Raw genomic sequence first — 53,781 nt, 5'->3', positions numbered from 1 at the left:
GGCCTGGCACGTCGCCCGCCGCCCCGGCGGCCTGGTCGCCCTCGCCATCCAGTACGGACACATGCGCACCGCCCTGGACGCCCGCACCTCCACCGGCTACGGCAACCGCGCCCGCCGGGGGTTCCACGGGGAGCTCGACGTCGAGACCGCTCTCGCCGCCGCGACGACCGCAGCCCGGCTGCGCGACGCCGCAGCGGCCGGAGAGAAGATATCCGGTCCCGCCACGCGGCGGGCTCTCATCGGAGCCGCCTCGATCCCCGCCTTCGAAGGCGCCCTGACCACCCCGAAGGCCGCCGCCAAGTTCCTCGCGCGCGACGGCCTCGTCCTCTTCGACAATACGGACTCCTTCCTCATCTGCGCCTTCAAGCGCGACACGGCCCTGTGCGATCCAGACCCCGGGGCGACGGCACCCAACCAGTTCGCCTGCCAACTCGGCTGCGGCAACGCGATCCGCACCGACAGGCACGCACGCGCGGCACGAGAGCACGCCGATCGGCTCGATGCGAAGGCAGCCCTCGTGCCCCAGCCCCTGGGCGACCGGTTTCGCCGAACAGCTGGCCGCTTCCGTGCACTCGCCGACGCCCACGACTCCGCCGCCCAGTCCGCCGAGGAGGCCATCGCATGAACCAGCAGCACACGGACGAACGCTCCCGTATCCGCGAGGCCATGGACCGCCTCCTGGCCGGCCAGCCCACCAGCTCCAACGGCAGCCTCACGGTGGTCGCGCTCGCCGCAGAGGCCGGTGTTCACCGCATGGCTCTGCAAAAGCGCCACGCCGACCTCAAGGAGGAGTTCTACGCACGCGTGCGTGCGGAAACGCACCAGACGCCGGAAGTCGAAAAGCGGCTTCGCAAAGAGGTCGTCCGCCTGAAGGAAGCCCTCAAGGACTCCCGCGCTGCCGAAGCCGAGTCCCGGCATCGAGCGGAGCAGATGACCCTCGCGGCAGCCGTCCTCATCCTCCGGCGACCCGACAAACAGGACCAACTCGCCCCCAGCAACGTCATCCCGCTCCGCCCGTCCGGCGATTGAAGAGAGCAGGCCGCAGCGATGCCGAGTTCCTTGAGGGGTGGGTGAACTCGCGGACGGCCGACTCGCGCCCCAGGAGGCGAGGCTGTGGCAGACCTCGGGGCTTCGGCAAATCACCCGGCCGTCACGCCGCGACGCCGATGAGGCAGTGGCAGCAGAAGCACCCAAGCTCTCGTCAGTCAAGGACAACGTTCACGGCGCGGCGTGATGGCCGGCCATGTGCTCCAAGCGTGCAACGCGCTTCCGGATGGGGGCTTGTGTCGAGAAGAGTCTCGACACAAGGGTATCCGAACGAAAAGGGGCGGCGGCCATCATATGTCCCCTTACCTGGAGGCGAGGCTCGGGCGGAAGCGGCAGCAGTTTGGTTCCCTTTTCCAGCTTGCGGAGCGCTGATGCAAGGGCGAGAGGGTCCCCGGTCAATGAAGCACCAGCAGCATCTGCCCTGTATTCACAGGACCGACTGACCGCGAGACGAATAAGGGAGGCAGCAAGAGGGCCGCCCAAAAGGATGACCAGCAGCGAGCCAAGCATGGTAGAGCCACCCTCGTCGTCGGAACGGCCGGCTGGAGTCAGCCAGACAAGGTTGAGCGCGAATAGAACCACCCCGGCCAGTGCACCAATTGTGGACGAAATCAAGACGTCGCGGTTGTGGATATGGCTCAGCTCATGCGCAATTACACCGCGTAGTTCCCGTTCATCGAGGATGCGCAAGATGCCATCGGTACAGCACACAGCAGCGTTCCGCCGGGTCCGTCCAACGGCGAAGGCGTTCGGGGCTTGCGTTGGCGAGAGGTAGATCGATGGCATGGGACGGCGTGCGTCGACGGACAGTTCACGCACGATTCGATAGAGCTGTGGCACCTCTTGTTCGCTAGCTGGTCGTGCGCGCATGGCTTGCAGCGCAAGTCTGTCGCCGTTCCAATAGGCGTACCCGATGACAGTAAGTGCGCCCGCCATGGCGGTGATCATTCCTGGACGACCGAAGCTACTCCCAGCCAACGCCGCCCCTCCGAGAAGGACTGCCAGCAGCACTGCCGCTCTGAGGGTGCTGTGATGAATTCTGGCGCCTTGCAACTCAATTTGGGCACGGGTGGATGGGCGGTGGGTTATTGGCGGAATAGGAAGAGTGACGTTCAAAGTAGTTGCCACGCAGCGACGCCAGAGACTGTAGTAGTGCCGGCCCCGGCTGCGAGCGACTATGACACGATGACGCTTTTCCGTTTTGAGCGTTGCTGAAATCAGTCTGCGCGCGAATGAATTCTCCGTGCTCATACAGCCCTCCGTGGTTCTGCTCCCGGCGTCGGGGGAGGGATCGTGTTCGGCCGCGCAGATTGCTGATCGGGTCCACCCATGTTCGGGCTGCTCGGAGCTGGAGCGGCTGCAGGAGCCTCCCCGGGGGGAGGGAGGCCGGCCACCGCGTCACCGACGCTCTGCAACTGACCGAGCTGTGTCAGCAGCGCCGGCGCTGAGATACCCACCGCAATCGCTGCGTAGGCACCGTCAATCTGCCCTGTGCTACCGAACATCGCGGCGGCACCGGCCCCAAGCGCTGTGTGGAATAGGGCCGCTACCAGGTCAGGCACGGGATCGATGAAATCTCGGAATGCTGGTACCTCGGCTGGCTGGTCGACGGGGGCCAGTTGGCGATGGGCCCGACGGGCTGCCCGCCACTCCATCGTGTGGTTATAGAAGTCCACGAACGCCCGTAAGGAGCCTCCCGCTGCCCCGAGCAAGAGCAGAGTTGCTACGTCCACGGCCCCGTGCCGATCTGCGGGGCCGCGATGCCCATGCCCTTGGCGAAGAGGTGGACCTGGCCGATCTGCTCCATGGCGGCGAACAGCTCGTCGGTGATGCCCTCGGCCTCGTCGCGCTCGGCGGGCAGGTCGAAGGCGCGGGCCGGTTCGGCGAGTATGCCGGCGCCGTGCTGGACGACGCCGAGGTCTCGCATCAGCTGGCTGGGCCGCACATCAATCACCTGAACTCCCCTTGTCCATGGTGCGTTCGGGCCGTGCCCGATACCGCTACTCCAGACGGTACCGAGCGTGCAGGGCGGGTGTGGTCGTGATCCACGAGAATCGCCGTAGCTTCCCGTCGTCGCTGCGGACGGATGGGGTTCGCAGCGACGAGGCTTCGGCGGTCATGGAGGTCTCGGTGTCCCACGCGACCGGGTCGAGGGTCCTGACGATCGCGCAATGGATGGCACACTGATGGGCCCAACTCGCCCATTGTGCCTGGGAGATCACCTGATGAACGCCACCCCCGCGGCCGACGCCCAGGGAACCGAAACAGCCGGGGAACGTACCGGCGGCTGCCTGTGCGGCCGTATCCGCTTCACTACCCGAGCTCCGGCAGTCTTCCCGCACACCTGTGTCTGCCGCCACTGTCAAAAGCTCGGTGGCACACCAGTGATGTGGTGGGTGGGATTCGAAACGGTCACCTGGACTGGTGAGGGCGGCGAGCCAACCTGGTACGAGACCTTCGAAGGCGAGGCTAAACGCGGCTTCTGCCCGACCTGCGGCAGTCGGCTCGCGGCGATCGACAGCGACATCCCGGAGATTGGCATCAACGTCACCGCCCTCGACGACACCAGCGGCCCAGACCTCGTGCCGATCCACGCGTCTTTCCGCGACAACGCCGTGCACTGGCTGCCGTCGGTGCCGGAGACCGAGCACAGCACGGCCGGTTGACCGACCGTCCACTGGTCGGCAACGTCACCTGCTCCCTCGATGGCCCCGGTCGGCATCCCGTTCTCGCCCGCGAGCTGGGCGCGAACCCCCGGGCCGGGGCCCGCCGCGGCCATGCTCAGCGCGGATAACGGAGAACTCTGCGAGTGCCGCGCGGCAGTCCAAGGACAGTCCAGGGGATGCGCAACCGGAGCGAGTCCAGAAAGGCGCTGGGCTACTTCCTAGACGAATCCTGGCCACCGGCGCCTGCCGGGACGAAAGCGTGAGACCACATCCCAGGAGGGTTGAGAATTCCGGGCGGGTACGAGGAATCTGGGTGAGTGGAGCCTCGGGTCCATCAGTGATGAATTGAGAGCCGCCCTCCGCATAGGGAACATGCTCGGCACCAGGAGCACGAACACGTTCATCAACTTCATCGAAGCGGCCTACATCACGCCGGTGAACAAGGCACAGTCGACCTGACGGGAACTGCTCATCCAAACCGCTGGGTGGCCGTCCCACTCCTTCGACGGCCACCACCGCACGCGACCACACGGAGGAGGCACAAGACGTGAACACATGGACTTGACAGGGAACTGTGCTCGTGCGAGCACTGCACGCGCCTGTCCGGGGCGCCGGCGATGGCCTGGGTCGGGTTCCGTAGGGACGCCCTGAAGTGGACAGGCCCCGCAGGCGAGCCGGCGTACTTCTCCACCTGGCCGACACTGCACCGAGGTTCCTGTCGGCGCTGCCGAACCCAGCTGACGTCCGTTGCCGACGGCTCGGACATGATCATGGTGACGATCTTCAGCCTCGACCGCGCCGCCGAAGTGGCCCCAGTCGGACACAGTTACCGCGAAGAGGCGGCGCCGTGGCTGGCCGTTACCCTCGCCCCCGACCCGCAGGACCGATCGTGACCGGTAGTACGTGGCGCCCCTGTCGGCAGGCCGGATACGCTGCGCCGCGAGCCGGATCGAGACCGCGGCAGTGGCGCCGATCTCTTGGCCCCAGCACGGTTAGCCTTCCGGGGTGAATGAGCCCTCCTCGCTGCCCGGAGACCCCACCGAGCTGCACCTGCGCATCTCCTACGACGACGAACTCTGGGACACCCCGCGGGCGGACACGCTGGAGCGGTGGAACGTGGCCGTGCTGCACCGGCGGCGTACGCATGACAGCGGCCAGGACCCGGCGCCGAGCCGCGACTGCGGCATCGAGGATTGCCCGGCGTGCACGGTGGAGGATGTCGCCGTCGGGTCGATGACTTTCTACCGGGTGCATCTCGACCGCGGCCGGAATGCCTACTGGGCCATGGAGGAGGAGTCCGAGGAGCTGTATGAGACCGCTCAGGTCCTCCTCGACCCCGCGACAGGCTCGTTCACCAGCGAGGTCAGCGAACTGCTGGAGTACGTCGGCTCCGCGCTGCTCGTCATGGATCGGGTGACGCTGGATCCTGCGTGGCGTGGGCAGGGGCTGGCGGCCGTGCTCGGCTGCGAGGTGATCCATCGGCTCATGGTCGGATGCAGGGCTGTTGCCTGTTCGCCCGGCGTTACCGACCTCAGCAGCCAGCGGCTGACGGACGGGTCCGAGTGGGACCGCGTGAACGCCAAGATCGCCAGAGGGTGGGAGAGCCTCGGGTTCCGTCTCTACCGGGACAACGTCTATCTGCTTTCGCCGGCGTCGCAGGACCTGGAGGAGCAGCGAGGGGTACTTCGAGGGCGGCTCGCGGAAGTGGGTGCATCGTGGCGGACCGGGACCTCATGAGGGGCGCTCCAACGCGATCGTCGTGTGCCCAGTGCCCATCGTGCTGTTCCGTATGGGGCCCGGCGGAGTGGTGACCACTCGGGGGCGGCAGCACGATCGTTCTGTGCCGCCTGGCAGTGCGGGTGCACTGTAGTTGCCAGCGCTGCTCTGCATAGTGGTTGCGGTCTCGCATCCGCCGGGCCTACCGAAACGATATGGGCTGGCTGAGGATGGGCGGCATGCCGAAGGGGGAGTTCATTCCTTCGGGTCATGGCCGACTACTTGGACGATTCCCGCCAGAGGCCCGGTTTGCAGGGGGTACGGCGAGATCGCTGACGAGTCCGGGCGCCGAGCTGGGCGACAACGGACGAGTTTGTCCTCGGACAACGAATCCAGTCGTCCTCTGCACGCTGACCTGCGGCGACTAACTCGATTGGCAAGGGGCCCGTGAGGCCGACCCGGCATGGACGCGGTCGCCCTGTCGCCGAGGGCGCCCCCCCGCCGCTCGCCGCCGCTGGTGAACCTCCAGAACCTACCGGCGGCCTGCTTGCTTTCGGGTGCGCGAGTGGGGACTGCCGGTCATCGCCTGCGGGCGACTTCGACTGGCAACGGGCCCCACGCGTCGATGGGGATCGTCTCGCGGCGGTAGCCGTGTTCGTTCAGGAGGTGGCCGCTGAGCTTTGCGGTCCACAGGGCGATGGACCGGTCCGCGATGACGATGCCGGGGGCCTGCTCGGAGACCAGTGTTTCGAGCCTCTGGATTTCGTTCACCGAGCGTACCCAGGCGATGACCAGGAGGTTGTGCCGGCTCGTGATGCCGGCGCACAGACGGACGTCCTGCATTCCCGCGATGCGGCGGGCTGTGGCCTCCCTGTCAGAAAAGCCGAAACAACTAGGTTCGCTGCCAAACGCCTCGATTGGATGACAAAGGACAGTTCGCCGGGGGCAGACAGGAAAGATCGCGGAAAGACTGGCCAACGAGTGCGAGGGCATGTCAACGTAGATGACCTTGCAAGAAACCCCAGGTCAGAGAGGTGATTGCCCGTGACCGTAGCCCCTGTGGGCCCCGGTTTCTCCACCACCGTCGAAGCGCTGCGGCTGCGGCAGTGGCAACTCGGTCCCGGTCAGCCGACCCTGGTCATGGACCAGTTCTCCGCCGAGGACTTCCACCTGGTCGTCGATGACCGCGCGGACGTACACGTCAGCAGCAAGGACGGCCGCTTCTACCTCGGCTGGTTCCCGCTCGGCCGCCCCGGCACGGACGGCGAGGGATGGAAGATCGCGGTCACCGGCACCGCCAAGGTGCCTGGCTACCACGTGTCGTTCGACACCGAGACGCCGGCCGACATCGTCGCCGCCGCCGTAGCGCGCGTGCTGGAGACCTCGCACCGCCTCTGACAGCGCGGACACCGTAGAGGCCGTGCCTCCATTCAACGAGCTGGCCGCCCGAACAGCGATCCGCTCCCCCACACCCGTTTCCCGCACCCCAGGAGGTTGTTCGTGACGTCCCCGGAGATGACCGTCGGCGGTCTCATCGACCTGTTGTCGACCTGCGACCCGAACGCTCCGGTCCGCCAGGCCATGAACCCGTTCTTCCCGATGGCCCACCGCTTGGCGCAAGTCCTGCAGTCGGTCGACGAGACCGGCCGGACCGTCGTCTACCTCGCCGAAGGGCGGGACGAGGACGCGCAGCTCGGCCACCTGCCACCGGATGTCGCCATCGCCCTGACGTGGCAGGGCCCCGTCCAGGCATCCCCGCGCCGCCCCCGCCGCCGCGCCGGCGGCAACTAGATACGCACCGAGCCCTTGGAGGCGCCCTGTACCCCGACTTCCCGACCGACTCGTCCACCCCGAGCGCCGGCCGGTCCGCGTTCTGGGTCGGGCCCCGGCACCTGGCCGGTGACGATGGGCGCCTCTACGACGTGGTCGCCGACACACTCTCCGGCTTGGGCTGGACGAGCCTGACGATCGTCCGCGGACGCCATGAGCCGGACGAGGCACCGGAGGACCGCCAGGTCCTGCGGAGCACCGTCCTGCACATCAGTCCTGACGCGCTGCGCTGGGCCCAGTGGGCCCTGGCGGACGAGCCGTTCCACTTGGGCGAGCTGCCGGTCGCCTGGCAGGTTTCCGCCCGGGCCGAGGCGAGCAGTCCGCTCGCCCAGTGGTCGGCCTACTTCACCCGCGACGTCCCCGGCGAGGCGGTCGTCGACTTTCTCGTCGCGCTCGACGCGAGCGACCAGCCCGCAGTTCCACTCGCAGGAGCCGAGCTGGTCCTCGACGCGGTCGCCGCCCACGGATGGTTCCGTGACATCGACCAGCCCCAGGCGGCAGCGACGGACCCGACGTTCACCTCGCACATCAGCCTCGGCGAGGTCCCGCCCCTCATCCAGGACGCCGATCCGCGCGCCCTGGTCGCTGAGGTCGATGAGACGGGGCCGGCCGGATGGCAGGCGTGGGCCGAGCCCGTGCTCGGCGCACCGTGTCTGTGGGCGGCGTCGTTCGCCGCCAGCGTCCCGCACGATCTCGTCGCCGCATTCTCGGCCTCCCTCAGCTCGACCGCACCCGTCCTGCGGCGGGTACTGCCCGAGGCCACCCAGGAGCGCCTTCTGCGCGCGCCCGCCATCTAGCATCAGCGCGCATCTCTCGACGATCGCAGTCCGGCACCCCAGGAGAGGGGTGCCGGACTTTCTTGCTTCTCGGGTAGCAGCCACTGAGTCTTCAACGCCCAGGAGGGTTTGCCGCCCCGAAGCGGAACGATGCAGGATGCGGCCATGCAACCCAGCGTCGGCGCCTTTCTGGTCATTGTTCTCGTCGTCGCTGTGACGATCGCGTTGACGGTCCGGTCACGCCGCAAGCGCACGGCCGCCCTCGCGGCCCAGTGGCAGGCATTCCAGCAGCACCGCAGCTCCGGCCAGGGGCAACTCCTTCAGGTCGCGCGGGTCTACCAGCACGGACGTCGTGGCTCAAAGGCCGTCGTGACCTGGTGCGACACCGGGCGGCAGCAGGACGCCTGGTTCTGGAACTGGCACGTTCCGGTGGGCGCGTACCTGCTCGTGAACGCGTCCAGCGGCTACGGGCCGCACAGCCACAACCCGAACGTGCTCTACGTCCAGCCCGGCCAGGTCCGCGCCTGGGCGCCGGGCCAGGCCGCTCGCGCCGCGCAGCGCATCAGCCAGTAACGCCATGCTGCCCTCGACCATGGCGGTCGAGGGCAGCATCACAGGCTGGGGACGTGCGGGATCAGCTCGTTTCCGTGGCCTTGGCGAGGGCCTTGTCGAGGTGACGGTCGACAAGGGCGGGGGAGCCGGAGACGATCACCAGCAGGTTGCCGTCGCGGATCGCGGTCTGCTTGACCACGCTGCTTCGCCCTGCGGCGGTGAACGTCAGGAGCTGGCTCCACTGCTGGTCACCGCCGGCGTTGGGAACGGTCAGCTTCTGCGAGGCGACGTCGACCGGGGTGCCGCCGGAGACGACCTGATAGGTCGGGCAGCCTGTCATGGCGTCGAAGACCCGGGCGATGCCGTCGGAGAGCTTCTTCGCGCTGTCGCTGTACAGCTCCTCGGAGATCTCCGAGGAGCTGCCGCCGTAGGTGAAGTCCGCCTTCGCCTCGCGCGGGAAGGCGAGCGTGCCGCCCGTCACCGCGTCGCCGCCCAGCTCGCTCAGGGCCGCGCAGCCGAGGACGGTGACGTCGTCGTGCTGGGCCGGACGCTCCGGCTTGGGCAGGTAGCCCCTGCCGAGGTCGCTCGGGTCGAGCAGGCGGGACTCGAGCGCGGCCGAGGAGAGCACCGCCGTCTCTTGAGCGCGGTCGGACGGCTTTCCCGCCCGGGCCGCGGAAGGGCGCTGGTCTCCGTTCGTGTCGGTGGAGCAGGCGGACAGGGCGAGGAGGGCGGCGGTGATGCCGAGGGCGGTGGTGGCGACGCGAACGCGCATGACGAAACTGACCCCTTGGTGCTAGGCGACGGGTGGTCAGTGCGGGCCCGAGGGCCCGTGGGGTCGTAGGAGTGGTGGTCAGTGCCCGAGGTGGCGCAGGCAGTCCTCGAACGTGGCGTGCGTCGCGTCCGCCGGCCCGCTGTTGCGGTTGTACCAGGCGGTGTCGATGCGGGTCTCCCGCTGCTGGTGGCCTGCCCGGCAGCGCAGCCAGATTTCGCCGCGGGTGGAGAGGATGAGCCAGTCCCGGTACGCGCCGCACTCGGCACAGGCGACCATCTCGCCGTCGAGGACGAGGGGCTGCGCCCAGGGCATCATCTTGCCGTCGACCTGGTCGTGGCTCGGCACACGCAGCTCCGGCGGGAGGAAGTCGTCCACGACGGCCACCGGCGCGGCGGGCTCCGGCTCGGGTGCCGGCACCCCGAAGCCGGGTGGGACCTGGCCTTGCAACTGCGCGTGCAGCTCGGCGAACTGCCGCTGAGCTTCGGTCGGCTCTTTTGCCCGTCGGCGTATCCGGTGAAACACCCTGGCGTCCTCCTCTACCTCGTCACCTGTCCTGCGCGCTTCATGATCGTGCCCCACACCCCCGCCGGTTTCAATTCACAAAGTCCACAGTCCTTCCGGCCAGGTCAGCAGGGGTGCTCGGGCTTCTCGGTTGCCCAGATGAGGAGTTGGCCACGATGCGTGTCTCGGTCCTGTGCGGCGGCGTTGCCACGGTGTTCCCGAACACACGGCATCGTCTCCTTCGACCGCCCAACTGCGTGGCCCCTACTGGCTCGACTCACCTCACCTACGCCACACCCGTCCGTCCTGCGGGTGCACGGACGTCGGCAGGCTCCGCCCCGGACCTGGCCGCCACCGGGGTCGGATGCGGCGCACGACCATGTTGTGGACCGCGGGCGGGGCGGTGGTCTTGTGGCTTCTCCCGGTGGTGCGCTGAGGCCGCGTGACCGCATCGGGCGGGCCTACCGGCTCGGGCGCGAGGTGTCCTCGCCGCTACGCCCCCTGCCGGGCGGGGAGGGCCTGGTGCTCGTCCTGCGCGTCGCGGACCGGGTCTCTGCGGTGCTGGTCTCGGGCAGGTGGGATGCGTCGGCGGGCAGGTCTGCAGCCCGCCGCATCCGCCACACGAGCACGTCGCTGACGGAGTCCGCGGTGCCGAGTTCGCGCCGTACGGCAACGTCGGACAGCAGGGCGGCCGGGTCGTGGCCGGCGGCTTCGGCTTCCGCGACGGTGGCGGCCAGGGCGTACCAGCCGGGCTCGGCGAGGATCTGCTCGCCCAGATCTGGCAGGGCCTCGCGCAGCAGTGCGGTCTGGCGCTGGAGCATCGGCCGGCTCAGGCGTCGGCCGCGCTGGTAAAGGACACCGAGGGGCTGCACGGCGGCGGCCTGGTAGGCGCTGCGCAGGTGTTCGGCGGTCCGGGTCGCGGCCTCGGCCTGCTGGGCGTGGCCCCTGCGGGCGTGCCAGTGCGCGGTGGCGGTGATCAGGAAGAACAACATGTCGATCGCCATCGCCGTGGTGGCGCCGTCCTCGCCACGGCCGAGCGCCGTGCCGCCCTGGACGAGGTCGCGGGCGGCCTGCCGCAGCGCTCGATCGTGCCCGCGCGCGACGCGGACGTGCGAGCGCGAGGCCCGTTCGAAAGCCGTGGCGGCGTCGCGGAGTTCGCGGCGGGTGTGGGCGGCGGACGTCTTCGCGAGGGCGTCCAGGACCTCGCCGGCCGCGGCGATGTGGGCGGCGGCGACCGCGTCCTCGCCGTGCTCGAAGACGACCATGGCCTGCCACACGGCCGAGGCCGTTCCGCGGCGTGCGGCGGCCGGACTGCCCGGCCCCGTACGGATCGCCTCCTCCTGCCGGGAAGCTGGGGCGTCGGCCGACCAGCGCTCGCGGATGCGAGGCAGCGACAGGTCGGGAGCCAGGCGGGCGCCGGGGTAGAACACGGGCTCGCCGTCCTTGTTCAGGTCGTCGGGCAGGGCGACCTTGTATCCGAGCAGGTCGCCGGAGGGCGCGGCGCGCTTGCGGATCAGGAGGCCGGCGGCGGCGAGCCGGTCGAAGAACTCCTCGTCGCTCCGCGCCCCGCTCACCGCGCGTCGTACGGCTTCGCGCAGTTCCTCGCGGGCGGTGCGCTCGCGACCCTGCCGCTCGGCCTTGTGGCGCTCGGCGCTGGTGGGCCGTTGAGCTGCGGTGCCGTCACCGGGTGACACCTGATGGAGGCCGAGTTCCTTCTCGATGAGCCGGGCTTCGGCCTGGGCGCGGGCGCCGGAGCGGAAGTCGTCAGGGCGGTGGCCGTCCTCGGTGACGAGGGTGGCGACGATGTGGATGTGGTCGTCGGCGTGGCGCACGGCGGCCCAGCGGCAGCCGGACTGTCCCTCACCCGGGTCGATGCCCGTGGCGGCGACGATGCGTCCGGCGATGCCGGCCCACTCCTCGTCGGACAGGATCCGGTCGCCCGGATCCGCGCGTACGGAGGTGTGCCAGACATGCTTGGCCGGGCGGGCGTGCTTGGCGAGGGCCATCACCGGTTGGTCCAGGAGCTGCTGGAGGTCGGTGAGGGTGGCTTTCGGATCGCGGCCGGGGTCCGGGGACATGCCGTCGAAGGAGGCGATGAGGTGAGGGTCGGTGTGGTCCTCGTACTTACCGGTCTCGTAGAGGTAGTAGAGGAGACCTCTGGTGTCCGACCCGGACGGGTTGACGCTGGGGATCATGAGCCGTGGTGTTCGATGAGCCGCGTGGCGGTCTCGTGGGCGGTGTCGGCGGCCCGCCGTACGGCCGCGATGGCCGCTTCGAGGTGAGGAACGTCTGCACCGGAGTTGAGCGCCTTGACTGCCTGGTTGAGGTTGCTGCCAGCCCAGCCGAGCCGACGCCGGCTGTCGAACAGGGCGGTGATCACTTCGCGTTCGTCGGCGATCTCGGCGCTGGTGCGGCTGAGGTCGCGGGCGGCAGCGAGCGCGGAGCGGGCGAGGAACCCGGCGACGGACAGGTTGCACTGGACGGCGGCGGATTTGATCAGGGCGTACTCGTCTTCGTTGAATCGCGTGGCGGGCTGGCGCAAGCGCTTCTTTGCGGGCGGCTGGCGCGGTCGCTGACGAGCGCGCTGTCGGTGGGCGCGCGGCTCGGTCTGCTTCTCCTCTGGCCCCGGCTTCGATCCGCCCCCGGTCGAAGCCCGAAGGACCTGCGCCCCCCGGTGCAGGTCCTCTCCCGCCCCCTCGGGGGCGGGATCGGCGGAAGCTATGCTTCCGCCCCAACTTGCTCGCCCTGAGACCGAGTTGGAGTCGCGATCAGGTTTCGGGGCGGTGCCGTTCATGTTGGAGTTCGTCATCGGGATTCGGGCCTCATGGAGCGGGTGCGATGCTGGATGGTTGCGGCCAGCGCGACGACGTCGGCCGGTCCCGCGAGGACGCGGACCGGTTCGTCGGGCTGGTCCTGGACGAGCCACTGCCCGACTGGAGCGCGGACGACTGCGTGGAGGAGTTGCCGGCGGACCAGGACGTCCGCCCAGGCATCAGCTTCGGCGACTGTGGGCTCGGAAGAGCGAGGTGGACGCGAGATCACGACATACCTCCGGAGCGGGATGGTGGTCCGGCGCGGAACCGGGCCACCACAACAAATATGGGGTCTGAGCTGCGGATTTGCCGGTTCAGCCGCACTCGGGGCAGCGCCCGACGTGGCTGCTGAGCGCGCGGGCCATCCGCTGCTTCGCCGAGGCCGCCTGCTTCGCGCTGGACTTCGCCGCCGGCCTGCCCGCGTGCCGCTCGGAGTGAGCGAGCATGAAGCCGATCTCTCGCTCGTACTCCGCGCGGACGGTGTTGAACTGGTGGCAGGTCTTCATCGGGCGGTGCTCCTCGTCGTGGTGATCTCCTCGTTCCGCAGTTCCTGGAGGACGAGGCCGAGTCGGTCGTTGCCAACCCCGGTCAGGCCCTGGCGGCGGATAATCTCGCGCAGCTGCACCCGGGTGATCGCGGCGTTGCCGTCCCGTGCGAGCAGGGCCGGAACGTGGGGGCGTACTTCGTGGACGAGCTGGCGCTCGGACTCGCCCAGCTCGCCTGTCGGGCGCTCAGTCTGGGGAGAGCGGGACCGGGCACGCTTGTCCTTGGCCTTCGTCCGGGGCTTCCGGACCGACTTCCGGCGGAGCGGGACCTTATGTCCTCGGTCCTGGGTGGTCTCGGTCCCGGACTCGGTGGCGGTCGGTCCTCGGTCCTGGGTGGTCTCGGTCCCGGACGTCGCGAGGTCCGCTCCCCGATGACAATCCGGGCTCTGAGCTGCTGCTTCGTGCGCGTTGTGGTCGGCCTTCGTGCCCACTGTGTCTGGCTCGGCGGCTTCTGGATCGGAGGGACCGGTCCCCGGGACCGCACCGTCCTCAGGAGGCTTGGTCGCCGCGAGCGTTCCCGTTTCGTCGCCCTCGGTCCCTGAGCCGACCTCCGCTTCCGGAGCTGCCTCGTTGGGGACCGGTCCCCAAGGAGTTCCCGGTCCTCGGTCCGGGACCGACTCGTCGAAACTGTCGGGACCGGAGGCGGGGACCGCCGCCACATTCGGTGTCGGCTGCGGGGGGACCGTGACCACCGATGCGCTGCCGTGCGCCGGAGACCAGGGAGAGGGGAGCGGGACCGTGGCGAGCGCGAGAGCGTGTCGCCGGGCGGCGAGCTGGTCGAGCAGATGTGCCCGCTGGAGGGGATCGGTGCCGACCGCGGCCCTGCCCACCGCCTTCGACAGGCGTCGGGTCAGCCGCCGGCCTCGACGGTTTCGCTGCTGCTCGGGAGTGCGCTCCGCGAGACGGGCAGCGAGGGTGACCGCGCGGGCTGTAGCCCGGTCCCGGGTGATCTGTGCGGCGTCGCGGTCTCGCGCGGCGATGCCTAGGCGGGACAGCAGCCGTTCGCGGGCCTCCCGGCCCAGCACGGCGACCAGTCCGGTCGACGCGGCGCCGGGGGTGCGCAGCCGCAGTTCGATCCCCATGGCCAGGTGCCACAGCATTGCCGCCATGATCGGCCCGACGAAGGCGCGGACCGTGCCGCCGACGGGGCCGCTCTCGGCGTAGGCGGGGATCACCTGCACGGTGGTGATCACCCAAACCAGCGTGCCCGGCAGCCCGGGGGCGCCCTGGACGGCCAGGTTCTGCCGCGCCATCAGCGCCGTCGCGAACAGGGCGAGTTCGGCGGCGGCGAACATCCCGGCGCGCTCGGCCGTGCCGGCCATGTCGAGATAGTCGGCGGCGAACCGCCAGCTCGTGTCCGCGCTGTACGCCGTGCAGCCCAGGGCGGCGACGGCGGCGACCTTGACCGCCGGTCCGCCGAGACGTTTCTGCGCTCGGGCTCCCCAGCGCCGGATGGTCCAGGCGGTCAGCACGAGCGCAAGGGCGGCGGGCACGACGGCGGCCAGGAGGAGAGGGAGGTCCGAGGTGGCACCGAATGCGAGTACGGGGTGAGTCATGCTGCCTTTCCGAGAGCGGCGTGCGCCGGGGCCGACGCTGCCGGGCGGCTTGCGGGCTGCTGGGTGCCGGGAGCAGTAGGAGTGGGGATGTCCTTGGCCTTCGAGGTCTTCTTCCGCTTCTTCTTGGGGCGGGGCACGCCGTAGTTGCGGTCGCGGTCGAGGACCTTGTTGGCTGCCTGTCGGAGCACGTCTCGGGCGTGCTTGTGGCTGATCTGCAGGGCGGCGGCGAGCCGGTCGGGCCGCCAGCCCCGGACGTAGGCGTGGTCGATGACGACCTGCCGCTCGGCCTCGGTCAGGTGCACGTTGCGCCCCTGGAAGAAGGCGGTCACGCGACGGTAGTCCAGGCGCTGGTGCAGGTTGTCGTGCAGCGGGCGCCGCTCGGCTTCGGTCATGCCAGCCCACACGCCCTCCTTGAGGACGTTCTCCAGGGCGAAGTCCAGGCACTCGCGGCGTACGGGGCACCAGCCGCACAGCTCCTTCGCCTCCGCGATCTCCTCGTGGTCCCGGGGGCCGGGGAAGAACACGGCCTCGGCGTCCTCGACGTCCATGCCGTGGCACGTGCCGCGGGTGTGCCAGCTGGTGTCTCCGATGCCGCGCAGGCCGGTGGCCGGCGCGTCGTGGGTGGTGATGTGGCGCAAGGCGGGTCTCCGATGTGCTGCCGCGTCTGCTGGCCGGGCCGGTGGCCGTCGGGTGCGGCGTCGGGTGCCGGCTGAGGCGCGTGGGCGGGCGCCACAGCCGGGCGGAACGGTGGTCTCGGGTGGCGGTGCAGCGGACGGGGTGCACGCGCCGGGTTTGCCGATCAGGCGGGGGCGGGCTGCTGGGCCTGCTGGGCGGCGGCGAGGTCAACACGGCTGGGATGGGAGGCGCAAAGAGCGGTTCCGCGGGCTCCGCCGTCGGGACCGATCCTCCGGCGGCGACACGGCTCGCCGGGTTGGGCCAGACACCACTCGCACCGCACGCTCAGGGCGTCGGGCAGCCCCTGCGCGACAGCGGTCTCTCGGGCTGCACGGGCGGGCCGGTAGGGCGCGAGTGCCGCTCGGGCGGCGGGCGGTATGCAGGAGCCGATCTCTCGCAGCCGCACCTCCAGCTTCGGGTCCACTCCGTCGCGACCGCTGGTGATCGCTCGGGCCTGCGCGGGCTGCGCGGTACCGGCGGCGACGGCGCGGCGGGTGCCGGCCAGCTCCGCGGTCCAGGCGGCCTGGTCGTCCGGGTCGACGGACGGCGTCGGGTCGGAGTGCCGCGCCAGGCGGTCGCGCCGGTAGCTCTCCCAGGGCCGGGCCAGGTCTGCGGGCAGGATCTGGTACGGCGAGGTGCGGATGTGTTGGCGGGCGGCGACACGGACGTCCCAGCCATGCGGGGTGGCCATCGGCACGTCGCCGAGCAGTTCGTGCCACTGGGCGAGCTGGTCGCGGGCCTCGCCCTGGAGGGTGCGGATGGTGCGGGGGTCGAGCCTGCCGATGTAGGCCAGCAGGGCGGCGATTTCGCGGCGGTCCACGGTCAGCCCTCCGTTCCGGTCGGCTCGTCGAGGACGGCCAGCAGGGCGGCGGTGTGAGCCTCCGTCCGGGTCATGCCCCCCGGTGCGGCGGCGTTCTTGCCGGGCACGGCGTAGAGGTTCGGGCGGCTGGGGGCGTGCTCCCGGGCGACCCAGGAGCGCCAGTCGGCAGCCCATGCTTCCGCCGGCCTCGGCTTGAGGGCGGCTCGATGGGCGCGCCACTTGGCGTCGGCGGCGCAGAGACCTTCCTCGCCGAGGCGGTCGAGGTGTCCCTGCTGGCGGATCCAGGTGTGGGTGGCGGGGTCGACCTGCCACTCGGCAGCCGGGAGAACGGCAGCACCACTACTGCTGTACCTCCGGTTCAAATCAGGTTCACTACGGTTCTGTGTGCCGGTAGCCGGTACATCGCTGTGCCGGTGGCCGGTACGCCGCTGTGCCGGTTTCCGCCTCGACCTGCCGGTTTCCGGTACTGCCGGTTTCCGGACCCTCGCAGAGGATTCCGGCACCTCACGCGGGCGGATTCCGTACCGACGCAGAGCCGACAGCCGGAGCTTCGCGGGGCTGTCGGGCACGCCTGCTGCTGCCGTGCCGCTGTCCTCCTGCTCCTGCTGCTCACGCTGGGCCTGGGCGACCGCTTCGGCGGCGACAGGCATGCGGTAGACCGTGCTGCGCTGCGGGCCGACGAGGTCGTCGAGCAGCTCCAGCTCGCCGGCCAGGAGCAGGCGCTCGATGGCTTCGCGCACCGTGGAGACCGAGGCACGGGTGCGCTTGGCCAGGCTGGACAGCGAGGCCCACGAGATGCACTGCTCGTCGGCAACACGGTCGGCGATCGACAGCAGGACCAGGCGCGCGGCCCCCCGACTGGAGCTGTGCTCCCACACCCACTCGCGGGCTTCGCTGCTCATCGGCCGCTCCAGACGAGCGGGCGGGTCCGGCTGCTCGCCGGGGACAGGACGGCGCAATCCGGCTCGGGGCGCTGAGGCGCCGAGGCGGAGGTGGCTGCCGCGCAGGCCAGGCGGAAGGGCCTTTTGCGCAGGGCAGGAGGCATGCGATAATCCCCTTTGCAGTGTTGCCACGCTGACGCGCCCCTTGGAAGGACTCAGCGTGGTGATGGTGGGCAAATCTCCGCCCTTGCCGGGGCGGGTATGCCGCTTAGCGTTCGGCGTCCGTGAGTTACCGCTCTCGGGCGTCGTCGCTGTTTACGGGACCTTCTCGGTCTTGCTCCTCACGTCCGTCGTCGCGGGCGGCTGCCCCAGGACGACGAACATACGCACGGACCCGTGTCAAGATCCAGAGTTGATTCTTAAACTCTGTACTGGTTGCAGAGAGTCACGGAGTGGCCGCGCACCCCCAGTCCAGAGGTGTTCTGCGTGGCAGCCTGCTCGCTCTGCGGTCGCGTGAGTCCGCACCACCCCTCCTCTCCCCGTCATTGCCGGTCGCTGCGCCCATCGTGAGGGGGCGAGGTTGTCCGGGCCTGCACGGAAGCCACACTTGCCTTCACCCGTTCTCAGCAGGCTAGGAACACTGCACTGGACGGGTTCGAGCCCTAACGTACATCGCAGTGGCCCCACGTCGTCAACTGGGATGTCGAAGGGTGGGACTGGGTGGAGCGCGATCGCCACTGGAGTGGATAGGATGGGGTCATGACGAAGGGCAGGGGATGACTGAGAAGAGCTTCGCGGAGCTGCTCGACTACCTATTCCGGGAGGTCCACCCAAAGGGGCGTGGCCCGTACACGTACTCGGAGGTCTCGCAGGGCATCCGTAATGGCTCCGGCGTGGCTGTCTCCGCGAGCGCCATCCAGCAGCTTCGTACCGGGACAAACACGAACCCCAAGATGCAGACGATCCGGGCTCTTGCAGGCTTCTTCGGAGTGAGCCCGGGCTACTTCTTCAGCGAGGAAGAGGCTGAGCGCCAGCGCGCCGAGATTCAGGTCGTTGCTGCCATGCGTGACCAGGGTGTACGGCGTGTCGCGCTGCGCGCCAACGGGCTCAGTGCGGAAAGCCTGGACATGCTGAGTACTGTGATCAACCAGGCCCGCCGCCTCGAAGGGATGTCGGAGGCCGATGACTCGAACCTGCTCGATGATGAGTGACGCTGCCTGCGGGGCAGGGTGCGTCCCGGCCGCGCGGGCGATCAAGACCCGGGGGTCTCGCGTCGGTCCTTCATGAGTACAACGACGCGGAGCGCATCGCTGCGCATCGGACGTAGGGCGACGATGCGAACCGCGACCTCTCGTCCTTGGTGATACGGGAGCCGGAGTCGACGCGAGGCTCCGTGGGAGTGCTCGACTACCTCGCGGCGATCCCATATCTCGCGCGCGGCCGGTGATCCCGCGAGGATGTCCCGCTCGAGTTGTAGCAGCGCCTTGTTTTTCGGGTGGTGGGCCCTCTCGTAGCGCAGTTGCCCCAGGAGGGGGCGCGCCCAGTCCTCCTCCCAGGCCACGAGCTGTTCGCGAGCTTCGGAGGCCAGAAACACCCATCGCATTTGATTGGCCTGATGGGTAGCCCAAGGAAACCAGTCCCGCAGCGGCCCGTTGTGGGCGATCAGGTTCCAGTCGAGGTCTGTCGCGAACGCAGGGGCGGGAGCCTGATTGTCCAGGAATTCCTGCAGCAGTTCCTCGTCCACTGTCGCAGCCAGCTCTGCGCCTGGCGGTGCAGCCAGCGCCGGCGGACGGCCAACCGCCTTCAGGTACAAAGCGCGCCGTTCCACGGAATTTAGTCGTAGCGCCGAGGAGACGCGGTCGAGGAAGTCGGCCGAATACTCGGCCTCGATGCCACGCTCCAATGCGCCGTACCAGCGCGCAGTTACCCCAGCCAGACGGGAAACGTCGGCCTGGGTCAGTCCTTCGATCCGCCTCCCCGAGGTCGGCAAGCCTGGAATCCGTCGCGGATCCGTACGTCTCCGCCACGACTTCAGCAGTGCAGGCAGGGGTTCGCCATCGAACTCATCACCCTCGTCCTGCCCACCCCGAGCGTCCATGCGATGACATTAAGTACTTGACCCCCGGTGACATGCACCACAGCCCGCGCCCGCACCTGTTTGGGCGCCTGAGATCAGTCATTCAGAGTAGTCGGACATAACGGATGGTCGATACTTCAACCAGTTCAACCGCAGGGTACGGCGCCCAGAGCTGATCGGCGGTTCGCCGGTCAGTTGCCTTCATGGGTCGTGCCACGTCGCGAATTCGCCTCCGCCTGAAAGTCACGATCCGTAATCGGAACCGGGACTTCCGGGAAGTGTGAGTTCCGCCTTCCTCTTGGCATGCTCGGCCTGCCCATCGCCAGCAAGCTGGCGCACAGCCGAGGCCGAGGGGGGTAGCCATGCCCTTGTCAGAGGTTGGCGAGAGTCGACTGCGCAATTGGTGCGAGGAGCAGGTTGACCTCCTGTACCTGCCGCACCGCTTCAGTACACGTGAATTGCGCGAGGCGATAGCCGACCGGCGTGGAAAGCCGATCGTTCTACAACCGCTGACGACGCTTGGTGCCGTCGACGTGCCTTGTGGTATCCGGATGGAAACCCCAGATGCCGACCTCCTCTTCTTCGAGGAGGGGACATCGGTCCACCATCAGCGGCACATCCTCACGCACGAACTGTGTCACGTCTACTGCGATCATCCGGGCAGTCTGGAGGTCGATGCGGCGCAAGCTCTGGCGCTCGGCGTCAACCCGACCTTGGTCCTGCGTATGTCGGGGCGCACGAGCTACTCGACAACGGATGAACGTCAGGCGGAAATGATGGCGTCGGTTATCCGCCGGCGCATCTATCGCGACCGTGAATCTCCCTCGCTCCGACCGGAAAAGGGGCCGGACAGCTGGGACGCACTCTTCGCCCAGCCCTTCAAGAGGAGTCGGCTCGGCCGATGAACGTCGTCTTTCTTGGCATGGCGTTGCTGCTCACGGGGGCTGCCGGCTACTGGGTATTTGGCCGAGGCACCCCCCGGCCAACAGGCGTATGGGCCATGGGTGGGCTCCTTGGAGCCTTCGCCCTGGCGTTTGCCTCTTACGCGCCACTGGTCGGGGACACCGTCGAGACGCTAGTGCCGCACGTCGCCCGTCTGTTGAGCAACAGCGCGTCACTGGCGGCTGCCACGGCGGTTCTGGCCGTAATCTTCCAGCTCAACCTTGACCCTGTGGAAGCTCGGCGACGAATCCGAGTGCGCCTAGCGCTCCTCGGTACGACAGTCGCCAGCATGACAATCCTGTTCGCCGTGGAACAGCTGGCCCATCGCTCTCCCCACGTGTACGCCGTCTACCTGCTCCTATATGTCTCCTACCTTGGGTTCGCGGTTGTTGACTTCCTAGCGCAGGCCCTGCGGCAGTCGACGTCCACACGCCGCAGCAGCGTGAGGGTGGGGCTTCGAACAGCGGCAGCCGGCTGTGTTTTCGCCCTGATCTATCTCGTCTACAAGTTGGTACGGCTCATCGACCTGGGCCTGAGCCTGGGTCTGGTAGACAGCCACGCGGAGTGTTCGTCGCTCGTGGGTACGCCCTGCGTCTTCAGCGTTACCTCTCCGGTGCTCGCCGTCCTCCTGATGTGTGTCGGCTTGACCCTGCCCGCGGTGATCTACCCGATAAGTCAGGCCCGTCGTCGGCGTTGGGAGGTGCGGTCCTTCGAAGCGCTCGGCGGCCTATGGCAGGACCTTTCGGCGGCGATGCCCCACATCGTCTTGTCGTCCGAAGACGCCGAGGACATGTCGACAGAATCGGACTTCCTCCTCCAACGACGGGTTATCGAGATAAGCGACGGCATCCTCACTCTTCGGCCGTACCGACCGCGCGCGGTGCAGGCAATGGCCGAGGGCACCGTCGATGCCGGAACGGTGCGAGGCGCCGCAGCGGTCGAAGCGGCAGTGGTGAAGGCCGCGCTCTCCAACCTTGAAGTCGGCCGACTCGCTGACGACGTAGCCCCGCCTTCTGCAGAGGCCCACTCCCGCAGGGACCTGCGCGCGGCCACGGAGTGGTACCTGCTGATGGCACACGCCTACGCCAGCAGTGGCGGGCGTGTCGCCGACGACGGCCAGGCGAACACCGTCGGAGCCTAGGACCATGACCGACCCGACACAGGATCCGCGCTTCCTCCAAGACCCCTATCCGGCCTATGCAGCCATGCGGGCCGCCTGCCCGGTCCAACCTGTATCGGCCAGCTCGGGTGGGCACACTAGCTACGTGGTCACCGGCTACGCGGAGGCCAAAGAAGCTCTCGGTGACAACAGGCTTTCGAAGAACACATCCGTCTTCTTCGAGGGCAAGGGATCACGGCGCAGCCTGCACCCTGCAGTGGCCCACACCATGCTGGCCAGTGACCCGCCCCAGCACACCCGGCTTCGCAAACTAGTAGCCAAAGCATTCACCACAGGGGCCGTCGCGGATCTGCGTCCGTTCATCGCCCGCGTCGCCGACAAACTGTTGGACGGGTGGAACCTCGATGAACCTTTCGACTTCGTGGCTGGCCTGGCGGTACCGCTGCCGGTCATTGTGATCTGCGAGATGCTCGGCGTGCCGCTGGCCGACCGGCTCGACGTCCAGCACTGGTCCGCGGAACTGTTCGCTGCAGGCCAGCCCGACGTCATCGATGCGGCCTCGCACTCGATGGCGGAGTACATGGCGGGTTTGATCGACGCCAAGCGCCGGAATGCCGGCAGTTCCCTACTGGACCAGCTCATCTCGGCTCGTGACGGAGACGACCGCCTGAGCGAGGAGGAGTTGGTGTCGCTGGCCGTGCTGCTGCTCGTAGCCGGACACGAAACCACCACCAACGCCCTTGGCAACGCTCTGCTGGCACTGCTCCAGCACCCAGCCGAGCTTGATCGTCTCCGGCAGAACCCGGATGACATCCCCAGTGCACTCGATGAGCTGCTCCGCTTCGACTCGGCAGTGAGCACCTCCACCTTCCGGTTCACCGTGGAAGCAGTCAGGCTCGGCGGCACCGAAATCCCAGCCGGCGTCCCGGTGCTAGTCGCCCTTGGGGCCGCCAACCGCGACCCGCAGAGGTTCGAGGGGCCAGATCAGCTCAACCTGGATCGGGAAGCGGCGGCTCACCTCGCCTTTGGACACGGCATCCACCGCTGTCTCGGCGCCCCTCTGGCCAAGGCGGAGATGGACATTGCCCTGCGATCCGTGCTGACCCGATTCCGCGGAATGCAACTCGCCGTACCCGTGGATCAGCTGCGATGGCGGCGTACCCGGCTCATCCGGGGGTTGTCAGCGCTTCCCGTCTTGGCCTCGAATCCGTAGTGTCATCCGCACGGAGGGCGCGGTACATCGGCCGCCTCCAGTGGTAGGCCGCGTGAACCGGACTGGGAATCAGTTGTACAGATGGCCGAGCAAGGCGCCCTGGCCGGACTGCAGGACGTGAGCGGCCTCCAACGGGATCCAGAAGCACTCGAAGCGGGTGGGCTCCTGTGCTCCGTCGTGGTTCTCCTGGCTGTCCCATCGCTCCGGTGCGGGCTCGGTCAGCTCCAGGTGGAAGACGTGCCGGCGCTGGAACTCGAACCGGTAGGGGCTCATGTCGTAACCCGCTTCACCGAGCTTCCGTATGATTTTGAAGTCCCGCAGCCCGGTCTCCTCCCCGGCCTCGCGCAGGGCCGCCGACTCCGGACTCTCACCCGCACGGATGCTGCCGGCCGGGACCTGGATTCCGACCTCCTCGTAGCTGTAGTCGGTGTGCCGGAACACCAGCAGCTTTCCGTCGCGCACGACGTAGCACAGCACCTTGTCCTTGGTGACCTTCTCGGGCACGGGAACACCTCTCCTGAATGTGGTGGAACGGGACGCGGCGCAGCACCCGCGATCACGGCTCACGGCCGCGTGCACCCTGGGCAGCCAACGGCCGTACCCGGGCAAACGACCCCGAGTGCAGATCTCGCAGCAGCACGTCACGAAAGCAAGAGACTGCCCGAACTGCCGTACGGAGCAGGGGCGATGGCCTGATCGCGCCCTTCGTTCTGGTGATCGTCACTGCTCACCCTCCTCTCCGGCAGGGCAGCTGATCCGGAACCAGACCTGCTTGCCGCGCAGCAGCGGCTGGGTCTGCAGTTCATCCGTCAGGCAGGACAGGAGGAAGAGGCCCCGGCCGCCCTCCGCCTCGTCGTCGGGCTCCTTCACATCCGGCAGCCGGTCCTCGAAGTCGGTGACGCCGACCAGGATCCCGTCCGGTGTCTCGCGCACCAGCAGCTCGCAATCGCCGGGCGCGTGCTTGACGACGTTGGTCAGGAGCTCCGTGACTCCGAGCTCGATGGCGAACTCCAGATCGCTCTTGCGCCACATCCGCAGCAGGACCCGCACGATCTCCCGTACCGGTTCCATGGCCTCGGGGCCGATCGCGGGCAGCATCATGTGGTGCTGTCGTACGGGGCTGATCGCCATCACGGGCACTGACCCTCCAGGTGGCACGCGAGCGTCCATGGCAGAGGTGGCGCGCTGTAACCGGGGCGCCACCGTCCGCTGGGCGAGCTTCGATAATGACGGCCAACTACCCTTTCGACAAGCAGTCCTTGAGGAAAGTCTTTCCTCCCGGGGACTTGGCATATTCACAAACTGTCCCGGGCGCTAGTCTGGCCGCGACGTTGACGAGGAGGTGGGAGATGCCGGTCGAACCGACGCCTCGGCGCCGACGCCTGGGTGCTGAACTCCGGCGTATCCGCGAAGCCTTGGGCTGGACGCAGGAGGAGGCAGCGAGCCGTCTCGGCTATCGATCCTTCTCCACGGTCAGCAAGATCGAGAAAGGGGTACAGGGCCTCAAGATCCAGCAGCTACCACACTTCTTCGAGGTGTACGAGATCGACGACACGGCCCTGCGTGAAGAACTACGCAACCTTGTGCGCCGCGCTGGCGAAGCTGACTGGACTCAGCGCTATCAGGGCGTTGTTGACGACCCACTCGCCGACTACCTCTCTCTGGTGGAGATGGCCAGCAGCCTGTTCGTCTTCAATCCCACAGCCATCCACGGGCTTCTCCAGACGCCGGAGTACGCCCGAGCCGTGATTGAGGGAAGCCGGGTGTGGAAGACCCCGGAGGACATCGACGGATTCGTGTCCATGCGTCTTGAGCACCAGAAGAACATGCTGGAGCGCGACCCGGCGCTGAAGATGTGGACCATCTTCCCCGAAGGGCTCCTGCGTCAGGAAGTCGGCGGCCGTCCCGTCATGCGCGCACAGATCGAGCACCTGATCGACCTCGCCCGTACGGCGCCAAACATCACCATCCAGGTCCTGCCATACCGAGCCGGTGCGCACGCCGGGATGGACGGACCCTTCATGCTCATGTCCTTCCCGACTGGGCGGGACCTGGTGTGCATCGAGTCATCGAGGGCATCGCTTCACCTCAACGAGCCGGAGACGGTAGAGATTTACCGCACCACCAGCGACCTGCTCAAATCTGACGCTCTCTCCCAGAAAGCGTCGCTGCCACTTCTCACCACCATCGCCAAGGATTTTGCATGAACAAGAACGAACTCGACCCGGAGTGGGTTGAGTCCCAGCTGCGGGACGCCCAGTGGCTGACCAGCAGCGCCAGCAGCGGCGGCACCAACTGCGTCCAGGTCGCCTTCCTCGACCAAGGCATCGTGGCCCTGCGTGACTCCAAGAACCCCAACAGGGCCCCGCATCTGTTCACCGACTCCGAGTACGACGCCTTCATCAGTGGCATCCAGAACGGCGAACTCCGCCGCCGCTGACCCCGGACATACCAGCGAACACCGCTTCAGGCTCCTCATCTATGCGGGGGCACGGCTCACAGCCGTGCCCCCGACAGGCTCGTCTCCGCCACCGTGCGAGCCGCGGCATTCTCCAGTAACCAGCACGAGTCCAACGCGCCGGGCCATCGCCCAGCGCATCCACGAGGAACTTCCCGCCAACCGCAACGAGGAGCGTGTCACCCTCCTATTCGACCTGCTTGTCTCCGACAGCCACATACCCGTGCAGGGATCCGCTTTCACAACAACCCAGCGAAGGATGACCGCAGGACGACGATCAACGAGCAGTCGCGCACGTGGCAGGGCGAGGGCCCGCCGAGTGGACGCGTGCATGGGACCGCACTCGCGAGCTGATCAACACCCGCGCCAACTGCTTACGACCGTGTCGCCGGCGGCGACGGCGCGCTTGTTCGGGGTGGCCACCCTCACTTCGACGGTCTTGCGGCCTGCATCCACTTGGCGGTAATGCCGCCCGAGCAGGTGCATGTGGTGCTCGCGTGGTTCGTCTCCGGCCGCCGGGATCGCCTGCCGGGTGTCGCCAGGCATACGTGCCTCCGTTCTATGCGTTCCGTCCGTTGCGGTCGTGTGGTCGCGACCGGCGAAGGAGCGGTGGCCGCGCTCCTATGTCTCCGGACCGGAGTGGGCGGCGGGGGAGTGGACGAGTCCGCCGGCGCGCTAGGCAGCTTCTTCCGGATCACCTCGCTTACCACATGAAGATGGCGCGAGGCGGAGTCTGGCGAGGTACGGCTGCACGTGGTCAGGAGCTCCAACTCGCGTTCCCGGCCTCACCGATCGGGTGATCTTGGGGCACAGTGAGGCATACCGAATGCTTCCGCACCCCTCCCGTGCATGAGCGCCGGGCCCGTCACCACGGGCAAGGATCGCGGTTGGGAAGCACGCTGCGCCCTGTTCGCCGTGCCGTGCGGCGGCACCGGGTGCGCCTTCTCGCCTTCCCATCCACGAAGAACGGAGAAACACCCATGACGATGACGGTCGAAAGCATCGGGGCCGATATGGAGGCCGCGAACCAGGCCGGCGATCCACCGGCCGACACGCTGGTGTCCGATCTGATCGACAACGGGGAGGTCGACGGAGTCAACGGTCTCTTCCGCACGATCGGGACCCTGAAGCAGGGACAGGATCTGTCGGGCCTGCCCCCGAAGCTGGCCGAGTTCCTGAAGGAGGCGACCGCCGAGCCGCCAGGCTGGAGCGAGGCGGACGTCAAGGCCGCGGAAGGCTTCTTCGACCACCATCACGGGGAAGCATCCATGCTTCAGGGCACGGTCGGACTGATCGGCACGTATCTTTCCCCCACCGGCGCCTTCACCCTGCGCTCCACCGGCCGTCTGGGCGGCGTGGACGGCCCGGGACGGCGCCTGGCCCAGTCCTCTCGGCTGTTCATCGGCATGGGAGACAGGGGCGCCCTGCGTAATGGCACCCTGGCGGCGACCGTGACCAAGGTGCGCCTGGTTCACGCCTCGGTCCGGCAGCTGCACAAGAAGAGTGGCGAGTGGGACTACGCCAAGTGGGGCGAGCCGGTCTCGCAGAAGTACACCGTCGGCGCCATCTGTGTCTTCAGCGTCCAGATTCTGGAGGCGATGAAGAACCTCGGTGTGCACGTGTCCGACGAGGACCGTGAGGGCTTCATGTGCGCTTGGCACTACGTCAACCACTACCTCGGCACGCCGGAGAAGTGGCTGATGCCCAAGGACGTCGACCTGGTGGACCGCATGTGGCGAACCGAGCGGGAGAAGGAGTGGAAGGAGACCGACGACGGCAAGTTCATGACGAAGCAGGCCCTGAAGTTCTACGAACGGGAGATGGTGCCCCCACCGGCCTACGATCCGTTCGTCGCGATGATCCGCAAGGCGTTCGGGGACAAGTACGCCGACATGGCCGGTATCCCGCGCAACGCCGCCCTTGACTCGGGTGCCAAGATCGCTTCGGCCGGTCACGGCCTCGTCAGCAACACCTTCGGTGGCGTCTTCGGAGGCACCGCCAAGAAGACTGTCGGGACAAATCCTTACGATGCAGTCCTGGGCCAGGCATCGAGGGCGTTCAACAAGGTCCAGGAATACGCCCTCAAGCACGACAAGGACGACCAGCCTCAGATGCACCAGGAACTCGGCGACGACCGCTGACCGCACGGCAGGCGCAATGCTCCCCTGTGCCGCCAGTGCAGGGGGCAGCTCGCCCAGGACCAGGGGCATGGCACAGGCTCAGACTCTGTTAACCGCGACGGCCCCGACCGGGAACGTGCCTACTCCTCCAAGCCATCGGACCGGTTCTTGCGCCCGGGCACCAGTCGCGCTCACCTGACCGAAGCTCCCGTTTGGGGCCCGTCCCTCAAGAACGGAGGAACGACTTCTCGGCCTGCGCCGGATGAGTAAAAAGGCGGCCGTCCGACCATACGTAGCTGGTACGGCCCCATTCGGCAGCAGATGCGATGCTCGGGAAGAAGCCGCGTCCGCCGTAGTTGGCGCTGGTGTTGCACAAGACGGGGATACCGGTCAGTTCCTCATAAGCTGTGAGAATACGCGCGATGGCGCTGCTTGATGTTGGGCTGATCGTCTGCAGCCGGGCAGTGCCGTCGAGGTGGACGACCGCCGGAATGCGGCTCACCCATTGCGGACGTACACGGTGGTCGAAGAGCATGAACGGGTCGTCGCAGCCCGGATCGAACACCTCACTCGCACGGTGCGCGAGACAGACCGGCGCGACTGGTCGGTAAGCTTCCCGTTCCTTCATCGTGTTGAGCAGGTCTTTGGTCCCGGAGTCGGTGGCGGGAGCGATGATGCTGCGGTTTCCGAGCGCCCTGGGCCCAAGCTCTGCCCGGCCGGAGAGTACGACGACAGGTGACCCATCGATGTGCAGCAGTTCGGCCAGTTGGCGTTCGTCGCAAGCACGTACTCGCCACCCCTCCGGCATGGTCCCATCCCGGTAGAGGCGTGGACCGCTGTGGACGTCCCAGACTAGGGAACGGTGTTCTGTGCTGTGCACCATCTCGCAGCAGGCGGTGCCGATAGCAGCGCCGGAATCATTGGGAAACGGTGGGACCCAGATCTCCTCGAAGAGCCCAGTTTCCCGGATCGCCGAGTTCCATTTGATGTTGAGAGCGCAGCCGCCGGCCATCACGAGGCGTGGATATCGACCTTTGTACTTGCCTTGCACCACGGTTTTGAGGGCGGATACGAGAGCGCGGCCAAGGTAATCCTGAAAGGTCGCGATGAGGTCGGCATCCGACATGCCCGGAAAGAGATGCTCGCGCTTGGCGGCCAGTTCTCTGCCTAGAGCGAGGCTGCTCTCCTTGGCTGCTTTGGACATGCCGCCAAGGAGAGCAGCCAGAGCCGGGAGCGCGTCCTGCTCAACATTGCCCAGTGCTGCGTAGGCCATCGCCTTCCCGGGGACGGAGCGGTAGCGCCAATCCGCGTCGAGGTCGACTTGCGAGGCATCTTTGCGAAATGGTCCTAAGTTCGCACTGAAGAGAGCGAACAACCTTCCACGGAAAGGAAGTAGGCGGGCCACGGGCTTGACGGACCCCTGCTTTGGCGTGATCTCGTACAGCCTGGCCGTGGTGCCGCCGTCCCATACAAGGGCGAGGGCGTCATGGTCGCCGGCAGCAAAGGGGCTGGAGCAGTAGGCGCCGAGCAGGTGGTTCGACACATGGTGGTAGCTGGTGTAACCGAGAGTTCTCTTGCTGAAGTCGTGCGCGGTGAATGTATAGCGGTGCAGTGGGGAGGTTGACGAAACGCCGTCCGCGTAGGGTGCTACCGGCAGAATAGTTGCTTGTCCGTCATAGGATGTGGATACGGCACAGGGATTCTCTTTGGACAACCTCCAACCGTCCACGACGAAGCGGTCGATGTCCTCCGGCTCCACACCCTCGGACCTGAGGATTTCCGGCACTCGACGGAGGTCTCCCAGTGGGCTGTATCGTGGACTGTTGTCGATCTTCTCCGTCTCGATACTGAAAAGCAGGCGGTTTCCGTCGAGTACCGCAATGCCGCCATCATGTGAAACCTTGATGCCGCAGATCAGCACAGCAATCCCCTTCCCCTGACAATGCGACTGACTTGGACATCCCGGAGCATCCGTAAGAAGGTTCTACCGGAAAAGAATGCCCGGCAGTATTGCATCAAATTCGCCTTCTCTGTCGGCAAGATCGCCCGAGAATCAGCTAATCTTTGGAGCACTCGCCACCGGCCGCACGCGAGTCACATCCCGTCAATTCAGTCGGTTGGGAATGACAAGGTCTGCTGATCGTTCGGCTTGGAACGTATGGCCGGAGTGGATCCCGGCGTCGCGCAGTGGGTGATGTCGCGCAAGTCCGCGGAGGCGTAGTACATGTGCAAAATATGACCACCGTAGGCGTAGGCAGAGAGGATTTCACACGCGCGCAGATAGGTGATCCGCATGAAGGTCGTCCCACCTCGGCAATTCGCACGTGGGAAGTCCCTCGGCGGGCCTACTCGATCTCCTTGCGTTCCAAGAGGACCTCTCCTCTCGTACTGGTGCGGTCCTGTCCCAGTGCTACCCACGCAAGCTGATCCCAGCGTGTCCGCCTGGCTGTACCCGTAGTATTCGGACAGCGAAGATCGGTCCATTGCCGCTGGTGTGTGTCGGCATCGCACGTGCGTGCGCCCGGAATGGGTCGTTGCGTCCCAGGCTCTTCGGTATCGGAGTGGCCGATGCCGCTCCTGTGGCGCCCGCGATTGGCTGAACGCCCGCCCATCAGCCATGACACCACGACCGAAGCCGTCTCAAACATGGTGCGCATTCTGCGCGCCCTCTGCGCCTCCGTGCTGCCTCATTCACACCAACCCCGTGCGGCTGAGGCAGCAGTTCGAGGGAGTGATCTGGCGTTTCAGGATTGGCGGGGAGCGGCGGGAGATGCCGCAGGAGGCCGGCCTTAGGCTCACCGTCCACAACCGTTGCCGGCAGTGGCGGGACGCCGGTGTCTGCGAAGCCCTGCTGGGGGCTGATCGCCGATGCCGCCAGGCGGCAAGAGGTGGACCTGCCACTGGTCACGCTGGCTCCACCACGGTCCGGGCCCACCAGAATGTCGCCGGGATGCGCCTCGATGCCTTGGTCCTCACTGCTCTGGAAATTGCAGCTGCCGGGAAGGAGAAGGTCGGGAAAATCGGGGAGCCCGCAAACCGCGGCGACCGGAGCACCAGGCGCTGTCGCGCTGTCTCGGGCGTCTGCTCCTGGGCTGTAGTGGCAGCCGGCTCACCGGACGCGTGAGGGTGCCCAGGTGTCCAGCGATGGCCAAAAGTGGGCGCTCCTCCGGGGGGTCCGACCAGGCGGGGTAGGCAAGGAGCGACCAGGCCCTCACAGTGAGTTGTCATGAGCCGAATCGAACGATCCGGAGTGCACCAGCGCGTAAAGCAGCCGGCGTCACCAGGGGCGGGGGAGAGTCCGACGGCCATGACGGCACTGGATCTGCTGGGCAAAGGGTTGACGGTCCGCCGGGTTCAGCGCGCTACCCCTTCCGACGTCACCGCACTGCGCCGTGCTGTCGGCCGACGTTCCGGGCCGCTGCTCTGTTCCGGGCTTCTCGACTCCTGGCCGGCTCGTGCCGCCTGGAATCCGGCCGCTCTGGCGGAGCGCCACGGCGCGCGGAAGGTCACGGCCCTGCTCGATCTACCGGAAGCCGGTGTCCTCTTCCCAGAGGACCAACGGCACTACCAGCGGGAGTTGAGCTTTGCCGCGTTCGTCGAGCGGATGAACTCCACCGAGCCTTCCGCCCCTTGCTACTTGGCGTACAAGCGGGCGCACGAGATCTTCGACCCGGCCGACTGCGATTTCGCCTCCCTTCTCCCGCCCGATCCACACCCCACGGACACGCGGGTGTGGATCGGCTCCGCAGGGACGCGCTCGATGCTTCATTCGGACCTCAAGGACAATGTCTTCTGCCAGCTGTGGGGCGAGAAGAGCGTGACCCTGCTGTCCTGGCGGGACAGTAGGGCGGCTTACCCCTTTCCGGACAATCTGGTGAACAGTCAGGTGGACCTTGCCACCCCGGACTTCCGCCGCTTCCCCCGGCTGAGGAACGCGGTACTGCACCACGTGCGCATGGGCCCCGGGGACCTGCTCTACATCCCGCGAGGCTGGTGGCACGACATCCGGGCACACACCGCCTCCGTCTCGGTCAACCACTGGTTCGGTCAGCCGCTCGGGCTCACGCAGTACCTGTCGTTGCTCGGGGTACTCGGGCCGGTCTACTGGAAGGCCACCGCCCGGGACTTCCTCACGCACGGGCTGCTCCGCCGCGAGGAGTCGACGCGCTTCTTCTTCAGCCCTCCGTCCACCGGCAAGCGGCTCTACGACGCGCTGCGCTTCGGCGACTTCTCGCGCGGAAACGACCCAAGTACCTCGTAGACGGCGTCCGGACGGACGTGAGGCGGCACGGACGGACACGACGAGGTCGGCACACGAGCGTCCCGCCCGGTCTCCCAGCGCCGGCGTGACACCTCTGCGACCTGCGTGACACATCTGCGCCTCGCACGGTTTCCCGCCTCGCGGGCCAACCTCACCACCACCTCAGGAGACCTGGTTTGGCAGAGAAGGATGAGCAGCTACCGCAACGAGTACTGGTCACCGGCGGCGCCTCGGGAATTGGCGCCGCCCTGGCACGGCGCTTCGCACAGGACGGGGCACGAGTGGCCGTCCTGGACCGTGACCCCGACGCTCTCGCGCGCTTCGAGAAGGACCTTCCGGAAGGGGGCGTGCTGCTCCATGCGGACGTGGGCGACGAGGACTCCGTACAGGCCGCGTTCGCCGCGACGGACGCGGCGTGGGGCGGACTGGACGTCGTGTGCAACAACGCCGGAATCAGCATCCGGCGGTCGTTCCTCGACACCTCGCTCGCAGAGTGGGAGCGGACCCTGCGGGTGAACCTCACGGGCGCCTTTCTGGTGGCCCGTGAAACGGCCCGCCGGATGGTCCCGGGCGGGGGTGTCCTTATCAACACCGCCTCGGTCAGCGGCATGGTGGGCATGCCCGGCTACGCCGCGTACAACGCCAGCAAGGCCGGGCTGATCGAGCTCACCAAGACCTTGGCCCTTGAGCTGGCGCCGGGAATCCGGGTCAACGCGATCTCTCCCGGCTACGTGCTCACCCCCATGCAGCGGGCCGAGTACACCGAGCGGCAGCTTGCCGAGCAGGCGGGGGCGTTGCCGCTGAAGAGACTCGGTTCCCCGGAGGAGATCGCGTCCATGGCTGCCTTTCTGGCCTCCCCGGAGGCCGAGTTCGTCACGGGGCAGACTTTCGTGATCGACGGGGGCGAGACAGCCGGAGGACTGGCCAGCGCTGCCTGGCACGACGTATCCGGGGGCCACGAAGAAGCCGGGGGCCACGACGCATGCGATCGCGGCGACGCGTCCGAGGAGCGCGCCGAACGCGATGGGCACGGGATGACGACAGCGGGACCGGAACGGGGTGGGGGATCATGAGGGACGACACGAGGCAGCCGGCGGGGCAGAACCGGGAACCGCGTCCGGCGGTCAACTCGTACACGGAGTGGGACCCGTTACGCGAGGTGGTGGTGGGAAGTCTGCAGAACGGGGCCTTCCCCGGTTGGCAGGAGTCCATGGCACGGGTCGTGCCCGATGCCGCTCAGCAGGTCTTCCGTGAACGGGGCGGGACCCCTTTGCCCGCCGGCCTGGTCAAGGCGGCCGAGGAGGAACTGGAGGGCTTGGTCGAGGTACTGGAGGACCACGGTGTCACGGCGGTCCGGCCGGACACCGTGCAGCACCAGACACCGTTCGGCACCCCGAGCTGGAGTTCGGCGGGCGGGCTCTACGCCGGGATGCCCAGGGACCTGCTCATGGTCGTCGGCGACGCCATCATCGAGGCCCCGATGTCCTGGCGCTCCCGGTATCACGAGGTGGACGCCTTCCGTTCACTGATCAAGTCCTATTTCCGGCGCGGTGCCCGCTGGCTTCCGGCACCACGTCCCCAGCTGACCGACGAGCTGTATCGCACCGGGGACGCGGCGGGTGAGTGGGCCGTCACCGAGTTCGAACCGGTCTTCGACGCCGCCGATTTCCTGCGCTTCGGGCGCGACCTCGTGGTCCAGCGAAGCCATGTCACCAACGCGTTCGGCATCGACTGGGTGCGGCGTTCCCTCGGGCCGGAGTTCCGCGTCACCGTAGTCGACACCGACGATCCGCACGCGATGCACATCGACGCCACCATGGCCCCGCTGGCGCCGGGCAAACTCCTGGTCCACCCCAAGCGCTACGTCCCCCACCCGCTCTTCGACGGCTGGGAGATCCTGCCCGCCCCGGCTCCGACACTGCCGCGGGACTGGCCGATGTACTTCTGCAGCCCGTGGGTGAGCATGAACGTGCTCTCCCTCAACCCGGAGACGGTGCTCGTCGAGCGCCAAGAACAGCCGCTCATCGACGCGTTGACGGCCTGGGGGTTCCGGTGCGTGCCGGTGGACTTCCGCCACGTCTACACCTTCGGCGGCTCCTTCCACTGCGTCACGCTGGACACCGTGCGGGACGGCGGGACCGGGCGGTACCTCTCCTGGCCCGAGGACCGCTGACGCGAGGAGGCCGGTCACGCGTCGAACAGGACGCGTGACCAGTCCGGGCGCAGCAGGACGTTGTTGTCGTACAGGCAGTACTCCACGGCCAGCAGAGGCAGAGCCGGGTCGTCCGGGCCCGCCGCCGTGCGCGCGGCCTCGCGCGCGGCCTCGACGGTGGCGAAGCGGGCGGCGAGCCCGGCGCACACGTCGTAGGCGGTCCGGGCGGCGCGCTCGTCCCAGTAGCCCGTCAGACCGATCGCCGCGAGAACCGCGCCGGTGCGTTCCGGCTCGGTGCCGACCACCAGCTCGACGAGGGCACGGGCGAGCCGACCGTCGTTCTCCCGCGCCGGGGCGCCTTCCGGCGGTCCCGGAGTGTTCCGTCGCAGCCGGCCGAGCAGCGTCCTGCCGCCGTCCGCAGCGAGGAGCGCGCGAACGGCCCCCGCCGCCTCGTCCTCGCCAGGCGGATGCGGGGTGTGCCGCAGAAGGTCGCACCACCGTGCCAGCTGTTCCTCCCCTGTGTGACGGACGAGGAACGCCGGCCAGTCGAGGCGGGTCCGGTAGGCGCGGGACAGGAACGTCTTCTCCGCATACGCGAACAGCTCGTCCACCGCCCTGGCACTACCGAGGACCTCCACGAGCGCCGTCGGGTAGCTGAACGTGGGATGCACCAGGTCGACCTCGTCCAGGCGCCCGTTGGGGCCGACCGAATACGCACCGGTGGACGTGTCCTCGATCAGGCCGTCCCCCAGGTCGAATACCCGGGTGGCACGGGTGATGAGCGAGTCGTCGAAGCGTTCGGCCAGCCGCAGCTCACTGACGGTGCGCAAGGTGGCCGAGACCGTCTCCGGGGTGGCGTAGGTGTTGCCCAGGAACATGTCGAGGCGCCGGGTCGGTTCGGGCAGGCCGCGCTCCCGGCGGAACGCCTGGTCCTCCTCCAGCCAGTCGACCTGGGCCCGTATCGCGTGCCGGGCGCGGTAGGGCACACGGGTGCGCTTGAGGTTCTCGTCGTGGTAGGAGCCGAACTGGTTCCAGCTCGGCTCGAAGCGCGACTCCAGTAGCGTCCGGATCTCGCTCCGCTCCAGTGGGGGGTTGGGCAGGAGATAGCAGGTCCAGCTCACCGGCTGCCGGCGGCCGTGGTTCAGCTTCCGCATCCGCGCGGCCATCTCGAAGAGCAGCCCGTTGCTGCCGACGTTGATCTCCGAGCAGACCAGCCAGACGCGGGAGACGCCCCGGTCGGCGAGGAAGGTGATGTCGGCCATCACCGCGTCCAGGTCACGGACATGGTGCCTGCGCCCCTTGACCATCGGTTCGGTGCAGAAGTAGCAGCGGTATGGGCAACCACGCTGAATCTCCACCGCGACGTGAACGTCCGCGTCCGGTCCGATGACGCGCCGAGGCCCGTAGAAGTCCAGTAGGTCGTCCAGGACGGCGTCGGTGTACTCGGTGTGGTCGGCGGGAGGCAGGAAGACCCGGGGAGTGAGCGCGTAGCCGTCGCCGGAGCGGTGGGCGAGGTTGGCGATCCGCGCCACGTCGCGGTTCGCCAGGACGTCGTCCAGGTGCTCCAGGACCTCGTCCGGCTCACCGGTCACTCCGAAGTCGGGCTGGAGCCGCTCCAGCAGGTCCGGAGTGCGCGTGGTGAACCCGAAACCGCCGAGCATTATCGGACAGTCAGTCAACTCCCGCAAAATAGTGATGAGTTGTGCAGTGTCATGGAACGGCCAGTAGCTGTTTCTGCGCACGGGCGGGGCGCCCGGCAGGTCGTAATCGGCGTAGTTCCAGATGAAGATGGAGTCCAGCTGGCGCAGGTGGATGCCGATGAGCCGGGGACTGGCGCGCTCCAGCGCCGCGTGCAACGTTGTGCGCCAGGCTTCCTTCGGCGTGCCCAGCAGGTCGAGGCGGGCGGTCGTGAGGCCGTGCCGCGCGGCGAGCGCCGAGACCTGCACGAAGGCGTAGGGATAGATGGGCAGCGCCGGGTAGTTGGAAGCGCTGAGGAGAAGGATGTCCACGCCCTGTCGCGCTCGGGCGGGCGTGTCGTCGATCAGCATGCCGGGCATGGTGGCACGCGCCTGCCGCCCGCACCAGGGGACTGCTACACCCGGTGTCCGAATAGGCGCGTTCGGTAGTGGGTGCTCTTGACGGAGCAGGTGTGATGCGGAGGATGAGAGGGCGCACCGCCGCCGTCCGATCCGCACGCCCCAGGCGGCCGTTCGTGAACGCGCCCCACCGCATTCCGCCATCGCTGCAGGTCATGGTCACCGCTGTGCCTGCCGATCTCACTCATGGGGAGGAGTGGGCCTGTGGTCGCCCCTGTGCTGTCAGCAGACTCCCACGTCGTCGAACCCGTACACCTGTGGGCCGAGGGACTGGAACACCGATACCGCGAGCGTGCCCCCCGCGTCTCCTGGGACCCCGAACGGCGTGGGTGGTACTTCACCTGCGACGATCTGAGGCCCGCTCTGGTCAACAGCCTCTACGCCACCGACACCACGCCCGAGGACTTCGTGGACGGTGCGCAGGCCGTCGTCGAGGCCGCCCGAGCCGGAGGGAGCGATCCGGCCGCACGGCTCAAGGACATGGCGCTGGACGGAGTCGCCGGAGAGGTGCTGTACCCCAGCCTTGCTCTGCACCTCTTCTGGCTCTCCGACGGTGACTTCCAGCGCGCCTGCTTCCGGGCCTACAACGACTGGCTCGCCGAGTACGTCCGCTACGCGCCGGACCGCCTGGCCGGCCTCGGGCTGATCTCCCTCTGGGACGCCGAGGAGGCCGTTCGCGAGCTGCGCCGCTGCCACGACCTCGGCCTCAAGGGCGCGGCCGTCTGGGCCTCCGCCCCCGCCGAGCGGGACTTCACCGGGACCGCCAACGACCCGTTCTGGCGGGAGGCGCAGGAGCTTGGCATGCCCGTCTCCATGCACTGCCTCACCGGATACCGGGACAGCCCGCAGCTCTTCGACTACACGACGCCGATGGGCCGCATCCAGCGCAACATGGGCTACCCGGAAGAGCTGATGCACACGCTGACGGACCTGACCTTCTCCGGCGTCCTCCAGCGCTTCCCCGGCCTCCAACTCGTCATGGCCGAGAACGACATCGGCTGGATCGCCTACCACCTGCTGCACGCCGACCGCATCTACGACAAGCTCGGCCCGGCGCTGCGCACCGACCTCACGATGCCGCCGAGCGCCTACTTCCGCCGCCAGGTGCACGCCACCTTCACCGAGGACGAGGTGGGTGTGGTGACCATGCGCCTGCTGGGGGCGGACAACTTCCTCTGGGGCAGCGACTACCCGCACTACGAGGGCAGTTGGCCGCACTCCCGCGAAGTCCTCGACCGCGGTCTGGCCGACGCCGGTGAGGAGGCCCGCGAGCAGGTGACCTCGGGCAACTGCGCTCGCCTGTACCGATTCGATCTCGCCGCCCTGTCCGCCGACTGAAGGAGACCCGCGTGGCGGAGCAGACCAGCAACCCCTGGTACCGCTTCATCGACGACGACATTGAGGCCAGGGCCCGGATGGGCGTCGGCTTCACCAACCTGATCTCCACCCGTCCCTACGCGCTCGCCCCCGAGACCCTGCGCGGCTTCGAGGACCGCAACGCCGTGATCCGCGAATTCCAGCGGATCACCCGCGACGTCTTCCTGGCCAGCCTGCACGGTGAGGCCGACCCCGCCATCGCGGAGACGATCCTGACCGGCCAGCCTCCGGAGCGCGGCCGTCAGTTCCACCTCGAACTGACGGATCGCCACCTCGCGCTCCCGCTCTACTTCCGCACCGACGAGCCCGCCCCCGGAGCCATCGCCGAAGTGCAGTGCCCGGCCTCCGGCTGGGAGATAGCGGATCAAGTGCACGCCCTCTACCGCGCCTTCCCGGACGACTTCGACGCCGGGGAACGGCGCTTCGCACCGCTCATCGACACCCTCGCGGCCTCCCTGCGCGCCCGGTTCGGCGACGACCTCGTCATCCACCACCTCACCGGCAACGCGTCCCGGCCCCACGGCGTCCACTACACCGTGCAGCGGCTGCGCGAGGCCGGCATCCGGCACTTCGGCTGGGACGCCGTGCACTGGAAGGACTGCGGATTCGTCCGTGCCCACGAGTTCTACGACCTCAGGTACAACGGCTTCTTCGATCAGTGGATGGAGGCGTGCGCGCAGGGTGAACTCGTCTTCGACCACCCGCCCATGCCCCTGTACGACGCCAAGGTGACGATGGCTTGGCCCTTCTGGTCGAAGGCCCGCGAGTTCTATCCCGACGAGGTCCGCGGGATCTTCCCGCACACCGAGATCATCACGCCCGAGGGCTTCCACCTCCCCGACGGCACGTGGATCACCCTGGACGAGTACTGCCGTCTGGGTCAGGGCAAGCGTCGCTACTACGTGAAGTTCGGCAGCCATCACCCGACGCTGAACTGGGGCAGTCGCGCCGTCTACCACACGGGCAGCTTCTCCGGACCGGCGCTGCGCGGCCTCTTCGACCGGATCTGCGCCGACACCGCAGCCGGTCACCCCTGGGTCGCCCAGGACGCGGCACTGCTGGCGGAGCCCGCAGCCGCCGTGTCCCGGAGCGGCGAGGAGGTGAAGTTCGACGGGTATACCAAGCTGAGCGCCTTCTATACCCCGGAGGGGCTGTCCGGGGTGATGGCGATGCAGGAGCGGGCGCAGAAGGTACACGGTTCACCGCAAACAGTCGTAAGCGCCGCCTACTGACACCCAATCCGCTCACCGCCGCACCAACTCCTGACACCGCACTCCTGGACGAGAATGGGGCGAGACGCCATGCCTGGTAAACGCGGCGTGTACTTCGTGGCCAACGACCGTGTGGTGGAGCTGGTCACCGTGTTCCTCAACAGCTTCCGCCGCACCAACCCCGACATCCCGCTCCGGCTGATCCCCTTCGACGAGACGTACGGACAGATCGCCGCGCTGGGCGAGCGGTACAAGTTCACCGTCTGGAACGACGAGCCGCTGCTGGCGCGGTGCGACGAGATCAGCCTCTCCTTCCACGAGCGGCGGACAGGGCACTTCAGGAAACTGGCGGCATGGGAGGGCGAGTTCGACGAATTCCTCTACATCGACAGCGACACAGCCATCCTGCGGAACATCGACTTCGTATTCGACCACCTCGCGGAACACGCATTCGTGACCGCCACGTCACACCTTCCGGGACGCGCCTGGCTAGAGAGCGTCAAAACCTCCGGAAAGCTGACTGAGAAGCAGTACGCATACGCCGCCAACACCGGATTTGTGGCCTCCCGGAAAGGCGCACTCACTCGAGCCGGAATCGCCGCCGCGCTTCCCGCCGCCCGCGAGCTGAAACCACATATGAAACTCGGCTATGAACAGCCGTTCCTGAACTACCTCATGGTCACTTCGGGACTGCCCTTCACCAGCCTGCACCGGCTGCGCACCACCACCGGCGACCAGTCCATCCCGGCGGAGGTCTTCGCCTGGACACCCGGTGTCCAGGCGAAGGACGGAGGGATCACGCACCCCTCCGCCCCTCCGGCCCTACTGGTCCACTGGACGGAGCCCGTCAAGCCGACCTGGACGGACCCGGCGCTGATCCCCCTCTACGACCTGTGGTGCCACTACCGGGACTTGCACACCCGCACGTAGAGAGATTGCGCGTCGTCGTGCCGGGGCGGGAACTCGGGGTGCGCGGTGAGCAGGTCCGCCTCCATGACCTGCTCACCGGAGGGGAAACCGGCCTGGTGGAGTGCCCAGTCGAGCAGTTCGAGATCGAAGAGGTTGCGATGTCTGCCGCGCGCGTGGAAGAGGTCGTTGACGAATTGCTGGACGGGGGCACCGCCGAGGGAGTAATCCGGATACCGTCGGCAGCGGTCCTCCTTGAGAGCCTGCCCCCGGTCCGCCACGTAGGCCCCGCAGACCTTGGCCAGATCGGGGCAGGAGAGCCACAGCACGGCGTCGTCCGCGCAGACCCGGCGCAACTCCCGCAGCAGCGGGATCAGTTGCCCGTGGAGCTCCAGGTGTTCGACGACGTGCTGCATCACGACGGCCGTCACCGAACCGTCCGGGAACGGCAGCCGGCCGGACGCCAGATCGAGGTCGAGTTCCGAGCCGGACACATCGCAATTGAGCCAGCCGGGAACGCGCCGGTCACCGCAGCCCAAGTGGATTCTGCGGGATTTCAGCAGGACCCCGGGTCTCCGCGCCCGGCGGCGTTGCCTCAACTGTGCGCGGAATCGGGAGAAATCATGCTCGACGAGTGCGATGGTGCGGCGATCGAAGTCAAGTTTTCGCAATAGAGAAGCCATCACGTGCTTCACCGTGCCCGAAGAGCAACGCCCGGTCAACCACGCCTGCAAAAGACGGCTCTCAGGCACCCATTCCGCAATCGGGGCCATGCCCCGATCGAAATCCCTGAATTCCCTGTGGAGGCGTCTATGCGACAGGTGGCCCTACCCGGTCCCGGCCGGTGCGAGATCGTCGAACGGGACGAGCCGTCGAGCGGTCCCGGGGATGTCGTGATCGATATCGGCGTGAGCGTGCTGTCCCCCGGCACCGAACGCGCGATCCTGCTGGACCTCCCGACCGCCGGTTCCCGGTTCCCGGAATTCCCCGGCTACATGGCCGCCGGTACGGTACGGCACGGCCCCGCGTTCCCGGCGGGCACCCGGGTCGCCGTGCGCCGTGCGCGCCACGCCAGAGTGGCCGTCGTGTCGCCCCGCTACGTACGCGCCGTGCCCGAGGGCGTCCGGCCGGTCGACGCCGCGGTCTGGCAACTCGCCCTCACCGCTCTGCACGGCCTGCGCACCGGGGAAGCGGCGGCCGGGGAGCCGGTGACGGTGGTCGGCCAGGGCTTGCTCGGCGTCATCACCCGGCGCCTGGCCACGGCCCTCGGCGCGCCCAGGGTGCGGGCGGTCGCGGCCTCTACCGCCCGTACCTGGAGCACCAGGAACGAACCCGCCACCGCGTTCGAGGAACCCGGACGGTTCGACGGCGGCACCCCCCTCGTCATCGACGCCACCGACAGCGGCCCCGGGCTGGCCGTCGCCCTCGCCGCCGCGGCGGACGGCGGCCGGGTGGTACTGCTGGGCTCGCCGAGGAGCGAGCAGGCCGACGTACCGCTGCAAGAACTGCACGACCGGCGGCTCGACTTGCGCGGCGCACATGTCTCCCGGATGACCGAGGCGGACGAGGAGCGCCTCGGCGACCTCTTCTTCTCCCTGCTGAAGCAGCACCGCTTCACCATCAGGGACGTCCTCGCCGACTACCCGGCACACAAGGCACCGGAGGTCTACCGGCGGCTCGCCGAGGACCGGGCCTTCATCAGCGCCGTGCTGCACTGGGATGCCCCGCGCCCCGCACCCGCCCGTCCCGCCCTCGCCGCGCGCCCCGTCCGCTTCGGCCTGCTCGGCTGCGGCGACATCGGCATCGAGGACGCCAGGGCGCTCGCCGCCGCCTCCGAGGTCGCACTGAGCGCCTGCCACGACCCCGTCAGGGAGGTGGCCGAGGAGACAGCGGGGCGCTTCGGCGGAGCGTGGGAGACATCCGTACCGGCCCTGCTGGCCCGCCCCGACGTCGGCGTGGTGCTCGTCGCCACCCCGCACGACACCCACGAGACTCTGCTCGCCCAGGCACTGGCGGCGGGCAAGCACGTCCTGCTGGAGAAGCCCGTCGCCCAGGACCTGGCCGCGGCGCAGCGGATGGCCGCCCTCGCGGAGAACAGCGGGCTGCGCACCGGCGTCCTCTTCCCGACCCGTACGGACCCGAGGTTCCGCCGGGCCTGTGAGGCCGTCGCGGCCGGGGAGATCGGCGAGCCGCTCGGCGTCGCCACCACGTACTTCACGGACAAGACCGCCGCGTACTTCCTCGGCGGCATCAGCGGCCGCGTCCCCACCACCTGGCGCCTGTCGAAGGAGCGCGCGGGCGGTGGATTCCTCATCATGAACCTCATCCACCAGATCGACGCGGTCCGGGCACTCATCGGCCGCGAACCCGACCGCGTCTACGCGGAGACAGCCCCCTCGGCGACGGCCGAGGCCCCCGGCATCGAGGATGTGGTCAGCGTCGTACTGCGCTTCGGCACCATCGTCGCCACGCTCGTGGGCAGCGCGAGCGTGGCCGGCGGCGGGGGGATGCGGACCCGCGTGTGGGGTGAGAAGGGGGAGGTGCGGCTGACGCCCGGCTTCACGCTCACTCGTCGGGGCACGCCCGGTCACGACGACGAGCCCGACCCCGTGCCCGCCCCGACCGCGATCGACCTGCGCACCTGGGCATTCACCCGCTTCGCGAGGGCGATTCACGAAGGTACGCCGGAGGACGTGAGCCTCGCGGACGGCCTACGCACCCAGGCGGTGGTGGAGGCCGCCTACGCCTCCGCGCGCCTCGGCCGCGCGATCTCCCCGGCGCGACTCCTGGAAGGCGACACGCTGTGAGCACTTGGCGGCGCGTCACGAGCCCTAGGGGCGAGTCCGCGGTTGCGGGAAACCTGGTGTGGTTCGCGGACGACCCGGAGGCCGCCGAGACCTGGGCGTACGGGTACCCCGCGGAGGGCGCCGCCGCGCGCGCCGCGCGCGCCTGGGCCGCCACCGCGCACGCCGCCGCCTCGGCCCTCGGCGGCGCCACCGCCGAGGTGGTGGGCGACGGCGCGCTTGCCCGCCTTGTCCGGCTGGCCACGAGCGGCCCGGCCCAGGACACCGGTCCGGGCCCGGACGTGGTGGTGGAGACGACCGGTACCGCCGCAGGCATCCGTGAGGCCCTGGCCTCGGTCCCGCCAGGTGGGCGGGTGCTCCTCGCCGCGCGCCCCCTGGACACCACGACAGCGCTGGCCACATACGACGCGGTGCACCTGCCGGGCATCCACGTGGTGCCCGTCTCCTGGGATGATGGCGGCGAGGGCGTTCCCGGCCAACTGGTGGCACACGCCCGGCGCGACGTGTGGCCGATGCCAAAGGAGTGACGGAACCGGTGCATCCGGCGCGCGAGTGCTCCGGGCGCCGCCGACCAGACCCTTCGGACGCGCCGGTCCACGCCTACTCCTGTGAGACCTCGGGTGCGGGGTGTGCGGCCATCGCTGCCAGCCCGTCCTCAAGACCGGTTCGAGGCCGGAAGCCGAACCCCCGGGCGGCGACGGTGATGTCGGCGCCGGTGTGCCGGGCGTCGCCGGGCAGGGCGGGCCGCCGGTCGAGAGCGACCCGCCCGGCGACCCGCTCCACGGCGGCGATCGCCTGCCGCATCGAGACGGGCCGACCGCCACCGAGGTTGGCGATCCCGGTGAAGCCGGAACAGGCGACGTCCCGCATTGCCACGACGACGTCCCGCACGTAGGTGAAGTCCCGGGTCTGCTCGCCGTCGCCGTACAGGGGAAAAGGCGGGCCGCCGGCCGCGGCGGCGATCAGCCGGGCGAAGGCCATGTCGGGGCGCTGACGCGGGCCGTAGACACTGAACAGCCGCAGCGACACCGTGGGCACGCCGTACGTCGTGCGGTACAGCTCGCACAGGTGCTCGGCGGCGAGCTTCGTGACCCCGTACGGAGACACCGGGGCGGGGCAGGCGGTCTCGGGCGTCGGGAAGCGGTCGGCATCGCCGTAGACCGAAGAACTGGAGGCGTGGACGAACTTGCGGAGCGGCCGGTCGCGCACGCTCTCCAGCAGCCGCTGGGTGGCCAGCACGTTGTGGCGGGTGTAGAGCGCGAACTCCCTTCCCCAGGACGGCCGTACGCCGGGCTGCCCTGCTAGGTGGTAGACCACGTCGACATCGTCGAGCAGTGCGTCCGTCCGCGGGTCCAGCACATCGAGGGGGTGGAAGGAGAACGCCGGGGAGCGGAACGCCTCTGCCAGATTGCGTCGCTTGCGCGCCGGGTCGTAGTAGTCCGTGAGCACGTCGATGCCGACGACGGCGTCCCCGGCGGCGAGCAGGTGGGCGCACAGATGAGAGCCGATGAACCCGGCCGCCCCGGTCACGGCCGCCCGCATCACGCGCCCCCGCGTGCGGAGGCGCCGTCCGAGCGCGGCAGGACGCGGTCCACCCGGGCGCGCCAGGTGTACTCGCCGCTCAGCACTCGTTCGGCCGTCTCGCCCAGGGCCGCGCGTTCCTCGGGAGCGTCCGCCAGGCGCCGCACGGCCGCCGTCCAGGCGGCGACGTCCTCGGGGCGGCAGAGCAGGCAGTTCACGCCGTCCGTCAGGACCTCCCTGAGCACCGGCAGATCGGAGGCGATGATCGCCTTGCCGTGAGCCATGTACTCGAAGAGTTTCATCGGCGAGATCCAGCGGCTGATGTCCCCCATGCCCCCTGCCACCGCCACTCGCCGCTGGTACGGAGCGAGAACGAGGTCGAACGCGCGGTAGTAGGGGTGCAGTTCGGCAGGCGGCAGATGGCCGTGGAAGTACACGTTGGGGGTACGGGGCCTGCCTCGCCAGTGGGCCAGGTCCTCGTCCGTACCTCCGACGAGGTGGAAGTCGGCCTCGGGCAGGGAAGCGGCCAGATCGAACACCACGTCGATGCCCCGCCCCGGGTAGAGGTGCCCGACGTAGCCGACCTTCAGCGCGTCCGGCCGGCCGGGCAGCGTCGCCGTCGTCCCGGTGGCCGCCGGGAGGTCGGCGCAGTCGGGGACGGACACCACCTCCGGCCCGCCGGGTCTCCGCAGCCGGGGGACCGTACGCAGGTAGTCCCTGGCGAGCGCCTGGGTCACGGTGACCACCCGGATCAGGCCGGGGAGACGGAACAGGACGCGCTCCAGGGCGCGTTGTCCTCGGCGTGGACGCAGGAGGTGGGTCTCGTAGACGAGCGGGGCCAAGCCCGCGGCGGCGAGCAGCGCGTACAGATCCCTGCCGTAGACGAGATCGACGGCACCGGAGCGCCGTACGGCCCGGCGGATTCGCCACGCCCTGATCCAGAGGCCGAGCACCGGAACCCGGGGGGTGCCGAAGATGCGGACCGGGAACCGGTTGCGGGTGCCGTAGTAGGCGTGGACGTCCTCGGCGGAGACGTTCCCCGTCGCCGCGTAGAGGGTGATGTCGTGACCGGCGTCCGCGAAGGCGTCGCACATGCGCATCACATGAACGCCGTTGGCGAAGACGGAGGGGATTTCGCAGGCATGCAGATAGACGATGCGCAAGAGGACCTCTTCCGATGTTCATGAGCGCCTCCGCCGACGGCGGGACGCGGCACGGCGTGTTCAGGCGGCGCGGGGTGCCGAACCGCCGGGGGAGCCGTCAGGGGGTCAGTTCTCCTCGGGGTCGTGGAAAGGCGCGAGCGGTTCACCTCGTACGGCTTCGGAGACGAATCCGTCCGGTCCGGCGGGGCGGTCGCCCAGGACCAGTACCCGGTACATCCTGCGCCGGTAGTCGGTGTGGTGGAGGTCGGCGGGCTGGAGGTGCGCGACCGCGCGGTTGTCCCAGACGGCGATGTCGCCGGGCGTCCACTGGTGGCGCACGGTGTACTCCGGGCGGCTGAGGTGGGCGAGGAGGATGTCGAGGATTCCGTCGCTCTCCCAGGGAAGCAGTCCGGCGATGTGCGAGACGGAGGCCGGCGGCACGAAGAGCGCCTTCTCCCCGGTCTCCGGGTGCACCCGCACCACGGGATGCAGGGACACCAACGTCTCCCGGGCCCGCTTCCGGATGATCTCCAGGTCCTCTTCGTCGGAGAAGAGCAGCCGTACTCCCGCGTGCAGGGCGTGTTCGGCGCGCAGCCCGTCGGCCAGCTGCTGGAGCGGACGGGACAGCCCGTCGTAGGCGGCGACGAGATTGGTCCACTGGGTGTCGCCGCCGAACTCCGTGGCCACCTCGCACCGGAGCACCGAAATAGCCGGCGGATTGACGACGGAGGCGACATCGACGTGCCAGCCGGAGTCAGCTCGCTCCGACTTGCGGTGCAATCGCTCCTCGAACCTCGTACCATGCCGGGCGTCGTTCACGTCCGGGTCGACGACGAGGATCTCCGGGAATCCTTCCGGGTGGGTGCCGTGCTGCGCGCCCGGAAGGCGGGTTATCTCGCCTAACCGACGGGCGAAAGCCACCTGGGCGGCGTGGTCCAGGTGCTGGCCGGAGAAGAAGACCACTTTGTGGCGGAGCAGGGCTGCCCGGATCTCCGCCATCGTCTCGGGCAGCAGCTTCTCCGGGTCTCCCAGGTCGATTCCCCGGATCTCCGCCCCGATCCTTCCCGCGACGCGGCGTATCTCGGTCTTGGACGATTCCACGGTCACACTCGGCCCTTTCGGTCATACCCAGCGCAGAATGGTCGTGTCGTCGAGTACGCCCATGTTCCACTGGGCGACCAGACGCGTGCTTTCCTCGTCGTGCCGCTGTCCGACGGCATGGATCTTGCCTACGTCGAACAGGTAGATGTCCCCGGTACGGATGGGAATGGTGATCCGGTCAAACCGGGCCAGCGCCTCTTGCGGATACCTGGGGTCGGGGCCGGAGCTCATGCTCTGGCTGCTTTCCTCGTCGGGTGTGATGTTCCAGCACACCAGTTCGCCACCGGCGACGTTCTTCACGCATGCAAGTGCTGAGTAGCAGCGGCTGACCCGTTGAATCTCGAAACCGCTCAGGTGCGGCATGGCGCGGAAAGCGGAGGCGTCGGTATGCGGTTCCAGCGTGTAGGCGCCTCCGCGCTGCCGGCTCCGCAGCTTGAACAGCCCCGCCTGACGGCCCTGGTGTTCCGCCACCCGGAGCCGGATGCCTTCTCCTGCCAGATGGCGGGCGTATTCGTCGACCAGATCCGGTACGGCGCGGCCGGGGCCCTCGAAGAGCGCCGCCATGGAGGACCGGTCGCGTTCCACCTCGTCCAGGTAGGCGTCCATGCTGGAGTTTGCCACCAGGGGGGGGTGCCGCACGTGTTGACGTTGAGGGGCACGCCGTCGGACGACCGCTTGAGGAGGGGACTGTTCCAGAAGTTCCTCCGGAGACTCGCACACGCCTCAGGTGACAGGACGCCCCGGAAGACGGCGCCCACGATGCGTCCGCGCAGGACGTCCGACCACACCTCCCAGCCGAGCGCGTCGCGTTCCTCGAAACGGAAGTAGTCGGCCGGGCTCACGACACCCGTCAGCGCGACGGGTTCGGCACCATCTGCCATAGCAGAAATCCTCTCCGAGACAGGTGCGATCAACCGGGGAAGCGCGGTCGTCTGTGGCCGGCTGTCAGCCCTGCACGCTTCTTCGCTCGTGTTTTCGGCGCCTATTCGTAGTCCGTGCCTTCCAGCCGGGCCGTGAGAGGAACCACCGGGCGCCACGATGCCGCCCAGGAAGCCTGCGCGTGCTCCACCCGCCACAGGAATTACTGACACGGAGCACGGCGCAATAGACACCCGACCCAGTCGATTGTCGGCAGCCGTTTGGGATCGTCAAGAGACCCCGGTTCCTCGTCCTGCAGATTCGGCCACGCCATGAAAATCTGACTTCTATCCCTCTGGCCCCTCGCATCCCTCCCATCCCACTCATGCGCCGAGCCGGATACTCTGGCGCCGACTTCGGCCTTGAGCTCGACATCGCGGGTGAGACCTGCGGTGAAGGGCGCTGTTGTGCTGCCGGATGCCCTTGACGTCGGTGAGGCATCAGGGCCCGCCCAGGGAGGCGGACCTATTGAACGCGCATCGGATATCCGTACACTCTTGGTCCATGCGCCATGTACACATGGGAACTTCGGGTTTAAAGGTCTCCGTGGTCGGATTGGGCTGCAATGAACTCGGCCGGTCCGTCGGGCTCGACGGGGCGCGCCCCGTGGTAAATGCCGCACTCGACGCCGGAATCACGCTATTCGACACGGCCGACGTGTACGGAGATTCCGAATCCGTGCTCGGCCAATGCCTGCGCGGTGAGCGGGATCGTGTCGTCCTGGCGACGAAGTTCGGGCATCAGAAGATGGAGATGGGGTACGGACCCGCCGCTGGTGCGAAGGGGGGGCGTGCGTACATCCGTCGGGCTGTCGAGGCGTCCCTCCGCCGTCTCCGTACGGATTACATCGACCTCTATCAGATTCATACGCCCGATCCGCGGACTCCTATCGAGGAGACGCTCGTGGCCCTGACCGAACTCGTCTGCGAAGGCAAGGTCCGCTACATCGGGAACTCCAACTTTGCCGGCTGGCAGATCGCCGAAGCCGCCTGCACATCACGTTCCGGGGGACTCGAGTCGTTCGTGTCCGCCCAGAACCACTGGTCGCTGCTCGATCGCGGCATCGAGGACGAAGTCGTGCCCGCGGCACGTCATTTCGGCCTGGGAGTCCTTCCATACTTCCCGCTCGCGAACGGCTTGCTGACCGGCAAGGTGCGACGAGGCAAGCCCATTCCGGCAGGAACCCGCATCGCGCAGAGCGCATACCAGGTCACGGAGGCGCGGCTCGACACCGTGGAGACACTGATCGCGTGGGGTATGGAGCGCGGGCGCGGTCTCCTGGATATCGCTGTGGGTGGCCTTGCCGCGTTCCCCGGCTGCAGTTCGGTGATCGCTGGGGCCACGAAGCCGGAACAGGTGAGGGCCAACGCGGCTGCGGGGGAGTGGGTTCCCGCCGCCGAAGAGCTGAAGGAGTTGGTAGAGCTGCTGTAGGGCACCAGCTGATGGCCGGCCAGTTCACTCCCTGTCAAGCCCGGTTCATGGTGATAATCAGGCTGAGTTGGGCGCCGGCCCTATGTGTGGCGGCCGTTGGGTGACGGGGCCGGGCGCTCAGGACTTCAAGATCATCTCATCCCCCTTTTGATGCGTATCTCGGTCACAACTGGCACGAAACATTGGGTCAAAACACCCTCTGAGAAGGTGCCGTCGGCGAACGGCAGGTGTGGTAGTTCGTTTGGAAAAAGCGAGTGCGCCCGCACAGCTCACCGGGCACGGGCCGACCGCCGCCGCGCGATGGCGACGTCCGGCCTGATCCCGTCGATTCCGGTGACGAAAGAGCCGCTCGCCCTCGCAAGCGTGCGCGCAGTGTCGCCGACCCCGCACCCGGCATCGAGCACCGCGGCCGTATTGCTCTCGCAGGCCCTGGGCCACGCTCGACTTGCCCGACGCCGAGTTGCCGCGGATCACGACGAGGCGGGTGTCCGGACGGCCGGCCGCTGTCGGGCGGATATGCGACAGGGTGCTCGGTCGGTGTGGCGGTCATGCGGGCCAGCCCGTCTCGCTGTACAGCTCACCGTTCTGGATCTTCGCGATAGCCAGTCGGGTATAGGGGACGAGGTCATCGGGAAGGGCGGCGGGGTCCCAGAATCTCCACTGGAGGCACTTGTCCGGCTCGCGCAGCTTCGGCTCGCCGCGCCAGGTGCGGGCGCGGAAGAACAGGCCCATGCGGGGCGGGTTCCTGGGCTTGCCGATGTGGTGGACGACGTGGACGAGTTCGACGTCCTGGCGCTCGATGTGCAGGCCAGCTTCCTCCTGAGCCTCCCTGATCAGGCAGGCGATGGCGTTCTCCTGCTCGCAGTGGCCGGCCAGGACGTGCCAGGTGGATGGCGCGAACGCGGAGTTGGGGTGGCGCAGTCCGAGCAGCACCGTCCCGTCGGGCCGCTCCAGGTAGAGGTGGACGCCGATGATGTTGGGGACCGTGCCGTGCGGCGAAGCCAGACGTTCCTCCTCGGGTCCGGGCCTGCTCTGCGTCCTCGGGAGGCTGGCAGCGTGGCGCCGTACGAGGTCGCTGGTGGTGTCCGCGATGCGCAGGCGGTGAAGGTCTGAGGGGGTGAACCAGGCGAGCATCACCCCTTCGGTCAGGTGGAGTTCGCGCGGGTCACCGTTCCAGCGGCCTGCGTAGATGGCGATGGGCACGGTTGCGCCGGCATCGTTGAAGGCGTACTCGGTGCCGAACGGGGTGAGGTCGGCGAGGTCGAGGCCGGCTTCCTCGGCCAGTTCGCGCCGGGCGGTGTGTTGCAGGGTGGCGTCCTGCGGTTCTCGGCCGCCGCCCAGCAGGGACCACATGCCCGGCTCCCAGATCTGGCCGGGGAAGTAGTCGCGAAGGTGGAGCAGGTACTCGCCGCGGTCGTTGTAGATCAGGGCGGAGGCGTTGGCCGTCTCCGGTTCGGTCTCTGATGGGAGCTTGAGCAGTTTCTCGCGCAGGGACTGGGAGGAAACCTGGTCCACCGGTCGCCACTCGATGCCGCCGACCTCTTCTTCCTGCAGCACGACTGGCACGTCGGTCGGGGTGTGCAGGCGGAAGAGGAACCGGAGGTCGAAGTGCTGGTGGCCGGGTTCACCCTTGCCCGGGTGGGCGTCGACGTCGTGGATGTCGATGTCGAACGGCACGGCCTCGTAGCAGGGCCACGGTGCGACGGCCTGGGGTGGGATCCCGGTCTCCTCGTGCAGCTCCCGCAGCGCCGTTGCCGCCAAGGACTCGTCGGCGGGCTCGGCGTGGCCGCCAGGGGCGAGGACCTTCCCGCTCGCCAAGTGCAGCACGTGCAGGACGCGGCCGAGGTCGTCGACGACGATCGCGCCGCAGGTGACGTGTCCGGCGAAGGTGGAGCGGCTGGCGATCTCGTCGCCGGCCCGGTCGAGGGCGTCCAAGAGAGCGTCGAGCTGCTCGCGCTCGTGAGAGTGGCGAGCGAGGTATGCATCGACGGTGGTGCGGATGTGATCGTGCGACAACGGCATTGGGCTACCTCAGAGGGCGTGGAGCGGGACGAGTCGAGGCGGGGCGGTCGGTCGGGTCAGCTCAGCCGCATCCCCTCCGCTGGGATCTCCTCGACGGCAGCTGTGCGAGCGATGGGCAGCCCCCACCGCTCGTTTGCCGTCTCTGCCGCGAGCTGGGCTTGCCGCGCGCCGGGCGGGCCCCAGCCCAGCAGGGCCGCGGCCTGGGCGGGAGTGGCGAGCAGACGGGCGAAGGAGCGGCCGGTGGCGGGGTCGACCTCCGCCGGTCCGATGTCGTGGACCCGGGCAGCCAGGCGGAGCCGGACGTTGGGCCCTACGCCGCCGTAGACCTCGCCGGTCTCGTCCAGCACCCAGCCCAGTCGTAACGGATCGGCCAGGGTGAGCTGGGCCTCCTCGGCAGCTTCGCGATGCAGGGTGCCCTCGGGCGTCGCGTCGGTCGCCTCCACGGTGCCGCCCGGCAGCATCGGCAGCGCGCCCCGCGGGCCGGGGTCGGCCACAACGACGACACGGCCGTCGGGGACGAAGCACCATGCCCAGGCTTGCTGCACGGGCAGATGTTTGGGCACGGGGCCGTGGTGAAGAGGGCTGTCCCAGAGAATCCGGTAGCGGACGTGGACGTCATGGCGGTCCAGAGTCGGGACGCCGAGGATGTGCCGGCCGTCGGCGAGGTGCGCGGTGGCGGTGTTCCCGAGCCGGGCACGGTATGCGGCGAGCATGATCTGCCCGTCCACGGGGCGCAGCCGCTGCACCGCGTCCCGGGTCTCCAGGAAGGCGTACTCGGACAACTCCTCGCGCGGCAGACGGATCGCCTCCACCTGATCGGGGCGGAGGGTTCCCCCGTCGAAAACGAACCGGACCTCCCCGGGGCAGGCCGTGCCAGGCTGAAGATCGGGATGGTGCGAGGAGAAGGAGTGGACGGCGAGCACGGCCGACAGGGGCAGGTCCAGGCCCAGTTCCTCGGTGATCTCACGCCGGCAGGTGACGTGCGGGTGTTCACCGGCCTCGACCACGCCCCCGGGCAGCAGCCACGAGTCGTCCTTGCGGTAGGTGGGGTGCACCAGCAGGACCCGACCGACCTCGTCGGTGATGATCGCGGCGGCACCGAGCCACGCCGCATGCCGGGACGCGGCGTGTTGCGCGGCCGACAGAGTGGCACGCGGCGAGACGGGATCCGCAGGGGAGACGGGAGAGGGCACTCAGCTCTGCCTTTCGGGACGGTAGGCGGGCGGGTACGCACGCGGCGCGGACAGGCGTGGTTGCTCAGGAGGCACGGTCGTTCATCCGGCGCTGCAGTTGCGCGTGCGGCTGGGAACGATCATGGTGATGCGGGTGTCTTGTGGGCGAACACGTGCGGTTCGTGGTCTGTGCCCCGCCGGGGCACAGCCGGGGAGCAGGGACGTACACCCCCACGCCCCGGTGATGGGGGAGGGCTATCTGTCCTTGGCCAGGGCGACGAGTTCGGCGAAAAGACCGCCGGCGTTCACCAGGTCCTCGTAGGTGCCGTGCTCGATGACCCGGCCCTTGTCCATCACCAGGATTCGGTCGGCCAGCCTGGTGTTCTCAAGCCGATGCGTCACGACGATCGTCATGCGCTCGGCAGCCTCGCGCTTGATCTCCAGGAAGATCGAGTGCTCACCGCGTGCGTCCATCTGAGAGGTTGGTTCATCCAGGACCACCAGGGGTGTCTTCCTGTACAGCGGCCGGCTGGCCACGAGGCGTTGCCACTGGCCGCCGGACAGTTCCGCGCCGCCCCACAGTTCGCGGGCCAGGAGGGTGTCGAGTTGTTTCGGCAGCTTCTCGATCGCCTCGCGCATCCCGACCGCGTCGATGACGTCCCACACCGGGGCGTCGTCGAAGGTTCGGGGCTGTCCCAGAGTGATGTTCTCGCGGGTCCGCAGAGGCCAGCACGCGAAGTTCTGCGGGACCAGAGACGTGCGCTTCCACACGGCGTCCGGGTCGGCTTTCGCCAGGTCCGTTCCGTCCCAGAGAACGCGGCCCTTGTCGGCCAGCAGAATCCCCGTGATCAGTTTGGCCAGCGTCGACTTCCCGGAGCCGTTCTCGCCCACGATGGCCAGGATCTCCCCGCGGCGCAGCGTGAGGGAGACGTGGTCGACGGCCCGTTCGTCCTTGCCTGGGTACTGGTACACGACCTCGTCGAGGCGGATCTCGTCCACGCGCTCCGGAATGCTCAACTCGCCGCGCTTCGGAGCGCGTTCCGTGGCGGTGTCGAGGAAAGCCCTCATGTCGGCCAGGTACAGGGACGTGTGGAACATCGCGGCCCCGTGGATGACGAACTGGGACAGGGCGGCCAGTGTGGTCTGAACGGCGACGACGGCGGTGGCCGCGACGGGCAGGGCGACCTGTCCGCTGGTGGCCAGCCAGGCGAGGGTGGCCCAGGTGCCGAGCAGGAAGATCCCGCCCAGGGCGCTGGTGGCCAGGACGATGCGCAGCATCCGCGGGGCCGCGGTCAGGGTGCGCTGGTCGATCCGGTCGGACAGGGCCCGGTACCAGTAGATGAGGTAGCCGGTCATGCCGTTGGCGCGAACCTCGTCCCCGTACCGGCTGTATGTGGCCCACCAGCGCATCATCGAGCGGACGTTGCGGTCACCGACATTGAGGTAATGGGTCTCGTAGTCGACGCGCGCGGACAGCACGGCGCCGGCGCCGGCCGGAAGCACGGCCAGCAGCAGGAGGGGGAGCATCAGGGGGTGAAGTGCCGTGATGACGCTGCTCGCGGCGATCATGCGGATCAGGGCGGACATGAACCGCTGGGCGTCCTGGACCATCATCCGGGTCCGCGTGACGCCGACCTCGGCGGCTTCCTGCCGGTCGGCGAACCCGTCCTCGGTGTACGCGGAGGACTCCACCCGGCAGACGGCTTCGACGAGCGCGATGTCCGCTTCGGTGATCAGCAGGGGTGTGATCCGGCCGTCGGCGTACGAGGACAGAGCGCTGCTGATCCGGCCGATGCCGGCGGCTGCCGTCACGACGATCAGGGCGGGCAGAGCGGCGTGCAGGCGTTCGGACACCGTTCCTGTTCCGAGGATGTGCGTCATGGCCTGGGCGGTGAAGGCGAGCACGAGCGCGGCGGCGATACCGGTAAACAGCTGACAGGCGAGGAGTAGCACGACCCCGGCCCTGTCGACGCTCCAGGCCATCCGTGCGGTGTGTCCGAGCACGGAGGGAAGGCGGCGGCACATCGCCCCGAAACTGGCATCTGCCAGCGGATTCCTGCCGTAGTGCCCCTCGAAGCTGAGGGTGGCGGGTGGTGGAGGGGGCGGGGTCTTCCCTTGTGTGGTCGAGGCGTCAGTCACTGTCACCTGTATCCCTCCTTGGGGTGATGCCGCACCTGGATGGCTCGGCGGTGCACGGCCTAACGACGCGGCCGGGGAATCGAACGCGCTCGATTCCGGACGCGCTGGGCCCCTTGAACTGCAAGGGGCGGAACGTGGGATCGCCGCTACGGGGCTGCTCGCGGACGGGGCGGATTGGCCGAATCGCCGAGGCTTGAAACGCCTGTGACGAATGAGGTTTCGAGGTCCGGCCAACCGTGTGGTGGGGTCATGACAGCTTCCAGAGCAGGAAGGGAACGGCGCTGCCCGCGGCGAGGACGGCCAGGAGCAACAGAACACCGGCAATGACCATGGAGGAGCTGATCTCTTGGTCCTCGGCGGCCTGCCGCTTCTCCTCGGCTGCGGCGTCCTCGTGGGCCTTTCCCAGGCAGGTCGGGCAGCGGTCCTCGATGTGCTCGGGCATCAGTCG

53 protein-coding genes and 2 pseudogenes are annotated in these 53,781 nt (G+C 68.3%); 25 read left to right on the top strand and 30 right to left on the bottom strand.

The genetic code is table 11. The features are described 5' to 3' along the window. Positions 1–625, top strand: a pseudogene (locus QIT00_RS33475) (integrase); the annotation flags it as partial. Beyond that, on the top strand, positions 622–1,029 hold the full coding sequence (locus QIT00_RS33470) for a hypothetical protein (protein ID WP_282539238.1): 408 nt from the start codon (positions 622–624) through the stop codon (positions 1,027–1,029). The pseudogene QIT00_RS33475 and the gene QIT00_RS33470, both read left to right, overlap by 4 nt. A 189-nt stretch (positions 1,030–1,218) precedes the next feature. Here the strand turns inward: QIT00_RS33470 and QIT00_RS33465 are convergent, their stop codons facing one another. Both QIT00_RS33465 and QIT00_RS33460 read right to left on the bottom strand, forming a co-directional pair. Next, positions 1,219–2,085 carry a M48 family metalloprotease gene (locus tag QIT00_RS33465; protein ID WP_282539241.1) on the bottom strand — a complete coding sequence of 289 codons (867 nt, stop codon included), beginning with the start codon at positions 2,083–2,085 and terminating at the stop codon, positions 1,219–1,221. A 685-nt stretch (positions 2,086–2,770) separates the two neighbouring features. Then, positions 2,771–3,001: a peptide deformylase gene (locus QIT00_RS33460; protein ID WP_282539237.1), complete on the bottom strand. Its 231-nt coding sequence runs from the start codon at positions 2,999–3,001 to the stop codon at positions 2,771–2,773. Between the two features lie 271 nt (positions 3,002–3,272). Here QIT00_RS33460 and QIT00_RS33455 point away from each other — a divergent pair, with 271 nt between their 5' ends. The 3 genes from QIT00_RS33455 to QIT00_RS33445 all read left to right on the top strand — a co-directional run bounded on the left by QIT00_RS33455 (position 3,273) and on the right by QIT00_RS33445 (position 5,450). Continuing rightward, positions 3,273–3,713 (top strand): GFA family protein, encoded by a 441-nt coding sequence (locus QIT00_RS33455; RefSeq protein ID WP_282539236.1) that lies wholly within the window; start codon positions 3,273–3,275, stop codon positions 3,711–3,713. Between the two features lie 572 nt (positions 3,714–4,285). Then, entirely contained in the window at positions 4,286–4,606 is a 321-nt protein-coding gene (locus tag QIT00_RS33450) for a GFA family protein (protein ID WP_282539240.1), read from the top strand. Between the two features lie 112 nt (positions 4,607–4,718). After that, the gene (locus QIT00_RS33445) at positions 4,719–5,450 is read left to right on the top strand and encodes a hypothetical protein (RefSeq protein WP_282539235.1); all 732 of its coding nucleotides are present in this window, start codon (positions 4,719–4,721) and stop codon (positions 5,448–5,450) included. 558 nt (positions 5,451–6,008) lie between these two features. On the opposite strand, the gene QIT00_RS33440 is transcribed toward QIT00_RS33445, so the two are convergent. Further along, positions 6,009–6,272 carry a hypothetical protein gene (locus tag QIT00_RS33440; protein ID WP_282539234.1) on the bottom strand — a complete coding sequence of 88 codons (264 nt, stop codon included), beginning with the start codon at positions 6,270–6,272 and terminating at the stop codon, positions 6,009–6,011. 201 nt (positions 6,273–6,473) lie between these two features. Here QIT00_RS33440 and QIT00_RS33435 point away from each other — a divergent pair, with 201 nt between their 5' ends. From QIT00_RS33435 to QIT00_RS33420, 4 genes are all read left to right on the top strand, one after another. Continuing rightward, positions 6,474–6,827: a DUF317 domain-containing protein gene (locus QIT00_RS33435; RefSeq protein ID WP_282539233.1), complete on the top strand. Its 354-nt coding sequence runs from the start codon at positions 6,474–6,476 to the stop codon at positions 6,825–6,827. A gap of 102 nt (positions 6,828–6,929) precedes the next feature. Next, on the top strand, positions 6,930–7,220 hold the full coding sequence (locus tag QIT00_RS33430; RefSeq protein ID WP_282539232.1) for a hypothetical protein: 291 nt from the start codon (positions 6,930–6,932) through the stop codon (positions 7,218–7,220). Between the two features lie 26 nt (positions 7,221–7,246). After that, a complete protein-coding gene (locus QIT00_RS33425) occupies positions 7,247–8,056 on the top strand; it encodes a DUF317 domain-containing protein (protein WP_282539239.1) in 810 nt (269 codons plus the stop codon). A 144-nt stretch (positions 8,057–8,200) separates the two neighbouring features. Continuing rightward, positions 8,201–8,608, top strand: coding sequence for a hypothetical protein (locus tag QIT00_RS33420; protein ID WP_282539231.1), 408 nt, complete (start codon positions 8,201–8,203; stop codon positions 8,606–8,608). A 61-nt stretch (positions 8,609–8,669) separates the two neighbouring features. Here the strand turns inward: QIT00_RS33420 and QIT00_RS33415 are convergent, their stop codons facing one another. The 9 genes from QIT00_RS33415 to QIT00_RS33375 form a co-directional block, all read right to left on the bottom strand. Continuing rightward, a complete protein-coding gene (locus QIT00_RS33415; protein WP_282539230.1) occupies positions 8,670–9,359 on the bottom strand; it encodes a hypothetical protein in 690 nt (229 codons plus the stop codon). A gap of 78 nt (positions 9,360–9,437) precedes the next feature. Further along, the gene (locus QIT00_RS33410) at positions 9,438–9,881 is read right to left on the bottom strand and encodes a hypothetical protein (protein WP_282539229.1); all 444 of its coding nucleotides are present in this window, start codon (positions 9,879–9,881) and stop codon (positions 9,438–9,440) included. Positions 9,882–10,321: 440 nt separating this feature from the next. Beyond that, complete coding sequence (locus tag QIT00_RS33405) at positions 10,322–12,055, bottom strand: relaxase/mobilization nuclease domain-containing protein (RefSeq protein WP_282539228.1); 1,734 nt, start codon at positions 12,053–12,055, stop codon at positions 10,322–10,324. Next, complete coding sequence (locus QIT00_RS38805) at positions 12,052–12,402, bottom strand: plasmid mobilization protein (RefSeq protein WP_349017223.1); 351 nt, start codon at positions 12,400–12,402, stop codon at positions 12,052–12,054. The genes QIT00_RS33405 and QIT00_RS38805 overlap by 4 nt, the downstream gene beginning before the upstream one ends. A gap of 585 nt (positions 12,403–12,987) precedes the next feature. Next, the gene (locus tag QIT00_RS33395; RefSeq protein ID WP_031102856.1) at positions 12,988–13,179 is read right to left on the bottom strand and encodes a hypothetical protein; all 192 of its coding nucleotides are present in this window, start codon (positions 13,177–13,179) and stop codon (positions 12,988–12,990) included. Continuing rightward, entirely contained in the window at positions 13,176–14,774 is a 1,599-nt protein-coding gene (locus tag QIT00_RS33390; RefSeq protein ID WP_282539226.1) for an ICP22 family protein, read from the bottom strand. Before QIT00_RS33390 ends, QIT00_RS33395 begins: the two co-directional genes overlap by 4 nt. Then, complete coding sequence (locus QIT00_RS33385) at positions 14,771–15,412, bottom strand: WhiB family transcriptional regulator (RefSeq protein ID WP_282539225.1); 642 nt, start codon at positions 15,410–15,412, stop codon at positions 14,771–14,773. Before QIT00_RS33385 ends, QIT00_RS33390 begins: the two co-directional genes overlap by 4 nt. Before the next feature lie 161 nt (positions 15,413–15,573). After that, positions 15,574–16,269 carry a zinc finger domain-containing protein gene (locus QIT00_RS33380; protein WP_282539224.1) on the bottom strand — a complete coding sequence of 232 codons (696 nt, stop codon included), beginning with the start codon at positions 16,267–16,269 and terminating at the stop codon, positions 15,574–15,576. Between the two features lie 2 nt (positions 16,270–16,271). Continuing rightward, positions 16,272–17,171: a helix-turn-helix domain-containing protein gene (locus QIT00_RS33375; RefSeq protein ID WP_282539223.1), complete on the bottom strand. Its 900-nt coding sequence runs from the start codon at positions 17,169–17,171 to the stop codon at positions 16,272–16,274. Positions 17,172–17,926: 755 nt separating this feature from the next. On the opposite strand from QIT00_RS33375, the gene QIT00_RS33370 reads away from it, so the two are divergent. Beyond that, positions 17,927–18,361 (top strand): Secondary metabolite protein, encoded by a 435-nt coding sequence (locus QIT00_RS33370; protein ID WP_282539222.1) that lies wholly within the window; start codon positions 17,927–17,929, stop codon positions 18,359–18,361. Positions 18,362–18,402: 41 nt separating this feature from the next. Here the strand turns inward: QIT00_RS33370 and QIT00_RS33365 are convergent, their stop codons facing one another. Further along, on the bottom strand, positions 18,403–19,248 hold the full coding sequence (locus QIT00_RS33365) for a helix-turn-helix domain-containing protein (RefSeq protein WP_282539221.1): 846 nt from the start codon (positions 19,246–19,248) through the stop codon (positions 18,403–18,405). 341 nt (positions 19,249–19,589) lie between these two features. On the opposite strand from QIT00_RS33365, the gene QIT00_RS33360 reads away from it, so the two are divergent. From QIT00_RS33360 to QIT00_RS33350, 3 genes are read left to right on the top strand one after another with little or no spacing between them, the layout of a single operon-like run. Then, positions 19,590–20,132, top strand: a complete 543-nt coding sequence (locus QIT00_RS33360; RefSeq protein WP_282539220.1) for a regulator component — start codon at positions 19,590–19,592, stop codon at positions 20,130–20,132. Beyond that, positions 20,129–21,310, top strand: coding sequence for an MAB_1171c family putative transporter (locus tag QIT00_RS33355; RefSeq protein ID WP_282539219.1), 1,182 nt, complete (start codon positions 20,129–20,131; stop codon positions 21,308–21,310). Before QIT00_RS33360 ends, QIT00_RS33355 begins: the two co-directional genes overlap by 4 nt. Positions 21,311–21,314: 4 nt before the next feature. Beyond that, complete coding sequence (locus tag QIT00_RS33350) at positions 21,315–22,502, top strand: cytochrome P450 family protein (RefSeq protein ID WP_282539218.1); 1,188 nt, start codon at positions 21,315–21,317, stop codon at positions 22,500–22,502. A gap of 69 nt (positions 22,503–22,571) precedes the next feature. Here the strand turns inward: QIT00_RS33350 and QIT00_RS33345 are convergent, their stop codons facing one another. After that, on the bottom strand, positions 22,572–23,006 hold the full coding sequence (locus QIT00_RS33345) for an NUDIX hydrolase (RefSeq protein WP_282539217.1): 435 nt from the start codon (positions 23,004–23,006) through the stop codon (positions 22,572–22,574). A 216-nt stretch (positions 23,007–23,222) separates the two neighbouring features. Next, entirely contained in the window at positions 23,223–23,633 is a 411-nt protein-coding gene (locus tag QIT00_RS33340; protein WP_282539216.1) for an ATP-binding protein, read from the bottom strand. Between the two features lie 218 nt (positions 23,634–23,851). Here QIT00_RS33340 and QIT00_RS33335 point away from each other — a divergent pair, with 218 nt between their 5' ends. Together QIT00_RS33335 and QIT00_RS33330 are read left to right on the top strand one after the other, a co-directional pair. Beyond that, positions 23,852–24,709, top strand: coding sequence for a helix-turn-helix domain-containing protein (locus QIT00_RS33335; protein ID WP_282539215.1), 858 nt, complete (start codon positions 23,852–23,854; stop codon positions 24,707–24,709). Continuing rightward, positions 24,706–24,942, top strand: coding sequence for a DUF397 domain-containing protein (locus QIT00_RS33330; RefSeq protein ID WP_282539214.1), 237 nt, complete (start codon positions 24,706–24,708; stop codon positions 24,940–24,942). The genes QIT00_RS33335 and QIT00_RS33330 overlap by 4 nt, the downstream gene beginning before the upstream one ends. Before the next feature lie 372 nt (positions 24,943–25,314). Here the strand turns inward: QIT00_RS33330 and QIT00_RS33325 are convergent, their stop codons facing one another. Beyond that, positions 25,315–25,506 carry a hypothetical protein gene (locus tag QIT00_RS33325; protein WP_282539213.1) on the bottom strand — a complete coding sequence of 64 codons (192 nt, stop codon included), beginning with the start codon at positions 25,504–25,506 and terminating at the stop codon, positions 25,315–25,317. Between the two features lie 434 nt (positions 25,507–25,940). Here QIT00_RS33325 and QIT00_RS33320 point away from each other — a divergent pair, with 434 nt between their 5' ends. Further along, positions 25,941–27,101, top strand: a complete 1,161-nt coding sequence (locus tag QIT00_RS33320; RefSeq protein WP_282539212.1) for an oxygenase MpaB family protein — start codon at positions 25,941–25,943, stop codon at positions 27,099–27,101. 205 nt (positions 27,102–27,306) lie between these two features. Here the strand turns inward: QIT00_RS33320 and QIT00_RS33315 are convergent, their stop codons facing one another. Both QIT00_RS33315 and QIT00_RS33310 read right to left on the bottom strand, forming a co-directional pair. After that, a complete protein-coding gene (locus QIT00_RS33315) occupies positions 27,307–29,001 on the bottom strand; it encodes a carbamoyltransferase N-terminal domain-containing protein (RefSeq protein ID WP_282539211.1) in 1,695 nt (564 codons plus the stop codon). A 188-nt stretch (positions 29,002–29,189) separates the two neighbouring features. Further along, positions 29,190–29,375 carry a hypothetical protein gene (locus QIT00_RS33310; RefSeq protein WP_282539210.1) on the bottom strand — a complete coding sequence of 62 codons (186 nt, stop codon included), beginning with the start codon at positions 29,373–29,375 and terminating at the stop codon, positions 29,190–29,192. Positions 29,376–30,387: 1,012 nt separating this feature from the next. On the opposite strand from QIT00_RS33310, the gene QIT00_RS33305 reads away from it, so the two are divergent. From QIT00_RS33305 to QIT00_RS33295, 3 genes are all read left to right on the top strand, one after another. Continuing rightward, positions 30,388–31,341 (top strand): cupin-like domain-containing protein, encoded by a 954-nt coding sequence (locus QIT00_RS33305; protein WP_282539209.1) that lies wholly within the window; start codon positions 30,388–30,390, stop codon positions 31,339–31,341. Between the two features lie 176 nt (positions 31,342–31,517). Further along, the gene (locus QIT00_RS33300; protein WP_282539208.1) at positions 31,518–32,414 is read left to right on the top strand and encodes an SDR family NAD(P)-dependent oxidoreductase; all 897 of its coding nucleotides are present in this window, start codon (positions 31,518–31,520) and stop codon (positions 32,412–32,414) included. After that, entirely contained in the window at positions 32,411–33,514 is a 1,104-nt protein-coding gene (locus QIT00_RS33295) for an amidinotransferase (RefSeq protein WP_282539207.1), read from the top strand. The genes QIT00_RS33300 and QIT00_RS33295 overlap by 4 nt, the downstream gene beginning before the upstream one ends. 14 nt (positions 33,515–33,528) lie before the next feature. Here QIT00_RS33295 and QIT00_RS33290 read toward each other — a convergent pair whose 3' ends face one another. Beyond that, complete coding sequence (locus QIT00_RS33290; protein WP_282539206.1) at positions 33,529–35,541, bottom strand: B12-binding domain-containing radical SAM protein; 2,013 nt, start codon at positions 35,539–35,541, stop codon at positions 33,529–33,531. A gap of 252 nt (positions 35,542–35,793) precedes the next feature. Here QIT00_RS33290 and QIT00_RS33285 point away from each other — a divergent pair, with 252 nt between their 5' ends. From QIT00_RS33285 to QIT00_RS33275, 3 genes are all read left to right on the top strand, one after another. Next, a complete protein-coding gene (locus QIT00_RS33285; RefSeq protein ID WP_282539205.1) occupies positions 35,794–36,927 on the top strand; it encodes an amidohydrolase family protein in 1,134 nt (377 codons plus the stop codon). Positions 36,928–36,938: 11 nt separating this feature from the next. Next, complete coding sequence (locus QIT00_RS33280) at positions 36,939–38,198, top strand: hypothetical protein (RefSeq protein ID WP_282539204.1); 1,260 nt, start codon at positions 36,939–36,941, stop codon at positions 38,196–38,198. 69 nt (positions 38,199–38,267) lie between these two features. After that, on the top strand, positions 38,268–39,107 hold the full coding sequence (locus tag QIT00_RS33275) for a glycosyltransferase family protein (protein ID WP_282539203.1): 840 nt from the start codon (positions 38,268–38,270) through the stop codon (positions 39,105–39,107). Here the strand turns inward: QIT00_RS33275 and QIT00_RS33270 are convergent. Then, positions 39,080–39,577, bottom strand: coding sequence for a methyltransferase domain-containing protein (locus tag QIT00_RS33270; RefSeq protein ID WP_282539202.1), 498 nt, complete (start codon positions 39,575–39,577; stop codon positions 39,080–39,082). The two genes, QIT00_RS33275 and QIT00_RS33270, sit on opposite strands and share 28 nt — an antisense overlap. A 318-nt stretch (positions 39,578–39,895) precedes the next feature. On the opposite strand from QIT00_RS33270, the gene QIT00_RS33265 reads away from it, so the two are divergent. Next, complete coding sequence (locus QIT00_RS33265) at positions 39,896–41,890, top strand: Gfo/Idh/MocA family protein (RefSeq protein ID WP_282539201.1); 1,995 nt, start codon at positions 39,896–39,898, stop codon at positions 41,888–41,890. Then, positions 41,887–42,414 carry a hypothetical protein gene (locus QIT00_RS33260; RefSeq protein WP_282539200.1) on the top strand — a complete coding sequence of 176 codons (528 nt, stop codon included), beginning with the start codon at positions 41,887–41,889 and terminating at the stop codon, positions 42,412–42,414. The genes QIT00_RS33265 and QIT00_RS33260 overlap by 4 nt, the downstream gene beginning before the upstream one ends. Positions 42,415–42,487: 73 nt before the next feature. On the opposite strand, the gene QIT00_RS33255 is transcribed toward QIT00_RS33260, so the two are convergent. The 4 genes from QIT00_RS33255 to QIT00_RS33240 all read right to left on the bottom strand — a co-directional run bounded on the left by QIT00_RS33255 (position 42,488) and on the right by QIT00_RS33240 (position 46,257). Further along, on the bottom strand, positions 42,488–43,429 hold the full coding sequence (locus QIT00_RS33255) for an NAD-dependent epimerase/dehydratase family protein (protein ID WP_282539199.1): 942 nt from the start codon (positions 43,427–43,429) through the stop codon (positions 42,488–42,490). Further along, positions 43,429–44,571, bottom strand: a complete 1,143-nt coding sequence (locus tag QIT00_RS33250) for a glycosyltransferase family 4 protein (RefSeq protein ID WP_282539198.1) — start codon at positions 44,569–44,571, stop codon at positions 43,429–43,431. Before QIT00_RS33250 ends, QIT00_RS33255 begins: the two co-directional genes overlap by 1 nt. Before the next feature lie 105 nt (positions 44,572–44,676). Continuing rightward, positions 44,677–45,657 (bottom strand): TauD/TfdA dioxygenase family protein, encoded by a 981-nt coding sequence (locus QIT00_RS33245; RefSeq protein ID WP_282539197.1) that lies wholly within the window; start codon positions 45,655–45,657, stop codon positions 44,677–44,679. A gap of 15 nt (positions 45,658–45,672) precedes the next feature. Then, positions 45,673–46,257, bottom strand: coding sequence for a hypothetical protein (locus QIT00_RS33240; protein WP_282539196.1), 585 nt, complete (start codon positions 46,255–46,257; stop codon positions 45,673–45,675). Positions 46,258–47,073: 816 nt separating this feature from the next. Between QIT00_RS33240 and QIT00_RS33235 the strand changes: the two genes are divergently transcribed. Then, positions 47,074–48,000 (top strand): aldo/keto reductase, encoded by a 927-nt coding sequence (locus tag QIT00_RS33235; protein ID WP_282539195.1) that lies wholly within the window; start codon positions 47,074–47,076, stop codon positions 47,998–48,000. Positions 48,001–48,269: 269 nt separating this feature from the next. Here the strand turns inward: QIT00_RS33235 and QIT00_RS38800 are convergent, their stop codons facing one another. The 6 genes and pseudogenes from QIT00_RS38800 to QIT00_RS33210 all read right to left on the bottom strand — a co-directional run. Continuing rightward, a complete protein-coding gene (locus tag QIT00_RS38800; RefSeq protein WP_349017222.1) occupies positions 48,270–48,404 on the bottom strand; it encodes a class I SAM-dependent methyltransferase in 135 nt (44 codons plus the stop codon). Further along, positions 48,403–48,525: pseudogene (locus tag QIT00_RS33230) on the bottom strand (kinase); the annotation flags it as partial. The pseudogene QIT00_RS33230 and the gene QIT00_RS38800, both read right to left, overlap by 2 nt. A 21-nt stretch (positions 48,526–48,546) precedes the next feature. After that, positions 48,547–50,022: an NUDIX domain-containing protein gene (locus QIT00_RS33225; RefSeq protein WP_282539194.1), complete on the bottom strand. Its 1,476-nt coding sequence runs from the start codon at positions 50,020–50,022 to the stop codon at positions 48,547–48,549. 56 nt (positions 50,023–50,078) lie between these two features. After that, the gene (locus QIT00_RS33220; protein WP_282539193.1) at positions 50,079–51,215 is read right to left on the bottom strand and encodes an NUDIX hydrolase; all 1,137 of its coding nucleotides are present in this window, start codon (positions 51,213–51,215) and stop codon (positions 50,079–50,081) included. A gap of 234 nt (positions 51,216–51,449) precedes the next feature. Continuing rightward, entirely contained in the window at positions 51,450–53,333 is a 1,884-nt protein-coding gene (locus tag QIT00_RS33215) for an ATP-binding cassette domain-containing protein (protein WP_408909901.1), read from the bottom strand. A 247-nt stretch (positions 53,334–53,580) separates the two neighbouring features. Continuing rightward, positions 53,581–53,781, bottom strand: a 201-nt coding sequence (locus QIT00_RS33210; RefSeq protein ID WP_282539191.1) for a hypothetical protein, incomplete at its 5' end; no start/stop codon positions are given.

The sequence above is a fragment of the Streptomyces luteolus genome (assembly GCF_029968015.1).
Lineage (GTDB): Bacteria > Actinomycetota > Actinomycetes > Streptomycetales > Streptomycetaceae > Streptomyces > Streptomyces luteolus.
Note: the sequence above shows the minus strand (reverse complement) of the source record. Positions and strands in the feature narration are given on the sequence as shown.

What these genes read in the sequence shown, in the direction of transcription:
- QIT00_RS33395 (WP_031102856.1), bottom strand. Translation starts at nt 13,179, where the DNA reads ATGAAGACCTGCCACCAGTTCAACACCGTCCGCGCGGAGTACGAGCGA.
- QIT00_RS33235 (WP_282539195.1), top strand. Translation starts at nt 47,074, where the DNA reads ATGCGCCATGTACACATGGGAACTTCGGGTTTAAAGGTCTCCGTGGTC.
- QIT00_RS33355 (WP_282539219.1), top strand. Translation starts at nt 20,129, where the DNA reads ATGAACGTCGTCTTTCTTGGCATGGCGTTGCTGCTCACGGGGGCTGCC.
- QIT00_RS33455 (WP_282539236.1), top strand. Translation starts at nt 3,273, where the DNA reads ATGAACGCCACCCCCGCGGCCGACGCCCAGGGAACCGAAACAGCCGGG.
- QIT00_RS33330 (WP_282539214.1), top strand. Translation starts at nt 24,706, where the DNA reads ATGAACAAGAACGAACTCGACCCGGAGTGGGTTGAGTCCCAGCTGCGG.
- QIT00_RS33240 (WP_282539196.1), bottom strand. Translation starts at nt 46,257, where the DNA reads ATGGACGCCTACCTGGACGAGGTGGAACGCGACCGGTCCTCCATGGCG.
- QIT00_RS33225 (WP_282539194.1), bottom strand. Translation starts at nt 50,022, where the DNA reads ATGCCGTTGTCGCACGATCACATCCGCACCACCGTCGATGCATACCTC.
- QIT00_RS33305 (WP_282539209.1), top strand. Translation starts at nt 30,388, where the DNA reads ATGACGGCACTGGATCTGCTGGGCAAAGGGTTGACGGTCCGCCGGGTT.
- QIT00_RS33440 (WP_282539234.1), bottom strand. Translation starts at nt 6,272, where the DNA reads ATGCAGGACGTCCGTCTGTGCGCCGGCATCACGAGCCGGCACAACCTC.
- QIT00_RS33420 (WP_282539231.1), top strand. Translation starts at nt 8,201, where the DNA reads ATGCAACCCAGCGTCGGCGCCTTTCTGGTCATTGTTCTCGTCGTCGCT.
- QIT00_RS33370 (WP_282539222.1), top strand. Translation starts at nt 17,927, where the DNA reads ATGACTGAGAAGAGCTTCGCGGAGCTGCTCGACTACCTATTCCGGGAG.
- QIT00_RS33325 (WP_282539213.1), bottom strand. Translation starts at nt 25,506, where the DNA reads ATGCCTGGCGACACCCGGCAGGCGATCCCGGCGGCCGGAGACGAACCA.
- QIT00_RS33470 (WP_282539238.1), top strand. Translation starts at nt 622, where the DNA reads ATGAACCAGCAGCACACGGACGAACGCTCCCGTATCCGCGAGGCCATG.
- QIT00_RS33340 (WP_282539216.1), bottom strand. Translation starts at nt 23,633, where the DNA reads ATGGCGATCAGCCCCGTACGACAGCACCACATGATGCTGCCCGCGATC.
- QIT00_RS33310 (WP_282539210.1), bottom strand. Translation starts at nt 29,375, where the DNA reads ATGCGGATCACCTATCTGCGCGCGTGTGAAATCCTCTCTGCCTACGCC.
- QIT00_RS33405 (WP_282539228.1), bottom strand. Translation starts at nt 12,055, where the DNA reads ATGATCCCCAGCGTCAACCCGTCCGGGTCGGACACCAGAGGTCTCCTC.
- QIT00_RS33390 (WP_282539226.1), bottom strand. Translation starts at nt 14,774, where the DNA reads ATGACTCACCCCGTACTCGCATTCGGTGCCACCTCGGACCTCCCTCTC.
- QIT00_RS33290 (WP_282539206.1), bottom strand. Translation starts at nt 35,541, where the DNA reads ATGCTGATCGACGACACGCCCGCCCGAGCGCGACAGGGCGTGGACATC.
- QIT00_RS33350 (WP_282539218.1), top strand. Translation starts at nt 21,315, where the DNA reads ATGACCGACCCGACACAGGATCCGCGCTTCCTCCAAGACCCCTATCCG.
- QIT00_RS33295 (WP_282539207.1), top strand. Translation starts at nt 32,411, where the DNA reads ATGAGGGACGACACGAGGCAGCCGGCGGGGCAGAACCGGGAACCGCGT.
- QIT00_RS33320 (WP_282539212.1), top strand. Translation starts at nt 25,941, where the DNA reads ATGACGATGACGGTCGAAAGCATCGGGGCCGATATGGAGGCCGCGAAC.
- QIT00_RS33335 (WP_282539215.1), top strand. Translation starts at nt 23,852, where the DNA reads ATGCCGGTCGAACCGACGCCTCGGCGCCGACGCCTGGGTGCTGAACTC.
- QIT00_RS33275 (WP_282539203.1), top strand. Translation starts at nt 38,268, where the DNA reads ATGCCTGGTAAACGCGGCGTGTACTTCGTGGCCAACGACCGTGTGGTG.
- QIT00_RS33360 (WP_282539220.1), top strand. Translation starts at nt 19,590, where the DNA reads ATGCCCTTGTCAGAGGTTGGCGAGAGTCGACTGCGCAATTGGTGCGAG.
- QIT00_RS33255 (WP_282539199.1), bottom strand. Translation starts at nt 43,429, where the DNA reads ATGCGGGCGGCCGTGACCGGGGCGGCCGGGTTCATCGGCTCTCATCTG.
- QIT00_RS33415 (WP_282539230.1), bottom strand. Translation starts at nt 9,359, where the DNA reads ATGCGCGTTCGCGTCGCCACCACCGCCCTCGGCATCACCGCCGCCCTC.
- QIT00_RS33265 (WP_282539201.1), top strand. Translation starts at nt 39,896, where the DNA reads ATGCGACAGGTGGCCCTACCCGGTCCCGGCCGGTGCGAGATCGTCGAA.
- QIT00_RS33365 (WP_282539221.1), bottom strand. Translation starts at nt 19,248, where the DNA reads ATGGACGCTCGGGGTGGGCAGGACGAGGGTGATGAGTTCGATGGCGAA.
- QIT00_RS33375 (WP_282539223.1), bottom strand. Translation starts at nt 17,171, where the DNA reads ATGAGCAGCGAAGCCCGCGAGTGGGTGTGGGAGCACAGCTCCAGTCGG.